This is a genomic window from Pseudomonas sp. N040 (genome assembly GCF_015637705.1).
GTDB lineage: Bacteria > Pseudomonadota > Gammaproteobacteria > Pseudomonadales > Pseudomonadaceae > Aquipseudomonas.
The window spans coordinates 225,413-280,918 of sequence record NZ_JADOBE010000004.1 but is presented as its reverse complement, the minus strand read 5'-3'; the positions used below and the strand labels follow the sequence as shown (position 1 = coordinate 280,918).

The following is a 55,506-nucleotide window of genomic DNA, read 5'->3' as shown; positions in this document are numbered from 1 at the left end:
CAAGTACACACCGTCGACGGGTAGCGTCATTTCTGCCCGCTTTCATCTGGGGCAATGACATTGTTGAGCAAGATCCTGCGTGAACCACTGCTGCATTTTCTGTTTCTCGGACTGTTGTTGTTCGGGCTGTTTGACCTGGTCGCTGGCCCGCCGGGCGGCAGCGAGCGGCGCGTTGTCATCAGCCAGGCCATGAGCAACGAGATGGCCCAGGGTTTTCAGGCCACCTGGCAGCGTCCGCCAACCCCGGAGGAACTCAAGGCACTGGTGGATACGCGGGTGCGTGAAGAGTTGCTGTACCGCGAAGGCGTTGCCCTCGGGCTGGACCGGGATGACCCGGTGATCCGCCGGCGGGTGGCGCAGAAGGTCGAGGTGATGGCGGAGGAGTCTGCACTCTCGGATGCAATCGATGATGCCGAGCTGGAGCGCTACCTGCAGCGCAATGCCCAGCGCTATGCACTGCCGGCCGAGGTAGCCTTCGAGCAGGTCCTGTTTGCTCCGGACACGCATGGCGCACAGCTGCAGGCCAATCTGGCCAGTGGCCTGCAGCGCTTGCAGGCCGGGGCTGCGGCAGAGCAGGTCGGCGACAGAACCCAGCTCCCCGCCCGGGTCGAGGCCACCCCGGCCGATCTGGTGGCGCGCGAGTTTGGCGAGCCGTTTGCCGCGGCATTGCCGGAGTTGCCGCTGGGCAGCTGGGCCGGCCCGGTGGCATCCGGGTTTGGCTGGCACCTGGTGCGCTTGCAGAGCCTCACGCCAGCGCGCCCGGCCAGTCTCAAGGACGTGCGCAAGGCCGTCGAGCGTGACTGGGAAAACGAGCGGCGCATGCAGGCCAAGCAGGCTTACTACGAGCAGCTGGGTGAGCGATACGAGGTGATTATCGAGCCTGTGTCGCCGGTCGGCGAGGCTCGGCAGTGATGCTGCGCTGGCTGCTGCCATTGCTGGTGTCGCTGCTGGTCATGCCGGCAACGGCCGATGTGTTTCGCCCGGCGTACCTGCAGCTCAAGCAGGTCGATGGGGAAAACTATCAGGTGCTGTGGAAGGTCCCCGCGCTGGATGAGCAGACCACGCTGAAGGTGCGCCCGGTGTTTCCTGAGGGCACCCGTGAACTGGGTGCGCGCTCATCCAGCTTTGCCAGCGGAGCGCTGGTGCAGCGCTGGAAAATTGAAGTGCCGGGCGGTCTCGAAGGGCGTCCCATCGCGTTCAGCGGACTCTCGGCACTCGGCCTGGATGTGCTGGTGCGTGCCGAGCGCCTGGATGGCAGCGAGCAGTTGGCGCGCATCCTGCCGGTTGAGCCGACCTTCCTGCTCAAGCCCGGCCAGGGCCCGCTGGAAGTGGTGAGTACCTACACGGTGCTGGGTTTCGAACACATCCTCATTGGCCTTGATCATCTGCTCTTCGTGTTTGCCCTGATTCTGCTGGTGCGCAGCCCGCGGCAGCTGATTCTCACGGTCACGGCTTTCACCATCGCCCACTCCATTACCCTGGCGCTGGCGACGCTGGATATCGTGCAGGTGCCCGGGCCGCCGGTGGAGGCAATGATTGCGTTGTCGATCGTGTTTGTCGCACAGGAAATCCTCGCCCGTAGCGCCGGTCATGCCGGGCTGGCAACGCGCAAGCCGTGGCTGGTGGCGTTCTCCTTCGGCTTGCTGCACGGTCTCGGTTTTGCCGGGGCGCTGGCGGAAGTCGGCCTGCCGCATAACGCGATTCCGCTGGCGCTGCTGTTCTTCAACGTCGGTGTGGAGCTCGGCCAGCTGGCCTTTATCGGCGCAGTGCTGGCTGTCGCTGCGCTGCTTCGGTGGCTGCTGAGGGGCGCAGGCGAACCGCGCTGGGCGGCACCACTGCAGGCCTATCTGATCGGCGGGGTGGCCAGCTATTGGCTGCTGGAACGCATCGCGGCATTCTGGGCCTGAGCAGTTTCCCCGGGTGTAGGGTGGTCATCTCGCGCAGCGAATGACCACCTTCCTGCTCTGATGGTGGCCAAGTCTTCGGCGTTGACCACCCTACCAAAGCGGTTGCCGACAGCCGCCTCCGGTTACCAGCGGTTGCGCACTTCTTCGGCGAAGCCGGGGAAGTCCTGCAGTTGCAGCACGCGACCATCATCCAGCACCGCTGTGCCGCTGAAATAGCCGAATACCTGATGCTGTTCCGAGGTGATCGCCAGCAGGTTGAAGTGGCTGTTGCGATCCACCGCCGGGCGGAAGTTCAGCTGCAGACGCTGGTCATTGCTGCTGACGCGCCAGGGCTTGAGCCAGTCGCTGGAGTCGAAGTGGAACTCGATCTGATCCAGCTTGTGCGCGCGGCCGTCGTACAGCAGCAGGTTTTCCGTGGCCGGGCTGCGGTCGCTGAAGCCGTAGCCGAGGTTGAAGCCGAACGGTACGCCATCCAGATAGCCGGACGCCGAGCCCCAGTACCAGGTGTTGTTGTAGGTCCAGACGCCACGGCCCCAGTCGAGTACGCCGAGGTCACGCTCGGGCTTGAGCGCATAGTGCTGGCCGGCGAAGTCGAAGCCGCCACTGGCGGGCAGGCAGTTGATCTTGCTGTTGTAGTAGAACGCCTTGCGGTTTTCGGCCCAGGAAGTGGCGATGTTCATCGACTCCAGGCCAGCCGGCTGGCTCAGCAGGATCTCGCCTTCGATGCCACGGCCGTTCGGGCCCTGTATGGCCGAGCTGGCAAAGCGCAGACGGCGTTGTCCGGCTTCGGTAATAAAGTGCAGGGAGAGCTGCTTGCTGGCGAAACGCACTTCGCCGTCGGCCGCCTGTTCAGGAAATGCATGGCGCGCCAGCGGCAGTACCTGCAGCGCATCGCTCTGATAGCTCTGGCCAGTGGCCAGGTCGACAAAGCAGATCGCATACAGCCCGGCATAGCCGAGGTTGCTGGCGGTCAGGCCGATGGCGAACTGCTGGTCGGGGGACATCACCGCGTAGTAGTCCCATTCCTTGATCCGCCAGGCGCTGGCGGGGACGGCACTGCGCTGGTAGCGCCAGAAGGGTTGGCGCGCCCAGCCTTCCTCGCTCAGGCGGCCGTTGGCGGCATGCAGGGGCAGCGGGGCGAGGATTTCCGTCTGTTTGCTCATGCCGGTTCGACCTTCAGCAGCACGCCATCCTGGCCGCTGACCCGTACCTGGCTGCCGGCCGGCAGATCCGGGCCGCTGACCAGCCACACGCTGTCGCCGGCCTTGATCTTGCCGCGGCCGCCGACTATCGCTTCATGCAGGGTAAAGCTGCGTCCGACAAACTCGCTGCCGCGCTGGTTCAGCCCCGGCTGGTCGGATGGCTTGGCGGCAGCCTTCTGCCGTTGCCACCAGAACACCGCAGTGAGGATCGACAGGCAGCCGAACAGGAGGAACTGCCAGGGCCAGGCCAGGGCGGGAAACAGGTAGAGGATCACGCCGACGCTGGCTGCGGCGATGCCGGTCCACAGCAGGTAGCCGCCGGCACCGAACACTTCGAGTATCAGCAGCAGGCTGCCGAAGGCCAGCCAGTCCCAGAAGGTGAGATGTTGCAGGTAGTCCCACATGGATAAGAACCCTTTTCATGTCTGCTGTGCATTGCTGTGCGGGGTAGGTTGGGTTGAGCGTAGCGAAGCCCAACGGGCAAAGCATCGGGCCATGCGAAAAGCCGTTGGGCGTCAGCGCTGTGCGCTTCAACCCAACCTGCGGTCTGAGGATGTTCAGGCCTGCTTGTCGCCGAAGGTGGCCTTGACGATTTCGCCGATGCCGCCAATCGAGCCGATCATCTGGCTGGCTTCCAGCGGCATCAGGATCACCTTGCTGTTGTCGGCGCTGGCCAGCTTGCCCAGCGCGTCGATGTATTTCTGCGCGACGAAGTAGTTGACCGCCTGCACGTTACCGGCAGCGATCGCCTCCGAGACCATGCGCGTGGCCTCGGCTTCGGCCTGGGCTGCGCGCTCGCGGGCCTCGGCTTCGAGGAAGGCGGCCTCGCGCTGGCCTTCGGCCTCGAGGATCTGCGCCTGCTTCTTGCCTTCGGCGGTGAGGATGGCGGCGGCGCGCAGGCCCTCGGCCTCGAGGATCTGCGCGCGCTTGATGCGTTCGGCCTTCATCTGCCCGGACATCGCCGCCATCAGGTCGGCGGGCGGGCTGATGTCCTTGATCTCGATGCGGGTGATCTTGATGCCCCAGGGCGCGGTGGCTTCATCGACGGTCTTCAGCAGTTTCTCGTTGATCGCGTCGCGCTGGCCGAGCATGGCATCCAGTTCCATCGAGCCGAGCACGGTGCGGATGTTGGTCATCACCAGGTTGCGGATGGCGTGCTCGAGGTTGTTCACCTCGTAGGCCGCCTGCGCCGAGTTGATGATCTGGAAGAAGCAGATGGCGTCGATCTGCACGGTGGCGTTGTCGGCGGTGATGACTTCCTGCGGCGGGATGTCCAGCACGCTTTCCATCACGTTGAGCTTGCGGCCGATCTTGTCCATCACCGGAACGATGATGTTGAGGCCGGGCTTGAGGGTGTTGGTGTAGCGGCCGAAGCGCTCCACGGTCCATTCATAGCCTTGCGGCACCACCTTGAAACCCATGAACAGCAGGGCGACCGCGAGGCCGACGAACAGGAACATCACACTGCCGATTTGCATGGAACTCTCCTTGGATGGGCGGGTTGAGTCGGGGTTGTTGAGCGCCGCGTGCTGCGCCAGGCGGGCCGGTTTTCAACACGGCAGCGGCAACCCAGGGGGTTTTTCAACGGCCTGCTAGCGGGTGGCCGCATCAAGCGCCGCCAGCAGCCTGGCATCATGCCCGTAGATGTCCGGGCGGTACAGGGGCTGGCCGGCCGCGTCGGCTTCCGCGGTCCAGTAGCCGAGCAGGATCGGCACCCGGCGCGGCAGGCGGTACTCCACGGTGTTGCCGCTGGCCAGCAGCGCATCCACCTGCAGCCGCTCGGCCGGGCTCAGTAGCAGTTCCAGGATCCGGCTCACCCCTTCGACGCGCACACAGCCGGAGCTGAAGGTGCGCGGCGACTTCTCGAACAGCTCGATGCTCGGCGTGTCGTGCAGGTATACCGAGAACGGGTTGGGAAAGCGCAGGGCCATCTTGCCCAGCGGGTTCTGCGGGCCGGGGTCCTGGCGCAGCATGATGGCGCCGGGACGTTGCCAGTCGATGGTGGCCGGATCCAGTTCATTGCCTTGCAGGTCGAGGACCCGCAGCCGGTGTTCGGCGAGGAAGTTCAGGTCGGCGCGAATCGCCGGCAACTTGTCCTTCTGCAGGATGGTCGGCGGTACGGTCCAGCTAGGATTCAGCGTCAGCCGGGTCAGCACCGACTTGAGCAGGGGCGTCGGCCGCGCGGCGCGGCCGACCTGCAGACGGGTCTGCCAGAGCAGGACGTGCTCGCGGTAATAGTTCAGGCGGGCGGCACTGATGTCGACCAGCAGGATTTCCGCGTCGAGGTTCGCGCTCAGCCAGCGCCAGCGTTCCAGGTTGATGCGCAGCTGGTCACGGCGCTGCGCCGCACTGATATTCAGTTCGCTCAGGGTGCCCGCGCCGAGGATGCCGTCGGCCTGCAGGCCGTGCTGGCGCTGGAAGGCCTGCACGGCGGCGACCCGCGGCGGGCTGTAGTGCAGGTCGGCCGGGTCGGCACTGGCGGCCGGCAGATAGCCTTCGCCGGCCAGGCGCTGGTCGAGCAGCGGCAGGCGCGGATCGGCCATGCCCGGCTTGAGCAGCGGTCCGCCGGGGATCCGCGGCCAGTCCGGCAGTGCGGCCTGGCGCAGGCGGGCATAGCTCTGCCGCAGCTGCTGGTACTGGCGGGTGCCGGGGCGGGCATCGGCGAATGCGCCGGGCAGGTCGTCCAGCGCGCGCTGGCGCGGCGACAGGCGTGGCAGCGGGCTGGGTGGCGGTGTCAGTGTGGAATGCCAGAGTGGCTCGATGCTGTCCTGCGCCAGGCGGCCCCGGCTGAGGTCATGCAGGGCCTGCAGGTAGGCATGGCTGACGCGAATATCGGCGCAGTCCGCTGACTGCGCGTCGGTGGCCGGCCGGGCGGCCAGCTGGCGAATCGCCGAAAGCTGGTAGCTGGCCGGATTGAGACCATCGTCGGCCAGTTGCTCCAGCTGCAGCGCTAGGCTGTCGAGCTGTGCGGCGGATTCCCAGGCGGGCTGAAAGGCACGCGCCCGGTAGAACTCGAGCAGGCGGGCGAGGCCGGCACTGTCGAGATTGCCCGGTTCGCCGAAGCAGCTGGCGGGCAAGCCCTGCAGGCGCTGTTGCAAGGCGTCGGCCGCGCCGGCGGGCGGTGCAAGCTGTGCGCCGAGTAGCAGGATGCCGAGAAATATTGAGCATTTTTTGAACAATCGCGCCGCTCCAGATAGAATGCCGCCCAAGCAAGGCTGCACGACCCCCGCTTGCAAGCGGTTGCGGGGTGATCATAACAACGCAGCCAGTCAGCGACAGGATGTCTGCAGCAAGCGCTTCCAGAGGTTGCCCCAGCCCATGTTCACCCTTGTCCGCAGGCTCTGCCTGTGTCTCGCTGTCGTTGGCGTTGTTTCCCCGCCAGTGCTGGCCGCCAGCCCGGCCTACCAGCCGCTGCTGGACAAATTGTCGCGCGCCGCTCCCGGATTAAACAAGCAGGCGCTGGCGCATGCCGTGGCGGCCATGCAGTGCGCACTCAACAATGGCGCGGAGCCGGCCCGGCGCCTGGCGGTCATCGACTATTCGCAGCCGTCCAGCGCCCGCCGCCTGTGGATCTTCGACCTGCAGCGCAACCGCCTGCTGCTGCGCGATTTCGTCGCCCATGGCCGGCAGTCCGGGGAAAACCTGGCCACGCGGTTTTCCAACAGCGATGGCAGCCACCAGTCCAGCCTCGGCCTGTTCCGCACCGCCGAGAGCTATCAGGGCAAGCATGGCTATTCGTTGCGCATGGACGGCCTGGAGCCGGGGATCAATGACCGTGCCCGCGAGCGTGCCATCGTGATCCATTCGGCGGCCTACGTTGACCCGCGCCTGGTGCGCAGCCAGGGCCGCATCGGACGCAGCCTGGGCTGCCCGGCGGTACGCCCGGAAGTCGGGCGGATGGTGGTGGACCAGCTCAAGGGCGGCCAGTTCATGTTCTCCTGGTACCCCGACCGGCGCTGGTTGCAGAGCTCGGCCTACCTCAACTGCAAGCCCCGGCGCGTGGCCAGCATCCTGGCCGCGGAAAACGCCGGCAGCTGATCTGCCGGTTGCGGCGCGTCAATCCTCCAGCCGCCCTACAGCAGTTTGCGCAGCGCTTCGGCCAGCAACGGGGCCATGCCGATGGCATTGCTCGGATGGGCGATGCAGTCGCTACTCCAGACCTCGCCGACCCCGGCAGCCCTGAGCACCTCCAGCGCATCGCCGGCAAACAGCGCGTGGGTCACCGCCACATCCACCGACGCGGCGCCGGCAGCCAGCAGCTTCTCCGCCGCGGCGGCCAGGCTCCTGCCGGAGCTGGCGATGTCATCCAGCACCACCACCTGGCGCTTGCGGAAGTCCAGGGCCGGCAGTTCGATGCTGACCTGCCGGTCGCCGCTGCGCAGCTTGCTGCACACGCCATGGGCGAACCCCTGGTCGCGGGCAGCCGCTTCGATCCATTGCGCCGATTCGGCGTCCGGGCCGATCAGCAGTGCCTGCGGCCGGCGCTCGGCAATCAGCCGGGCGAGCAGGGGGGCCGCCGACAGGCAGACGGCGGCGTTGCCCAGGGGGACCGCCTGCTCCAGGCGCTCGATGCGGTGCAGGTGCGGGTCGACGGTGACCAGCGCGTCGAAGTGCTGGGCAATAAAGGCGCCGACGATGGTCTGGCTGACCACCTCGCCGGGCTGAAAGGCGATGTCCTGGCGCATATAGGCCAGGTACGGGGCGACCAGCAGCAGGCGCTGCACGCCGAGGGCGCGCGCCTCGCCGGCCACCAGCAGCAGCTCGACCAGCTTGTCGTTGGGGCGGTTGAGGCTGCGGTACAGCAAGACCTGCGCCGGGACCGCCTGACCGGCAGCGAACGGCAGGCGCAGGCGCAACTCGTCATCGGGAAAGCGGTGGCGCTCGATCGCGGCCGCCTGCAACTGCAGGGCTTCGGCCAGGCGCAGGGCCGGCGTACGCTCGTCGGCAAAATACAGCAGCAGTGTGTCCATCAGGGCCCCTAAAACTCCACGAACCTAAAATTCCACGAACAAGGGCGCCAGGCTGTCCGCCGGGCCGACACTGAAGCCGCTGCTCCGGGCGCAGGCCTGGTGGGCGAATTCCAGGTCGGCCGGGTAGGCCGCATATACCCGGTACAGCGGCATGCCGGCCTGTACCGGGTCACCCAGCTTGCGCAGCAGGTCGACCCCGGCGCCCTGTACCTTGGGCGCACCGGCCAGGCGGGCGATGCGCGCCAGTTGCAGGTTGTCGATGGCGCTGACCACGCCGCTGTTGCCGGCATGGATGTCGAAACTCAGTGCTGCCAGCGGCGCCTGGCGATAGTCGAAGGCCTTGCTGCCCTGGGCCTCGATCAGCGCGCGCATCTTGCTCAGGGCGCGCCCGGAATCGAGGATGTCGCGGGCAATCGCATAGCCATCGCCGCCGCGCACGTCGGGGTCGAACTCGAGCATGCGCCCGGCCAGGCGCAGGGCTTTCTGGCGCAGGTCGATGGGGGCCTGCGGGTCGTTTTCCAGCACGCGCATCACGTCGCGGGCTTCCAGCACCGGGCCGATGCCGTTGCCCACCGGCTGACGGCCGTCGCTGATCACCACATCGATGGCCAGCCCCAGGCGCGCGGCGACGAACTCGAACAGCTTGCGCAGTTTCTGCGCCTCGGGCATCGAGCGGACCTTGGCGGTGGGGCCGACCGGGATATCCAGCAGCAGGTGGGTGGAGCCGGCGGCGAGCTTCTTCGACAGGATCGAGGCGACCATCTGCCCCGGCGAGTCGATCGACAGCGGCCGCTCCACCGAGATCAGCACGTCATCGGCGGGTGACAGCTGGCTGCTGCCGCCCCAGGCCAGGCAGCCGCGGTGTTCGCGCACAATCTGTTCCAGGCGCGCGAACGGCAGCTCGACATCGGCCAGCACTTCCATGGTGTCGGCAGTGCCGGCCGGCGAGGTGATGGCCCGCGAAGAGGTCTTCGGGCAGAGCATGCCGTGGGCGGCGACGATCGGCACCACCAGCATCGAGGTGCGGTTGCCGGGGATGCCGCCGATGCAGTGCTTGTCGACCACCGGATGTTCGTGCCAGTCGAGGCGGCGGCCGATCCGGGCCATGCCGTCGCTGAGGAAGTACACCTCCTCGCGGTCCAGCTCGCCCTGGTTGCAGGCGACCACGAAGGCGGTCAGCTCGATCTTCGAATAGCGGTGCTCGGCAATGTCGCGGACGATGTTGTAGAAATCCTCGCGGTTCAGGCGCTCGCCGGCGATCTTGCGGTGCAGGGCCGGAATCGACGCGGCCGGTTCCGCCTGGGCAATGCTGGCCGGATGGCCGTTGGCCACATTCAGCTGGGCAAAGGCATCTTCGGAAAGCCCCAGTTCGTCGGCGCCGACGATGCAGTCGTCATCCACCACATTCAGGCTGGCGAGAATGCGCTGGCCATTGGCGCGCACCTCGACCTTGGACAGGGCCTGAAAGCCCTCGGCCCGGTAGATCGCGCAATCGCGGTGCAGGTAGGCCACGTTTTCGCGGTAGGTATCGATGGCGACCCGGCGCAGCAGCAGGGTGGCGGGTTGTTCGGCGGGCGGCGGGGCGGCGGGGCTGGTCATGGGCGGGGCGGGCACCGGAACTTGGCAATGGGCATAGGGTGCGCGGCGGCCGCCGTTGCGGTCAAGGTTGGCCACGGGCGGTGCTCGCGGCGCTGTGCTCAGGCCTCGGCGCAGACCCGGTTGCGCCCGCTGTGCTTGGCCACATAGAGCAGCCGGTCGGCCTGGTTGATCAGCTGCTCCAGCTGCAGCTGGGCGGAGCGCTCGATCACCCCGAAGCTGGCGCTCAGCGCCAGTTTTTGCAGCTCGCCGGTGCCGCTCAGCGCCTGGATTTCCGCGCGCAGCCGCTCGGCCAGCGCGCGGGCTTCATTCAGCCCGGTTTCCGGCAGCAGCAGCAGGAACTCCTCGCCGCCCCAGCGCGCCAGCAGGTCGGCGCCGCGACAGCTGTTGGCCAGCAGCTTCGCCGTCTGCACCAGCGCCAGATCGCCGGCGGCATGGCCATGCAGGTCGTTGATGGTCTTGAAGTGATCCAGGTCGAGCATGATCAGGCTGAGCGGGCGCTGGTGGCGCACGGTGCTGTTCCACAGCGGCGCGGCCTGCTCGTTGAAGCCGCGGCGATTGTGCAGGCCGGTCAGCGGGTCGCGCTCGGCCAGGCGTTCGGCGCGCAACCTGCCGTATTGCTGCTGGCGGATCCGGTGACTCAGGGCCAGGGCCAGCAGCGCGGCCTGCAGCATCAGGCCGATCTTGATGGCGCCGTAATTCCAGCCGGTGAATGGCAGCGCGCCCCATACGGTGAGTGTGGTGATCACCGTGCCAAGCATGCCGCACAGGGTGGCAGCCAGGTAGTAATGGCCGGCCAGGCTGTTGCGCCGCAGGGTGGTCAGGCCGAGGAACAGCATGCTCGCCGAGTAGACCAGGGCAAAGCTGAAGGCGATCGTGGCCTCGGCGGCCTGGTTGCCCAGCAGCTGGCTGAGGAGCAGGCCGGCCAGGCTGGTCGCGGCCATGCCCTGCAACAGGTGGCGGGAGCCGGGCGCGCGCCTGGCCAGGTCGAGGAAGCTGCTGGTGAACGCCAGGCCGGCGCAGCCGGTCAGCACCATGCTGATCAGGATGCAATGCTCCTGCAGCCACCGGTAGTCCTCCCAGAACCAGGCCAGGCCGTGGCCAGTATAGGCAATATTGAGGACGCCAAACAGCCCCAGGTACAGTGAGTAATACAGGTAGCTGCGATCCTTGAGGCCGATGAACAGCATGCCGTTGTAGACGATCATCGAGAGCAGGAAGCCATAGATCAGGCCGTAGACGAAGCGGTATTCGAGGTGGCGTGCCTGGAAGCTCTCCTCGCGCAGCACTTCAATGGGCAGCACCAGCGGATCGGGACTTTCGGCGCGCAGATAGAGCTCGCTGTCGCCACTGGGAATGCTCAGCCTGGCAATGAAACCCATGCCGGGTACCAGGTCGCGCGCCCCGGCCAGGTTGTCACCGGCGCGCCACTCCTGCAGCAGCTGCCCGTCGCGGACCAGGCTCAATTGCAGGGAATCGATCCAGGTTATCCCGGTGATCACCCGGACCTGGATCGCTTCAGTGTGCGGGTTGTGCAGCGCCAGGCGCACCCAGACCGGCCGACTGCCGATGCCGAAGTGCAGGACCGGGGCCGGGCCGGGGCGGAACCGGCCATCCTGTGCGGCCTGCATCGCCTCGCGCAGGTCCATGGGGGTGTCGCCTTCCTGCAGCAGCGTGCTGTACAGGCCCTGCTGGCCCGCGGGCAGGTTGTCGATCTGCAGTGGCTCGGCGCTCGTTGCCAGGCCGCAAGCAAGCATCAGCAGCAGGCCAGACAGCCAGTGGCCGAGACTGCCCGGCACGCTCGGCGCGGGTTTTGCGTGGCGGATCGACAGCCGCTGCATTGCGTGTTTTCCTGATTGGGCCTGGCAAGCGGCTCAGTGTCGCGGTGGCGCTGCGCTTGCCGGTGTGGGTGAAAGGCCTGCCGCTGCGGCGGTCAAGTGCAGGGCGGTCATTTCTGCTCGCTCTGCGGGGTCACCCGCAGCACTTCCTCGATGGTGGTCAGGCCGCTCGCGACCTTTTGCGCACCGGACAGGCGCAGGCTGCGCATGCCTTCCTTGAAGGCCTGGCGGCGCAGGGCGACGAGGTCGGTGTCGGCGCTGATCAGCGGCTTGATGTCGTCATTCAGCAGCATGATTTCGTAGACCCCGGCACGTCCGCGATAGCCGGTGTCGCGGCACTCGGGACAACCTACGGCGCGCTGGGCCTGGGTCGGCAGCGGCGCGCTCCACGGGCGGGTCAGGGCCTGCCAGTCGTCTTCATCAATGTCCACCGGCGCCTTGCAGTGCGGGCACAGGGTGCGCACCAGGCGCTGCGCCATGACGCCGAGCAGGGTGGCCTTGAGCAGGTAGTAGGGCACGCCCAGCTCCTGCAGGCGGGTGATGGCGCTGGGGGCGTCGTTGGTGTGCAGGGTCGACAGCACCAGGTGCCCGGTAAGGGCGGCCTGGATCGCCATCTCGGCGGTTTCCAGGTCGCGGATCTCGCCGACCATGATGATGTCCGGGTCCTGGCGCATCAGTGCGCGCACGCCGCTGGCGAAGGTCAGGTCGATGTTGTGCTGCACCTGCATCTGGTTGAAGGCCGGCTCGATCATCTCGATCGGGTCTTCGATGGTGCAGACGTTGACTTCGGGCGTGGCCAGTTGCTTGAGCGTGGTGTAGAGGGTGGTGGTCTTGCCCGAGCCGGTGGGGCCGGTGACCAGGATGATGCCGTTGGGCTGGCCGGTCATGCTGACCCAGCGGCGCAGGTCGTCGGCGGAGAAACCCAGCTGGTCGGGATTTTTCAGCAGCACTTCGGGATCGAAGATGCGCATCACCATCTTCTCGCCGAAGGCGGTCGGCAGGGTCGACAGGCGCAGCTCGACTTCGCCGCCGTCCGGAGTCTTGGTCTTGACCCGGCCATCCTGCGGCCGGCGCTTTTCCGCCACGTTCATGCGGCCGAGGCTTTTCAGCCGGCTGACCACCGCCATGGTCACCTGCGGCGGCAGCTGGTAGACGTTATGCAGCACGCCGTCGATGCGGAAGCGCACGGTGCCCTGTTCGCGCCGCGGCTCGATATGGATGTCGCTGGCACGCTGCTGGTAGGCGTACTGGAAGATCCAGTCGACGATATTGACGATGTGCGCATCGTCGGCATCCGGCTCCTTGTCGCCGGCGCTGAGCTTGAGCAGCTGCTCGAAGTTGCCGACCCCGCCAACCTTGGCCTCGCCGGCGTTGGCCCCGCTGACCGAGCGGGCCAGGCGGTAGAACTCGCTGGTGAAGCGCTGCAGGTCGGCCGGGTTGACCACCACGCGCCTGATCGGACGCTTGAGCACATGCAGCAGGTTGCTTTCCCAGCCTGATACAAACGGCTGGGCGCTGGCGATGGTGACCGAATCCGGATCCACGGCCACCGCGAGGATCCGGTGGCGCTGGGCAAAGGCATGCGACATCAGCGGGGTCACGGCGGCCACGTTGATCTTCAGCGGGTCGATGCGCAGGTAGGGCTGGCCGGCGTATTCCGCCAGCCACTGGGTCAGGCTTTCCAGGTCCAGCTTGCGCCCGGGGCGGGCGAGGTCGTCGACCTGCTGGGCGGCCAGGAATTCCAGGGGATGCTGCTGGTTGGTCACCGCGCTGCGGCGGATCGCCAGCACATGCTCGGCGGCTTCCTGGCTCAGCCGGGACTTGCCGACCAGGCTGCGCAGGATCTCGTTGAGCTCGAGCTGGCGATCCTCGGTTGACGAAACACTAGCGGACATGGGGCTTCCTCGGTCATTGCGGCCAACGTTGCAGCGCTAGCGCACCAGGCTCTTCCAGGCGCGCAGCGTGCTCACAGTATGGGCCTGCAGGCTGCGTGCGGCCAACTGCTCGGGGTTGAGCGGCTGCTGCGCGAGCGCTTCCAGCTTGAGCAGTTCGCCGTACAGGCGGTCGACTTCCGGCAGCTCCAGCATCTGGCGCGCCAGACGCAGCCAGGCGAGCAGGCGTTCGATGCGCGGCAGTTGCTCGGCGAGGTCTTCGGGTTGCTGCTGATAGCGCCTGAGCTGCAGGTCGTTGGCCTCCTCGGCGAGCAGGCGTGGCAGCCATTTGCCAATGGGTGCCTGGCCCTGACGGTTACCGCGTGCATTGCGCGCAGTGATCCAGCCGCGTTGCAGCAGCCAGAGTGACGCCTGCAGGGAAAACAGCCCCCAGCGCGTGTTGTCCAGTTCGCTGGCGAAGCGCTCAGGCGCCTGCTGGCGCAGCTGGTCGTCGTGCTGGCCAGCCAGCAGCAACGGACGCCAATCCTTGAGCAGCGCATCCAGTGCTTCACGCAAGGCATGGCTGCTGGCGCGTGGCGCGGCCTGGCCCAGGCTGGCGAGCAGGGCGCGCAAGTCGGTCAGTTGCTGCAGCCACTGTTCCAGCAGTTTCCAGTGGCTGTTGAAGCGGTACTGCTCGGCCAGGCGCTGGCTGTTGCCGAGCAGCTGCCAGGCCAGTGCGGCAAACACGTCGTCCAGCGCCTGCTCGGGCTGCAGTTCGGTTGCCGGCAAGCTCAGGCTGTAGCTGTTGCTGTCAAACAGGCGATAACCGCGCTCGGCCTTGCTGATGTCGCACGGCATCAGTGGCAGGTCGGCGGCCAGTTCGATGGCCAGCTCAAGCAGGGCTGCCGGTTCACCTTCGCGCAGCTCCAGTTCCAGCTCGCAGATTTCTTCCTGCTGCGGGCCGGTACACACCTTGCCCAGGTCAAGCGCGGCCTCGATGGCTACTTTGGCCTTGCCACGGCCCCAGGCAATATCGGCTTTCTCGCGCAGGAAGTCGGTGGAAAACACCGGCTGCAGGCTGGCTTTGTCGAGGTTTGCCAGGCTGGCCGGCCAGCAGCTGTCATCCAGCTTGCCCAGATCCAGTTCGGCCTTGTCCAGGTACCAGTCCCATTCGTTGCGCTCGGACAGCCCGGCCACGCTCTGGCCGCGGCTTTTCAGGGTCTGGATGATCTGCTCGCCATCACGGCGCAGGCGCAGTGCCACTTTGGCCCCGGCCAGGTCGCGGGCCGGGGTGTCGAAGTACTGATTGAACAATTCGTGCTGCTGCCAGCCGGATTTGTTGCGCTTCTTCAGCAGCGGATGCTCACGCAGGGCTAGCAGGGTGGCCCGGCTGGCGCGCAGTTTTATTTCAGTTTCTTTGGGCATTTGGTGCTCCGCAAAGACGACGAGGCCGCCCGGAGGCGGCCTTGAGATTTGGTGCTACCGACTAGACGAAGAGTTGGACGCTGATCCAGAACAGCCCGGCCGCCAGGCCAATGGTCACCGGCAGGGTCAATACCCAGGCGATCAGGATGTTGCGCACTGTATCAAACTGCAGCCCGCTCTTGTTGGCCACCATGGTGCCCGCCACGCCCGAGGACAGTACGTGGGTGGTGGAGACCGGCAGGCCGTAGGCGGTGGCCAGGCCGATGGCGGCGGTGGCGGTGATCTGGGCGCTCATGCCCTGAGCGTAAGTCATGCCCTGGCGGCCGATCTTCTCGCCCACGGTCAGCACCACGCGTTTCCAGCCGACCATGGTGCCGATGCCCAGTGCCAGAGCCACGGCGAAGATCACCCAGGTCGGGGCGTATTCGGTGGTGGCGGCCAGGTCCTTGCGCAGTTTGTCCAGATCGGCCTTTTCCTTCGAGTCCAGGCTGCTCAGCTTGCCGACCTTTTTCGCGGTGTCATCCAGGCACAGCAGGTAGCGGCGCACTTGCGGGCGTACTTCGGGGGCCATCTGCTTGTAGTCAGTGACGCCCTTCAGGTCATTGAGCAGTGCGGCGATGGTCGGGCCGGTCATGGCTGGATCGCAGCGAAACTGCTTGGGCATCTCGGTGTTGCCATTCTTGCCCAGCGAGAGGTACTCGCCCAGCGAGTCGTCATGCCGCTGGTAGAACTGCAGCAGGTGCTCGGCGGCGTCGCGGGTGCGCTCGATCTGGTAGGTGCTGCTGTCGAGATCGAGGACGAACTGCGCCGGGACTATACCGATCAGCACCAGCATGAGCAGGCCGATGCCTTTCTGGCCGTCGTTGGAGCCATGCACGAAGCTCAAGCCCATGGACGAGGCGATCAGGGTGACGCGACTCCAGAACGGCGGGTGCTTCTTGCCATCAGCCTGCAGTCGCTGGTCGGGTTTGAAGTGCATCTTGGAATGTTGGCGCAGCCACTTCAGGCCCAGCAGCACCAGTCCCGCCACCAGGAAACCGGCCAGCGGCGAGGCGACCAGCGAAATGGCAATGTCGATGGCTTTCTGCCAGTTGACCCCATCGGCTACGGCAATATCACTGATCAGTGCGTTGCCCAGGCCGACTCCGAGGATAGAGCCGATCAGGGTGTGTGAGCTGGAAGCGGGAATGCCCAGATACCAGGTACCGAGGTTCCAGATAATGGCGGCGCTGAGCAGCGAGAACACCATGACCAGGCCGTAGGTGGCATTGGCATTGATCAGCAGCTCGACCGGGAGCAAGTGGACGATGGCATACGCCACGCCGACGCCACCCAGCAATACACCCAGAAAATTGCAGATGCCCGAAGCAATCACGGCGATGTGGGAGGGCATGGCATTGGTGTAGATCACCGTCGCCACCGCATTGGCGGTGTCATGAAAGCCGTTGATGAACTCGAAAGTCAGGACAAAGACCAAGGCCAGAACCAGGCTGATGACCAGAGCGGGATTAAGGCTGCTGATGAACTCGAACATGAAGGAGTACTAACCGTGGGATGGGTAGGGGGGCGAATTATGGCAGAATCGTTACGGTTCCGCTGCCTGCGATTGCTGACGCGGGTCAATTCCGCAAGACTTGCCTGGTGTTTATTTTGCGCTGGACGGGCGGCATGCCGGGCCAGCGCTCTTGTGGAGTTGCGTAATGCCCCTTCCTTCATTGCCACAACGCTTTGCCGCGCTGCTCGCCGCGCCCTCGGTCAGCTGCACCCAGCCGGCGCTGGATCAGTCCAACCGGGCGGTGGTCGAATTGCTGGCCGGCTGGCTCGGCGAACTGGGCTTTACCTGTGAACTGCAAGAGGTCCAGCCAGGCAAGTTCAACCTGCTCGCCAGTCGTGGTCAGGGGCCGGGTGGCCTGGTGCTGGCCGGGCATAGCGATACCGTGCCGTTTGACGAGGCCCTGTGGCGCTCCAATCCGCTGGGCCTGAGCGAGCGCGACGGGCGCTGGTACGGTCTCGGCAGTTGCGACATGAAAGGCTTCTTTGCGCTGGTGATCGAAGCCGTGCAAGGCCTGCTGGAGCACCCGTTTCGCCAGCCGCTGCTGATTCTGGCGACCTGCGACGAAGAGAGCTCGATGTCCGGCGCGCGCGCCCTGGCAGATGCCGGTCGCCCGCTGGGACGCGCGGCGGTGATCGGCGAACCCACCGGCTTGCGCCCGATTCGCCTGCACAAGGGGGTGATGATGGAGCGCATCGATATCCACGGGCAAAGTGGTCACTCATCGGATCCGAGCCTTGGACACAGTGCGTTGGAGGCCATGCACGCCAGTATCGGCGAGCTGATGACGCTGCGCCGGCAATGGCAGCAAGCGTTCAATAATCCGCAGTTCAGCGTGCCACAGCCGACCCTCAACTTCGGCTGCATCCATGGCGGCGACAATCCCAACCGCATCTGTGGCCAGTGCTCGCTGGAGTTCGACTTGCGCCCGCTGCCGGGCATGGATCCGCAGCAGTTGCGGGCCGCCATCCGCGCCAAACTGCAGCCCTTGGCCGAACGCCACCAGGTGCGCATCGACTATGCCCCGCTGTTTCCCGGCGTGCCGCCGTTCGAGCAGGCGGCGGACTGCGAGCTGGTGCGCCTGGCCGAACGGCTGACCGGGCATGCCGCAGAAGCGGTGGCCTTCGGCACCGAAGCCCCGTATCTTCAGCAGCTTGGCTGCGAGACCATCGTGCTCGGCCCGGGCGACATTGCCTGTGCCCACCAGCCGGACGAATACCTGGAGATGGCGCGGATCGAACCGACCGTGCGCCTGTTGCGTGACCTGATACAGCATTACTGCCTGTGAGCCCGAAATGAGCGGAGAGTCTGCCTTGTTGCGACGATGACTACGGACTACCCCCTCTCCCATGCCCGGGAGAGGGTTGGGGAGCGGGTGGCCAGCGCCTTCTCCCCCGGCCCCTTTCCCGCCAGCGCGCGAGGGGAGACTCAGGACTCGCCACACAGGTTTATCCATGCACGACTACGTCAACTGGCTGCGTCACGCCACCCCCTACATCAACGCCCATCGGGACTGCACCTTCGTGGTCATGTTGCCTGGTGACGGTATCGAACATCCGAATTTCGGCAACATCGTGCATGACCTGGTGTTGCTGCACAGCCTTGGCGTGCGCCTGGTGCTGGTGCATGGCTCGCGTCCGCAGATCCAGGCACGCCTGGCCGAGCGCGGGCTGACCGCGCACTATCATCGCGACCTGCGGATCACCGACGGGCCGACCCTGGACTGCGTGATCGATGCGGTCGGCCAGTTGCGCATCGCCATCGAGGCGCGGCTGTCGATGGACATGGCCTCGTCGCCGATGCAGGGTTCGCGGCTGCGCGTGGCCGGCGGCAACCTGGTTACCGCACGGCCGATCGGGGTGCTCGACGGGGTGGATTACCACCATACCGGCGAAGTGCGGCGCATCGACCGCAAGGGCATCAGCCGGCTGCTGGATGAGCGCAGCATCGTGCTGCTGTCGCCGCTGGGCTATTCGCCGACCGGGGAGATCTTCAACCTGGCCTGCGAGGACGTGGCTACCCGCGCGGCCATCGAGCTGGCGGCGGACAAGCTGGTGCTGTTCGGCAGCGAAGCCGGTTTGCTCGACGAGCAGGGCCGGCTGGTGCGCGAGCTGCGGCCGCAGCAGGTGCCGGCCCACCTGGCCCGGCTCGGCAGCAGCTACCAGGCCGAGTTGCTGGATGCGGCGGCGCAGGCCTGTCGCGGCGGGGTCAAGCGCAGTCACATGGTCAGCTATGCCGAGGACGGCTCGCTGCTCACCGAACTGTTTACCCGCGACGGCAGCGGCACGCTGGTCGACCAGGAGCAGTTCGAGTCGCTGCGCGAGGCGACCATCGAGGATGTCGGCGGCCTGATCGACCTGATCACTCCGCTGGAAGAGCAGGGCATCCTGGTGCGCCGTTCGCGCGAGGTGCTCGAGCGCGAGATCGGCCAGTTCAGCATCGTCGAGCGCGACGGGCTGATCATCGCCTGCGCCGCGCTGTACCGGATCAACGAGTCGGATTCGGGCGAGCTGGCCTGCCTGGCGGTAAGTGCGGATTACCGCCACGGCGGGCGTGGCGACGAGCTGCTCGAGCGCATCGAGCAGCGCGCTCGGGCGATGGGCCTGAAGACCCTGTTCGTGCTGACCACGCGCACCGCGCACTGGTTCCGCGAGCGCGGCTTCCAGCCCAGCTCGGTGGAACGCCTGCCGGTGGCGCGGGCCTCGCTGTACAACTTCCAGCGCAATTCGCAGGTGTTCGAGAAGGCCTTGTAGCGCCGGATCCGCAGGATGGGGGTTGCGCCGCGTGAAGGTGGGTTGAGCGTGGCGATAGCCAGCGTGTCGCTATCTGCAGCGGTTCGGCATCGGTATCGGCGCCGTCAGGCACTTTTCGCCTTGGGCAGGAGCAGTGCCTGCTCCTGCCCGTCAGCCAGGCCGGCTTCCCAGGCGGCGCCCAGCACCTCTGCCGGATAAGGCTGCTGGCTCGGCGAGCGGCCGGTGAGGCCGGCCATGTAGCCCTGCTGGTATGCCTTGTTCAGGCTTTCCAGGCTCCACTGCTGGTCTTCTGCGCGCTGGGCGTGAGGCATGTTGCGGCTCGTCGAGTGGCGATGCGCCGAGCATAGCCGCGCAGCCGCCCCAGCCGTAACCCGCCGGCGTGGCCCGGCAGGCAATTCTGTGACGGCCTATTGGTTTTTTCGCTCAGGCCGGCTGACCAGTGATGCTGGCCTGATAGGCGGCCACGAACGCATCGAACGGCTGCGCATCGCTGTGTTCAATGGCGGCCTGCTCGGCCAGGGACTGCCGGGCCAGTGCTTCGAAGGCCTGCTGCTGGTCGCTGCTCAGCGGCTGGCGGCGGAAGTAGCGGGCATGCTCCTGGCTCTGGCGCAGGGCAAACTGCTGGAAACTTTCCTGGCGTTGGCGGAGCACGGCCAGCACCTGTGCCGAGGGTGTCAGCGCGGCATCGGCAACCTTGTCGCGCTGTGCCTGCAGGGCGCTTGCGTGTTCCGTGGAGGCGTGTGCCTGGTCGAGCAGGCGGGCCGTGTCGGCAATGCTGTCGAGCAGCTGGCCAGCCCACTCCTGCAGCAGCACGGGTTCACCCTGGCGCTGCAGGTGCAGGCCGGGCCGGCGACCTTCCTTGACCACCTTGAGGAAGTTCGTCGTGCAGTCGCGGCACTCCGCGCCACCCAGGCTTGGGCTTTCCGCAAAGGCACAGAACAGCAGGAAGGCATCGAGGAAGCGTGCCTCTTCCAGGTCGATACCCAGCGGCTGGAACGGGTTGATGTCCAGGCAGCGCACTTCCACATATTGCACGCCGCGCGCGAGCAGGGCCTGGATCGGCCGCTCGCCGCTGTTGGTCACGCGCTTGGGGCGGATGCTCGAGTAGTACTCGTTCTCGATCTGCAGCACGTTGGTGTTCAGCTGCTGCCATTCACCGTCCGCAGTCTTGGTGCCCAGCGCCACGTATTCCGGGTAGGGCGTCGAGACCGCCGCGCGCAGGCTGCTGGTGTAGCTGGCCAGGTCGTTGTAGCAGGGGGTCAGGCCGGCCTGGGCGTTGTTCTGGTAACCCAGGTCGCTCATGCGCAGGCTGGTCGCCCAGGGCAGGTACAGGGTATCGCGGTCGAGCTGCTGCAATTCGTGCTGGCGGCCGCGCAGGAAGCCGGCGTCGAGCACCGGCGAGGAGCCGAACAGGTACATCAGCAGCCAGCTGTAGCGGCGGAAATTGCGGATCAGCGCGATATAGCTGGCCGACTGGTAGTCGGTGCTGCTGCCGCTGTCGCCGTCGGCCGCCTGCAGCAGCGGCCAGAGGGTGCTGGGCAGGGAAAAGTTGTAGTGGATGCCGGCAATGCACTGCATGGCCTTGCCGTAGCGCAGGGCCAGGCCCTTGCGATAGACATACTTCAGCTTGCCGATATTCGAGCTGCCATAGCGGGCGATCGGAATGTCTTCCTCGGCCGGCAGCGGGCAGGGCATCGACGGGCTCCACAGGTACTCAGCGCCGAGCTTGCTGTAGGCGAAGCGATGGATGCGCTCCAGGTCGGCGAGGGTTTCCGCCGGGTCGGCTTCGGCCGGAGTGATGAACTCCAGCAGTGATTCCGAGTAGTCGGTGGTGATCTGTGCATGGGTCAGGGCTGAGCCCAGCGCCTGCGGGTGCGGGGTCAGGGCCAGCTGGCCATGGCTGTCGACGCGCAGGCACTCGCGCTCGATGCCGTGCAGGCACTGGCGCAGCAGGGGCAGGTTGGCAGGCTCGTTAAGCAGCGCAAGGCGAAGGGCGTAGAGATCGCTCACGGTGAGCTCCTTGAACATGGCCGAACAATATGGGGGCGAAGGCTCGCGTCTGCAAGCCTGCCGGGCGGGTTGGCTGGCGGTGGCTTCAGACCCTGGCGAACGTCCCGGTGGCCTTGGCTACCAGCTTGCCGCCCTGCAGCACCTCGGCCTCGACCATCAGCGTGCGCCGCCCGGCATGCAGCACGCGGGCGCGGCAAAGCACGTCGCCCTCGGCCACGCCACGCAAGTAGTTGATCTTGCATTCCAGCGTCACGCTGTGTTCATCAAAGCCATGGCTGGCCGAGCAGGCCAGGCCCATGGCCACGTCGACCAGGGTGAAGATCGCCCCGCCGTGCAGCTTGCCGCCGCGGTTGCGCAGTTCCTCGCGCATGCCCAGCCGCAGTTCGGCAGTGCCGTCGCCCAGACTGAGCAGCTCGCAGCCGAGCAGGGCGGTGAAGGCGCTGTGCTTGTAGCTGTCCGGCATCTCCATCGGGCGCTCTCCTTCAGCGTTTCTTCAGTTGCTTGGCGCCGGCGAACAGTGCGGCCATGCCGGCATTCACCGGCGCCGGTTTGTCCTGTGCCGAGTGCCGTTCCGTGCGTGGCGCATTGCCACGGTTCTGTGCGCCGCCACGGGGGCCTTCGGCCTTTTCGCCGGGGGTATCGCTCATGCGCATCGACAGACCGACGCGCGCGCGCGGGATGTCCACCTCCATGACCTTGACCTTGACGATATCGCCGGCCTTGACCACTTCGTAGGGGTCCTTGACGAACTTCTCCGACAGCGCACTGATATGCACCAGCCCATCCTGATGCACGCCGATGTCGACGAAGGCGCCGAAGTTGGTGACGTTGGTCACCACGCCTTCGAGAATCATGCCCGGCTTGAGGTCCTTGAGGCTCTCGACGCCGTCCTGGAACTCGGCGGTCTTGAACTCCGGACGCGGGTCACGGCCGGGCTTGTCGAGTTCCTTGAGGATGTCGGTGACGGTCGGCAGGCCGAAGTTTTCGTCGGTGAACTGCTTGGGGTCGAGGCGCTTGAGGAAGCCGGAATCGCCGATCAGCGAACGGATGTCGCGGCCGGTATCGGCGGCGATGCGTTGCACCAGCGGGTAGGTTTCCGGGTGCACGGCCGAGGCATCCAGCGGGTTGTCGCCATTCATCACGCGCAGGAAGCCGGCGGCCAGCACGTAGGTTTTCTCACCCAGACGCGGCACCTGCTTGAGTGCATCGCGGGTCCTGAACGCGCCATGCGCATCGCGGTGGGCGACGATGTTCTGCGCCAGCGTGCTGTTCAGGCCGGAGATGCGCGCCAGCAGCGCGGCGGAAGCGGTGTTCAGGTCGACGCCGACGGCGTTCACGCAATCCTCGATCACCGCATCCAGCGAGCGCGCCAGTTGCAGCTGGGAGACGTCGTGCTGGTACTGGCCGACACCGATGGATTTCGGCTCGATCTTCACCAGTTCGGCCAGCGGGTCCTGCAGGCGGCGGGCGATGGACACGGCGCCGCGGATGGATACGTCCAGCTCGGGGAATTCCCTGGCCGCCAGTTCCGAGGCCGAATACACCGAGGCACCGGCTTCGCTGACCATGACTTTGGTCATTTTCAGTTCCGGCAGCAGTTTGATCAGTTCGATGGCCAACTTGTCGGACTCCCGGCTGGCGGTACCGTTGCCGATGGCGATCAGTTCGACGCGGTGTTTGGCGCAAAGCTTGCCCAGTACAGCCAGCGTTTCGTCCCAGCGGTTGTGCGGTACGTGCGGGTAGACGGTGGCGGTATCCAGCAGCTTGCCGGTGGCATCCACCACCGCCACTTTGCAACCGGTGCGCAGACCGGGGTCGAGGCCTAGGGTGGCGCGCGGGCCGGCCGGGGCGGCCAGCAGCAGGTCGTGCAGGTTGCGCGCGAAGACGTTGATCGCCTCGCTCTCGGCCTGCTCGCGCAGTTCGCCGAACAGGTCGGTTTCCAGGTGGGTGTAGAGCTTGACCTTCCAGGTCCAGCGCACTACTTCGCTCAGCCACTTGTCGGCGGCGCGGCCTTGATTGGTGATGCCAAAGCGCTCGCCGATCATGCCTTCGCCGGGGTGCATGCTGCCCGGGGCTTCGTCGCCGACTTTCAGGCTGGCGCTGAGCACACCCTCGTTGCGGCCGCGGAAGATGGCCAGGGCGCGGTGCGAGGGTACGCTGCGCAGCGGCTCGTCATGCTCGAAGTAGTCACTGAACTTGGCGCCTTCCTGTTCCTTGCCCGGCAGCAGTCTGGCGCTGAGGGTGGCTTCCTGCTTGAGGAAGCTGCGCAGCTTCTCCAGCAGGGTGGCGTCTTCGGCAAAGCGCTCCATGAGGATGTACTTGGCGCCTTCGAGGGCGGCCTTCACATCGGCCACGCCTTTCTCGGCGTCGACGAAGCGCGCGGCCTGTTCTTCCGGGTTCAGCGTCGGGTCGTTGAACAGCGCATCGGCCAGCGCGCCGAGGCCGGCTTCCAGGGCGATCTGGCCCTTGGTGCGGCGTTTCTGCTTGTACGGCAGGTACAAATCTTCCAGGCGCGTTTTGGTCTCGGCGAGGTTGATCTCGCGGGTCAGCTCGGCGGTCAGCTTGCCCTGCTCATCGATGCTGGCGAGGATCGCCGCGCGGCGTTCGTCCAGTTCGCGCAGGTAGCGCAGGCGTTCTTCCAGGTGGCGCAGCTGGGTGTCGTCGAGGCTGCCGGTCACTTCCTTGCGGTAACGGGCGATGAACGGCACGGTGGAGCCTTCGTCGAGCAGCGCCACGGCGGCCGCAACCTGCTGCGGTAGAACCCGGCTATTGGCCAGAGCGGAGAGTTCGGCGGCGATGCGCTGGTTGATGTTGTCCATGTGCTTCCCGAAGTAAATTAACTGCTTGAAATAAATAAGAATTCCGGCATGTTCTGAACGCCGGTGAAAATGCCGGGGCATTATAAGCACCGACAGAATGGCTGCACTGCACCCGGTCGGGAAAAATCTGCTAACAATGCATCGGGGTGATGCCGCCAGCCTTGGGTAATAATGCCCCCGCCTATCGAATCAAGGAGTGCGCATGAACAGTTCCGCAGTGGCTGAAGGTGAAAAGATCCTCATCGTGGATGACGATGCGCGGTTGCGTAGCCTGCTCGACCGCTTTCTCAGCGAAGAAGGTTACCGGGTGCGCTCGGTGGAAAACGTCGAACAGATGGATCGCCTGCTGTCGCGGGAAATTTTCAATCTGCTGGTACTGGATCTGATGCTCCCCGGCGAGGATGGCATGTCCGCCTGCCGCCGTTTGCGCGCCGGCGACAACCAGATGCCGATCATCATGCTCACCGCCAAGGGCGACGAGGCCAGCCGCATACAGGGGCTGGAGGGCGGTGCCGACGACTATCTGGCCAAGCCATTCAATCCGCGCGAACTGCTGGCGCGGATCAAGGCGGTGTTGCGCCGTCAGGCACCGCAAGTGCCGGGTGCGCCGACCAGTGACGATGATGTGGTGACCTTCGGCGAGTACCAGTTGTTTCTCGGCACCCGTGAACTGAAAAAAGGTGATGAGTTGCACATGCTCACCACCGGCGAATTCGCCGTGCTCAAGGCGCTGGTGCAGCACGCCCGCGAGCCGTTGACCCGCGACAAACTGATGAGCCTGGCGCGTGGCCGCGAGTGGGATGCGCTGGAGCGCTCCATCGACGTGCAGATCTCGCGCCTGCGCCGCATGATCGAGCCGGACCCGGCCAAGCCGCGCTATATCCAGACGGTTTGGGGGGTTGGCTATGTGTTCGTCCCGGATGGTGCCAAGGCGTAGCAAGTAGGGTGGATAACGCCGCTAGCGGCTTGTCCACCTGTTAGAGCCATCTGCTGGAAAAGGCCTCCGGCCGTTTTTCACCCTGCGCTGAGTCTTAGATGAAAATGCCCTCCTGGTTTCCGCAAAGCTTCTTTGCCCGGATCATTTTGCTGGTGTTGCTGGTCGTGCTGTTTTCCAAGGCGCTGACGCTGGCTTACCTGATGCTCAATGAAGAGATGCTGGTGGACCGGCAATACACCCACGGCGCCGCATTGACCTTGCGCGCCTACTGGGCGGCGGATGAAAACCAGCGCGACCAGATCGCCGCAGCCACAGGCTTGCGTCAGGCCCCGTTGAATGAGGTACCCAAGGCCGAAGAGCATTTTCCCTACAGCCGCGTGTTCCTGCAGCAGATGCGCACGGAGTTGGGGCCGGATACCCAGATTCGCCTGCGCATGCATGGCCAGTCGGCGCTCTGGGTGTATGCCCCGGCGCTGGGCGCCGACTGGGTGATGGTGCCGCTGTATCCGTTTCCGCTGAGCGGCGACCGGATTTTGGGCGTGCTTGGCTGGTTCCTCGGCATCGGCCTGTTGTCGACGGCGGCGGCGTGGATTTTTGTCGGCCAGCTGAATGCTCCGTTCAAGCGCCTGGTGGTGGCGGCGCGGGAGTTTGGTCAGGGCCGCAGTGTCAGGCTGCCGATGACCGACTCGCCGCACGAAATGGCCGAGGTCTACCGGGCCTTCAACCAGATGGCCGAGGATGTCGAGCGCGCAGCGCGCGAGCGCGAGCTGATGCTGGCCGGGGTTTCCCATGACCTGCGCACACCCTTGACGCGCTTGCGCCTGGCCATCGAGTTCATGCGCAGTGATCCGGAGTTGGCCGCCGATATGGTGCGCGACATCGAAGACATGGACGCGATTCTCGACCAGTTCCTGGCGTTTATCCGTGACGGCAGTGATGAGCCGCTGGAGCCGCTCGACCTGGCGGCGCTGATCCGTGAGGCGGTGGCGCCGTACAACCAGCCGGCCGAACGGGTGCGCTTGTGCCTTGAACCGTTGCCGGAGCTGTCGCTGCGGCGGGTATCGATCAAGCGTCTGCTGGTCAACCTGATCGACAATGCCTTGCATTATGGCGGGCAGGGCGTTGAGGTCGCGGCGGCAGTGGAGGGCGGTCGCACCGCGCCCTATCTGGTGCTGAGCGTGCTGGATCGTGGTCCGGGGCTGGGGGAGGCAGAACTGGATGCGTTGTTCAATCCGTTCATCCGCGGCGACAGTGCCCGTGGCGGCAAGGGCTCCGGGTTGGGCCTGGCGATTGTGCGGCGGATTGCAGCGCTGCATGGCGGCAGCGTCGAGTTGCGCAACCGTGCTGGCGGTGGACTGGAAGCACGGGTGTGCCTGCCATTGGGGTTGTTGTTGCCGCGTGAGGCGAGCAACGGACAGGGGTAGAAAACGGACGGATTGACAATCCGTCCACCGCGCGCCGACTCAGCCCGACCCCTTGGTCCGCGTCATTCCCGGTTCGGCATTGTTTTCCAGATACTCGATAACCAAAGAAGCAATATCGATCCCGCTGGTGGTTTCGATGCCTTCCAGCCCTGGCGAGGAGTTGACCTCCATCACCAGCGGCCCGTTGGCGGAACGCAGGATGTCCACGCCGGCTACCCGTAGCCCCATCACCTTGGCCGCGCGCACCGCGGTCGAGCGTTCTTCCGGGGTGATCTTGATCAGGCTGGCGGTGCCGCCGCGGTGCAGGTTGGAGCGGAATTCGCCGGGCTTGGCCTGACGCTTCATCGAGGCGATCACCTTGTCGCCGACTACCAGGCAGCGAATGTCGGCGCCGCCGGCTTCCTTGATGTACTCCTGCACCATGATGTCCTGCTTCAGCCCCATGAAGGCTTCGATCACCGATTCGGCGGCCTTCTGCGTTTCGCACAGCACCACGCCGATGCCCTGGGTGCCCTCCAGCACCTTGATCACCAGCGGCGCGCCATTGACCATCTGGATCAGGTCGGGGATGTCGTCCGGTGAGTGGGCAAAGCCGGTGACCGGCAGGCCGATGCCCTTGCGCGACAACAGTTGCAGCGCGCGCAGCTTGTCGCGTGAGCGGCTGATGGCGACCGACTCGTTGAGCGGGAACACGCCCATCATCTCGAACTGGCGCAGCACCGCGCAGCCGTAGAAGGTCACCGAGGCGCCGATCCGCGGGATCACCGCATCGAAACCCTCAAGAGCCTGGCCGCGGTAATGGATCTGCGGCTTGTGGGTGGCAATGTTCATGTAGGCGCGCAGGGTGTCGATCACCAGCATCTCGTGGCCGCGCTGGCTGCCGGCTTCCACCAGCCGGCGGGTCGAATACAGTCGCGGGTTGCGCGACAGGATGGCAATTTTCATGAGTCACCGGCCGGGGAGTCGAAGGTGGGCATCAGGGGTTGCTGCTGGGCGTAGTTGAGCGCCGGGTTGACCAGCCACTGGCCGTCGATCAGCGCCTTGGCGCCGAGCAGCACGCGGAAGCGCATGGTCTTGCGGCAGGCCAGGGTGAAGTCCACCGGCCAGGCGCGCTCGCCCAGCGCCAGGGTGGTGCGGATCAGGTAGCGACTCTGGGTCTGGCCATTCGAACTGCGGATGGTCTTGACGCTGATCAGCCGGGCTTCGCAGCGGTGGCCGCGCTGCACCAGTGTGCCGAAGTGCGCAGTAAAGCGAACCCAGCGTTCACCTTTGCGCTCGAAGGGCTGGATATCGCTGGCGTGCAGGCTGGAGGTGCTGGCGCCGGTGTCGATCTTGGCGCGCAGGCCGACCATGCCCAGTTCCGGCAGGGCGATCCATTCGCTGAGGCCGATCACGCCAAGTTGTTCGAAGGTTTTCAAGGTGGTTATCCGCACGGCTTTCGCGGCATTCTAGATGGACGTGCGGGCAACTGCACTGAGACTCTGGACGGGGTGAGCAATTGATGCACGACAGCGAAGACAAGGTGCGGCTGGACAAGTGGCTGTGGGCGGCACGCTTCTACAAGACCCGCGCGCTGGCCAAGGAAGCCATCGAGGGCGGCAAGGTGCATTGCCGTGGCGAGCGCTGCAAGCCGGGCAAGGAGCCGCGCATCGGTGACGAGTACCTGATCCGCCAGGGCTTCGAGGAGCGCAGCGTGGTTGTGCTGGCGCTGTCTGTGGTGCGCCGCGGGGCCGCGCAGGCGCAGTTGCTGTATGCCGAGACGGCGGACAGCCTCAGCCGGCGCGAAGCCGCGGCGGCGTTGCGCAAGGCCGGGGCGCTGGGCCTGCAGACCGATGGCCGGCCGAGCAAGAAGCAGCGCCGGCAGATCCATCATTTTCGCGACCGCCAGGACTCATAGAGTCAGCCTTGTGCGTTGATAGACGACCGGGCCTTGGTCGCAGCCGGCTTTGCCCCTAAAATCGGCCTCCCTTCAGATGGCAGCGAATCCGGCATGTCCGACTTCACCCAGCGTTTCCTCTTTGATGACAGCGATGTACGCGGCGAGCTGACCTCGCTTGAGCAGAGCTATGTGCACGTGCTGGCCAAGCACAGCTATCCGGCGGCGGTCGCGCAGTTGCTCGGCGAACTGCTGGCGGCGGCGACCCTGCTGGTCGGTACGCTCAAGTTCGATGGTCTGCTGGTCCTGCAGGCGAGCTCATCGGGGGCGGTGCCGCTGTTGATGGTCGAGTGCTCCAGCGCGCGCGAAGTGCGCGCGATTGCCCGCTATGACGCCGAGCAGCTGGTCGAGGGGGCGAGCCTGCGCGAGCTGATGCCCGACGGCGTGCTGGCGCTGACCGTCGACCCGCGGCAGGGCCAGCGCTACCAGGGCATCGTGGCGCTGGACGGGGAAACCCTGGCCGAGTGCCTGACCGACTACTTTGCCAATTCCGAACAGCTGCCGACCCGCTTCTGGCTGTATGCCGATGGCAGCCGGCATGCCCGCGGCCTGCTGCTGCAGGCATTGCCGGCCGCGCGCCTGAGTGATCCCGAGGAGCGCGCCGCCAGCTGGCAGCACCTGACCACGCTGGCCGACACCCTGAGTGCCGAAGAAATGCTCGGGCTGGACAACGAAACCGTCCTGCACCGGCTGTACCACCAGGAGCACGTGCGCCTGTTCGAGCCGCAACCGCTGGAGTTTCGCTGCAGCTGCTCGCGCGAACGCTCGCTGAATGCCCTGGCCAGTCTTGGCCGGGAGGATGCCGAGGCGCTGCTGCAGGAACACGCCGGCGAAGTGGTGATCGACTGCCAGTTCTGCAACCAGCGCTATGCCTTCGATGCGGCCGACATTGCCCAGCTGTTTTCCGGCGGCGGTAGCCAGGAGCCCTCTGCCACGCGGCATTGAGGCCTTTTTACTAAACAGGCGCGTTCTGGCATAATCGCGCGCTCTTTTTCGCTGTAGTGATTCGCCACGGATTGCTACCTTTTGCTTGGAGGACTCGGCTCACGCCGACGAGGACCACATGACGCAAGCCACTCAATACATCGACATCAGCGCAGCCCAGTTGGCTGAAGAAGCCATTCGTCGTGGCGAAGGCCAGCTGGCCGCCAACGGCTCGCTGGTAGTGCGTACCGGGCATCGCACCGGCCGTTCTCCGGCAGACCGCTTCATTGTCGAGGAGTCCACCACCAAGGACTCGATCAGCTGGGGTGGCATCAACCGTCCGTTCCCGGCCGACAAGTTCGATGCCCTGTGGGCGCGCGTCGAGGCTTATGTGGCGGGGCGTGACAGCTTCGTTTCGCACGTGCATGTAGGTGCTCACCCCGAACACTACCTGGCGGTCAAGATGACCACCGAAACGGCCTGGCACAACCTGTTTGGTCGTTGCCTGTTCATCAATCCAGAGCAGTTCAATCCATCCACCAAGCGTGAGTGGCAGGTCATCAACGCGCCGTTCTTCGAGTGCGTACCCGAGCGCGATGGCACCAACTCCGACGGCTGCGTGATCATCAACCTGGCGGCCAAGAAGGTCCTGCTGGCAGGCATGCAGTACGCCGGCGAGATGAAGAAGGCCATGTTCTCGGTGCAGAACTACCTGTTGCCGGAAGTTGATGTGCTGCCGATGCACTGTGCGGCCAACGTCGGCGAAGACGGCGATACCACCCTGTTTTTCGGCCTGTCCGGTACCGGCAAGACCACCCTGTCGGCCGATGAGAGCCGTTACCTGATTGGTGACGACGAGCACGGCTGGGGCGTGGGCACCGTGTTCAACGTCGAGGGGGGTTGCTATGCCAAGTGCATCGACCTGTCGGAAAAGAACGAGCCGGTGATCTGGAAAGCCATCCGCTTTGGCGCCGTGCTGGAAAACGTGGTGCTCGATCCGCACAGCCGCCTGCCTGACTATGCCGATGCCAGCCTGACGCAGAACAGCCGTGCCGCCTACCCGCTGGAACTGATCGACAAGCGCGTCGTGGCCAACCGTGCCGGCGAGCCGAATGCAGTGATCTTTCTCACCTGCGACCTGACCGGCGTATTGCCGCCGGTGTCGATTCTCAACGAAGAGCAGGCGGCCTACCACTTCCTCTCCGGCTATACCGCACTGGTCGGCTCGACAGAGATGGGCAGCGGCGGCGGCATCAAGTCGACCTTCTCCACCTGCTTTGGCGCGCCGTTCTTCCCGCGTCCGGCTGGCGTCTACGCCGAGTTGCTGATCAAGCGCATCCAGGGCTTCGGCTCCAAGGTCTATCTGGTCAACACCGGCTGGACCGGTGGCGGCTACGGCGTCGGCAAGCGCTTCAACATCCCGACTACCCGTGGCGTGATTGCCGCGATCCAGAGCGGTGCGCTGATTGGTGTGGAAACCGAGCACCTGCCGACCATCAACCTGGACGTGCCCAAGGCTGTGCCGGGCGTCGAGACCAACCTGCTCAACCCGCGCAACACCTGGGAAGACAAGTCGGCCTACGATGTTGCGGCGAAAGTCCTGGCCCAGCAGTTCATCGACAACTTCAAGAAGTTCGATGTGTCTGACGCCATCAAGAACGCCGGCCCGCAGCTGTAAGGGTCCGCGTTTCAGGAAAACCGCCTTCGGGCGGTTTTTTTATGTTGGGGAATTGTGGGGGCTGATTTCTCACGGATTGGAAATCCGAAGATGTTGTTGCGTTGTGTACTAGCTGATTATTGAGATTGCTGGGCAGATTTGGTTGCGCCCCGCCGGGCGCCTTACTTTTCTTTGCTTGTGCAAAGAAAAGTAAGCAAAAGAAACACCCCCCCGGCATACGGGTCTCGCTACGCGAGACTTCCCTCGCGCCGGCGCTTCTCCGCAGGCACGCTCCGAAGGACCATCCATGGTCCATCGGAGCTTTCTCGGCGTCCTGCCTCGAAACCTGCTGCGCAACACCTCTGCTCGGCCTCCTGACGGGGCCGGTCGCCAGCCGCACCGCTGGTGTAGGGCGGGTTGCACCCGCCCTACCAAACCGATCGATGAATTTCCTGATTTGCACGGACTGACAGTCCCGTCAGGAGGGTGAGCGGAATCGGTGTGGAAGGGGTTGAGCGGCATGGATGCCGCGAAAGCTGCGCTGGGCCATGGACGGCCCATCGCAGCGGGCCCCTGGAGCGCCGATGGAGCGAACGCACCCCGAGGGCGCAGCGCTCGGGGCCGGATGCCGGGGGTGCTTTCTCTTTGGTTACTTTCTCTTTGCACAAGCAAAGAGAAAGTAACTCGCCATCAGGGCGAAAAGCTGTGTTTCGGCCAGACTCGAAGCTTGCGCCAGCCAACAAATCAGCACCGGATTTCCAATCCGCAACCATCCACCATTTTTCCCCGGGCCTCAGTGATGAACCTTGTCAGCCTTTGCCGGGGCTTTCTCGCCTTTGAGCAGGCCGCGCAGGTGCTGGGCGCCACTGACCGCCAGCAGCACCGCGGCACCAGCCAGAATGCCGGCGATGCCGTTGAGCATGGGGGCGGTGAGCAGGCCCAGCAGCGGCCCGATAGCCGGCCACTGCGCGGCACTGCTGGCCAGTTGTTCGATCAGGTGATGCGCGGCCGGAATGCCGTGGGTGAGGATGCCGCCGCCGACCATGAACATCGCCGCAGTACCGATAACCGAGAGGCTTTTCATCAGCCAGGGCGCCGCGCCGAGCAGCAGCCTGCCGAGTGCGCGCAATGCGCGGGAAGCCTTGTGGCTGAGGTACAGGCCGGCGTCATCCAGTTTGACGATGCCAGCCACCAGACCGTAGACGCCGACGGTCATCACCACGGCGATCAAGGCGAGCACGCTGAATTGTTTGATAAACGGTTCGCCAGCCACCGTGCCGAGTGTGATCACGATGATTTCCGCCGAGAGGATGAAGTCGGTGCGGATCGCGCCGGTGATTTTGTCTTTCTCGAAATCCAGCAGGTTGACTGCCGGATCGTTAAGCGCCTGCAGCAGTTCAGCGTGCTCGGCGGTGGCGTTGTGCAGGTATTTATGCGCCAGCTTCTCGAAGCCTTCATAGCAGAGATAGGCGCCGCCGAGCATCAGCAGCGGGATCACCGCCCAGGGTGCAAGGCTGCCGATCAGCAGGGCTGCCGGTACCAGGATCAGCTTGTTCCGCAAGGAGCCCCTGGCCACCGCCCAGACCACCGGCAGTTCGCGATCGGCGCTGACCCCGGTGACCTGCTGGGCGTTGAGCGCCAGATCGTCACCCAGTACCCCGGCCGTTTTCTTCGCCGCCACCTTGCTCATCAGGGCCACGTCGTCGAGCACGCTGGCGATATCGTCGATCAGGGTAAACAGGCTGCTACCGGCCATGGCAAGGTTCCTGGGCAAAATGAGCGGCGATTAGAAGTCATTGGCCACGAGCAGTAAAGACCAGGGGGGTTACTCCGGGTCTTCGCCGTCGCTCGACTCGAGCCGCGCCAGACGCGCTTCCAGTGCGCTGATGCGCGCTTCCAGCTGGGTGAGGCGCTGGTCGGCATGCTCGCGGCTGGCGGTGCGCTCGCCCGGGCTGGCGCTGAGGGTCGCCTGCAGGTCGGCCGCAGTACCGAGCAGGTGCATGTAGCGTTCTTCGCGCTGTCCCGGCTGGCGCGGCAACAGGCAGGCCAGACCGCGGCTGGCCAGGCGCTGCAACTGGTGCTCGAGTTCGGCGCTGTCGTCGAAGTCATGCATGCGCTGGCTGCGGCTCAACAGCTCGTTGAGGGTTTGCGGGCCGCGCAACAGCAACAGGCCGAGCAGGATGACCTGGGCCTGCACCAGTTCCAGCTGTTTTTCGCAGCGCTGCTCCCAGCGATCGGCACGGCTGCCCATGACCAGCCGCGCCAGGCCGCGGGCTTCAAGGCTGCGCAAGCCCTTGCCGACTTCGCCGGGATGAAGGTTCATCAGTGGCTCCCGGCTGGTTTTCTGGTTGCAGGCGATGACCACGGCATTCAGGGTCAGTGGGTAGGTTTCCGGAGTGGTTGCCTGCTTCTCGATCAGGCAGCCGAGGATGCGTGCCTCGCCCGGACTCAGCGGCTGTTCGGCAAAGGCTTGGTTGGCTGGCGGCAGTGCTGCGGCATCACTCATGGCGGGCGTCCTTGGAAGAGCGGAAGTTGCCAGCCTAGCTGTTGGCGGCGCGGTTGGAGAACATTTCGCGGAAGCGCAGAAATGAGACAGCCGCCCTTGGGCGGCTGTTTGGTGCGGATCCATGCTTGTGGATCGGGCGCGTTTGTCAGGGTGAAGCTCCGGTTTGCCCGGCATATTCATGGGCCGTTGCCGACCGCTCTCATCATCATTGTCCAGCCTGCGTACTGCGTCGTTGTCGAACAGCTCCGCTGTTTGCCCGGTAGCGCGAAAGTGCATTCGATCTGTGGTCACGGGTATCAGCTGTGAAAAGCCGGGCGGCAGGCGTGCGGCGTTCAGTCTGGTTGTATTTGCTGCTGACCTGGCACTTGACCGGCTCAGGCAGTCATTCGGCAGTAAGCGCAGCACACCTGTTCCGGACTAACCGGTGTTGCAGGCAACGACGCTAACTGTGCGACTACTTGATGTCTCGAGCCGGGAGCGACAGGCTGCTGTTGGATCCGTTTATCTGCATGCAACCCCTCCTGTGCAGTTCCCTAATCCAAAGGCTAGGCTGGTTTGGCGCTGCAAGTTATACGGATTGGCTATAGCCATATCCACCTTAGGATTCTGCGGTTTTGAAGCCTCGCGCAGGCCACGATTGCCGCGGGGTGGTTGCAGCAGCCGGCGGTGAAAAAATCCAGCGGTGTACTTGCGCCTGTCGCGCGCAGCATCATGGCGGCAGTTCAGGGGGGATCGGCTTTGGTCATTGAACACGACAGTGTGGTGCTGCTGGGCTATCTGTATGCGCTGCTGCAGGGACTCGGTGTGCTGGCGGCAGGGCATGCGGTGATGAAGGTGCGTACCGCGCAGGGTGCCCTGGCCTGGGCGATTGCCCTGGTGTTCATGCCCGTGCTAACCCTGCTGCCATACCTGGTTTTCGGCCGCAACCGCTTCGACAGCTATGTGCGTTCGCGGCGCGAAGCGGATCTGGCGATGCAGCAGGCGCTGGCCGCGAGTGACTGGCGGCCCTGGGTGGAAAAGGCCAAGAGCGCCGAGATGGCCAGCGCCGCCGAGCGCCTGAATGCGGTGACCCGGCTGGCCCACATGCCCTTGCTGGCGCATAACCAGGTACGCCTGCTGGTCAATGGCGAGGCCACCTTCGCGGCGATCTTCGCCGCCATCGCGGCCGCCCGCAAGGTCGTGCTGGTGCAGTTCTTCATCGTGCATGACGATGCGCTGGGCCGTCGCCTGCAGCAGTTGCTGCTGGAGCGCGCGGCCGCCGGGGTGGCGGTGTACCTGCTGTATGACAGCGTCGGCAGCCATGCCCTGCCCGCGGACTACAGCGATACCCTGCGCGCCGGCGGGGTCAATGTGCATGCCTTTGCCACGCGTCGCGGCTTGCGCAACCGCTACCAGCTGAACTTCCGCAATCACCGCAAGATCGTGGTGGTGGATGGCCGCCTGGGTTACCTCGGCGGGCACAACGTGGGCGACGAGTACCTGGGCCGCAAGCCACCGCTGGCACCCTGGCGCGATACCCATATCGAAGTGAGCGGACCGGTGCTGACCTGCCTGCAGGAGTCGTTTGCCGAAGACTGGTTCTGGGCCAGCCGTGACATCCCGCCCTTGCTGATGCCCGAGGATCTCGCCGCGGACGGCATGCTCTGCCAGCTGGCGACGTCCGGGCCGGCGGATGCGCAGGAGACCTGCTCGCTGTTCTTTGTCACCCTGATCAATGCGGCGCGTCAGCGCCTGTGGATCAGCAGCCCGTACTTCGTGCCGGATGAAGCGGTATTGGGTGCCCTGCGCCTGGCCGTGCTGCGCGGCGTGGAGGTGCGCATTCTGCTGCCTTCGCGGCCCGATCACCGGATCGTCTATGCCGCCTCGAACCAGTACGCCGAGGATGCGTTGAAGGCGGGGGTGGCCATCTACCGCTATCAGCCGGGCTTCGTGCATCAGAAGGTAGTGCTGGTCGATCAGGATATCGCCGCCATCGGCAGCGCCAATCTGGACAACCGCTCGTTCCGGCTGAATTTCGAGGTCATGCTGCTGACCATCGATGCCGGCTTTGCCGCGCAGGTGGAAGAGATGCTGCTGGAGGATTTTGCCCATTCCGCGGAACAGGCCTACACCGCGCGCTACCAGGTCAGCCACCTGCAGCGGCTGGGCATGCGCGTGGCCCGGCTGCTCTCGCCGATCCTCTGAGGCGCGGATTCCGGCGGCTCAGGGCAGCAGTGCGCGGTAGTCCGTCACGGCGGCGAACTCCTCGGTGTCCTTCTCCGGCTTGCGGCTGTCCGGCTGGCGCACTGCCAGCAGGTGGGCGATGCCGTAATCACGGGCGCTGCGCAGGATCGGCAGGCTGTCGTCGATGAACAGCGTGCGCCCGGGGACGAAGCCGAAGTCCTGCTGCAGGGCGAACCAGAACTGCTGGTCTTCCTTGGCAAAGCCGTAGTCGTGGGAGCTGATCAGGCGCTCGAAGTAGGGTGCCAGCTCGACCCGCTCGAGTTTCAGCGACAGCGAGTCGCGGTGCGCATTGGTGATCAGCGCCACACGTTTGCCGGCGGCGCGGAGCGCGGCAAGGAAGGTGTCGGCATCCGGGCGCAGGGCGATCAGGTGCGCCACTTCGCGCTTGAGTTCGCTCACCGGCAGCTGCAACTCGCGGCTCCAGAAATCCGTGCAGTACCAGTTCAGCTGGCCAGCATGCTGGCGGAACAGTGGCAGCAGTTCGTCGGCGGCCTGCTGCGGGCTGATGCCATGGTGTTCGGCATAGCGCTGCGGCAGGTGGCTCAGCCAGAAGTGGTTGTCGAAGTGCAGGTCGAGCAGGGTGCCGTCCATGTCCAGCAAAACCGTGTCGATCTCGTCCCAGGGCAATAGCGGCATGTCGGTCTCTCGCGGTTGATGAGCATTTCTTTGTGTTGCGGGGGCGGCCAGCAGCGGCTGGCGCGGGTATGATAACCCGTCGTTCGGGAGAGTTAGTTGATGCGTCAGAAACCCATAGTGCTGGCCCGCGAGATCGTCGCCAGCAGCCGCCTGTTCCGGGTCGAGGAGTTGCAGCTGCGCTTTGCCAATGGCGTCGAGCGCACCTATGAGCGGCTGGTCGGCAAGGGCAGTGGCTATGGCGCGGTGATGATCGTGGCAATGGCCGACCGCGAGCATGCGCTGCTGGTCGAAGAGTACTGCGGGGGCACCGATGATTATCAGGTGTCATTGCCCAAGGGCCTGGTCGAGCCCGGCGAAGACGTGCTGGAGGCGGCCAATCGGGAACTCAAGGAAGAAGCCGGCTTCGGTGCCCGGCAGCTCGAGCATCTGGCCGAACTGTCGCTCTCGCCCGGCTACATGAGCCAGAAGATCCAGGTGGTGCTGGCGCGCGACCTGTACCCGGAAAGCCTGCCCGGTGACGAGCCGGAGCCGTTGCGGGTGGACCGGGTCAGCCTGCGCGAACTGTCCGCGCTGGTGCAAAATCCCCAATTCAGCGAAGGTCGCGCGCTGGCCGCGTTGTACCTGGCGCGCGATATTCTTGTTCAGCGTGGAGAGTTCAGTTTATGAGTCACCCCTATCTGCCGGCCGTGGTCGAACTGGTGCGGCAGGCGGGCGCGGCCACCCTGCCTTACTGGCGCTGCGACACCAGCGTCACTGCCAAGCTGGATGATTCGCCGCTGACCGCCGCCGACCTGGCCGCGCATCATCTGCTGCTGGCCGGCTTGCAGCAGCTGGCTCCGGAGATCCCGGTTCTGTCCGAGGAGGCCGCCGACATTCCGCTGGCCGAGCGCGCCGGTTGGACGCGCTGGTGGCTGGTCGATCCGCTGGATGGCACCAAGGAGTTCATCTCCGGCAGCGACGAGTTCACCGTCAATGTGGCGTTGATCGAGCAGGGCCGCGTGGTGTTTGGTGTGGTCGGCATGCCGACCACCGGCCGCTGCTACTTCGGCGGTGCCGGTCTGGGCGCCTGGCGCGCAGAGGCAGAGGCCGCGGCGCTGCCGGTCAGTGTGCGGATTGCACCGGCCGAGGCCTTTACCGTGGTTGCCAGTCGTCGCCATTCCAGCCCAGCGCAGGAACGCCTGCTCGAGGGGCTGAGCGAGCGTTTCGGTGACCTGCAGCTGGCCAGCGTCGGCAGTTCCTTGAAATTCTGCCTGCTTGCCGAAGGCAATGCCGACTGCTATCCGCGGCTGGCGCCCACCTCGCAGTGGGATACCGCAGCTGCCCAGGGCGTGCTCGAAGGTGCTGCCGGCGAAGTGCTGGACCTCAAGGGACTGGCGCTGACCTACGAGGCGCGCGAGTCCTTTCTCAATCCGTCGTTCATCGCCTTGCCGCAAGCCGCCGCCTGGCGCGACGAGCTGATCCAGCTGGCACGTGCGCTGGACTGAGCAGGAGAGCATCGATGAACCAGGAGCCGCAGCAGTTGCTCGAAGCCTTGCTGCACCGGGACATTCCGCTGAGCCGTGCCATGCAGCTGCGGGTCGACAGCTGGCAGGATCACGAACTGCGCCTGCGGCTGCCGCTGCAGCCCAACTGCAACCTGCACAGCACCATGTTCGGTGGCAGCCTGTACTGCGGAGCGCTGCTGGCCGGCTGGGGCTGGCTGCACCTGCGCCTGCATGAAGCTGGTTTGCATGGCGCGCTGGTGATCAAGGATGCGCAGATCAGCTACCTGTTGCCGGTGACCGGCGATGCGCTGGCTTGTTGCTCGGCGCCGGCGGACGGTGCCTGGGAAAAGTTTGTTGCCACCTTTGCCCGGCGCGGATTGGCGCGCCTGCAGCTCAACACGCGCCTGCTCGATCCCCGCGGCGAGGTGGCGGTGCTGTTCAGCGGGCAATTCGTCCTGCAGGGTGGCGGAGAAGCAGCCTGAGCGGCCGTGCGCGGCCGGGCTTAGAACGCCAGCTTGTAGCCGATAAAGACCAGCATGGTGGCCAGGCAGGGGCGCAGGATCTGATCGGAAATTCGTCCGGACAGGTGGCTGCCCAGATAGATGCCGGGCAGCGAGCCCATCAGCAGGTAGCCCAGCAAGTGCCAGTCCATGTTGCCCATGCTGGCATGGCCGAGGCCGGCGACCAGGGTCAGCGGCACTGCGTGAGCGATTTCGGTACCGACCAGGCGCTTGGTGGCGAGAAACGGGTAGAGGATAAACAGCGCAACCGTGCCCAGCGCACCCGCACCGATCGAGGTCAGGGTGACCATGGCTCCGAGCATGAGGCCCGTGACTACGGTCAGCAGGTTCAGGTTGAAACCACTCAGGTGGTAACGGTCGCCGGCATGCTTGTGGGCGAAGGCCAGCAATTGCTGCTTGAACAGGATCGCCAGCGCGGTGAGCAGCAGGACGACCCCCAGCGACTGCTTGATCACCGCATTCATGGCTTGGGTATCGGTATGCAGGCTATGCAGTAGCCACAGGGTCAGGGCCGCAGCGGGCACGCTGCCGAGGGTCAGCCACCCGGTGATGGTCCAGTCGATGTTCTTGTTGCGCTGATGCACATAGATGCCGCCAGACTTGGTGATGGCGGCATACAGCAGGTCGGTGCCCACCGCCGTGGCCGGATTGATGCCGAACCACAACAGGATGGGCGTCATCAGGGAGCCACCGCCCACGCCGGTCATGCCGACGATGAAGCCGACCAGCAAACCTGCGATGACCAAACCAACAACGCCGACTTCCATTAGCTGCTCTGCCTGTCCCGTGTGGGGCGAGTGGGGAGGCGGGCATCATAACAACACTTTTTATAAGCTTTTATATTGATTCGTTTCTTGCTTATAACTGTATTTTAAGTTGAGGCGGTGCAGCCAGTCAGATTATCTCCTGCCCATACCGAACGAGGATTTGATCCAGCGCCTTGCGGATCATGGTGCAGTTCCGGATAAGCTCGATCTGTGCCTGGGTTTGCTTTCGGCCATCACTGATCAGGGCTTCGGCCTGTTGCAGGGTGATCGGGGAGAGCACCTCATGGATGCCCAGAATCTTCCTGCCGGGCAGAATGTTGATGTCCGCGGTGTATTCCTGGCCGGCCACGGAATAGAACATGTGGTTGACCGCCTTGATCCACGGAAAGCGCGCCGTCAGGCTGCTGGTGACCGGCTGGATGGCCTTGAGGTTGGCGCGAAACACGTCGGTGGCCCACTCGATGGCCCGCTTGCCGTTGGGCCCGGCATTGCCAACGTGCTTGACTGCCCACAGCACCGCAGGGTTGGTCTGGCTGGTGATGAAGTGATTGACCCCGTAGAGGCGGCCGAGGCGGCGGGACGGCAGGTCAAGGCCGACCGAGCCATCGACCCACTTCTGCCCGCCGATATAGGGGCGGCGCTGGCCATCATAGCCCTTGGCACAGAGTTCCACCGGTGGAAATACGCCCGGTACGGAACATGAAGCGCGGACGGCTTCGCGAATGAACACGTGCGGTGAGGTGGTGGCGTTCAGCAGTCGCGATGAGCCGACAATGCTTGCCGGGGTGATCGAGATGTTGATGGTGATGCCGGACAGCTCGAAGGCCTCGCCAAACGTCAGGTCAGGAATCCAGGCCTCGACGATGCGCTTGAGGGTTTCCTCGGTATGCAATCTTGGCAGCAGGCTCCAGCGCTGCTGCGGTTGTGCATCGTTTTCCAGATTGGCGAGGGTGTCGCCGATCAGCGCGCTCAGGTCATCACCCTCGAGGATGGCATGCAGCTCCGCCGGGCTGCGGCTCCCCAGCATGCCGGCAACCAGGGCGCCGCCGCTCGAGCCGGAAATCACCCGCGGCAGCAGGTCGTGCAGGTGCAGGGCCTGGATCACGCCGATATGGTAGGGCGTCAGGCTGCCCGCGCCACTCAGCATCAGCGCGGTGTGGCCATAGCACTGGCTGGCCCGGCGAAACAGATCAATCTTCTCCGCCCTGGAGATGTCCGGGGACTTGCTGTCCGCCAGGTCATGCAGGGCCAGTGTGGTTTCGGTGAGGTATTCGCGGATCAGCGCGCGCTCTTCCTGGGTCGCCCGCTTGAACAGGTCGGCATTGCCGATACCGCCCAGATTGCCGTGCACCCCCTCGTTGATGACGAAGAGCAATTCGCGGTTGTCGTGGTGCTGGCGCGCGGCCTTGACCGCGTTCAGGCGATTGCGGATCAGGCGCAGGTTGTAGCCGCCGGCCTTGGCTTTCTTGAGCCCGCTCTGCTTGGTCTGCTCGATGGCGTTGTTCACACTAAGACTGCTCATGGTCGGAATTTCCAGTGGGCTGGCGGCGGCGTTTATTGATCAATCAAGCTGCCGAGTGTGACGGATTGGCAGGCCAGGCCCAATGCGCCATTAGTCGTTCGAATGACGCATTATTCCCCTGCAGAATGTCCGGATATTGCGCCGTCTCAGTCCAGCATATCGCTATAACGCGAGTCCTTCGAGAACATTAACGGCCGACTGAAGCCGGGAACCTGAATCTTTTCCGGGGTGATGCGCAGTTGCCGGTCGTCGATCTGGTCGTTGCCGAAGTTGTAGAGGATGTCGAACTGGCCGTGCAGGGCCCGCTGGTCGTATTGCTGCGCGGCCGCGCGGGTGTGTTCGCGGCGGTCGCAGTAGGCGGCGAAACTCTCGGCACCGTAGCGTTTGCGCAGCATGCGCTCGACCACCTCCGGTGCCAGCACCACGCCACTGGCGTTGTTGCCGCCAAAGCCCTTGGAGTTGATAAAGCACACCTCCAGTGGCTGCGCGGTGCGCGGCACGTCGACCAGTGAGATGCTCAGGTGCTGGCGGTGCACGTCGTCGGCGATGGCGTCGATGGTCTTGATCCCGGGAATCAGCTGGTACTTGAAGCTGCCCAGCGCAGAAATCAGCTGATCGGCACTGGCGCTGGCCAGGGCGTGACCGACATAGGCCTTGGCCGCCGTCACCGGCCAGTCGGCAATGCCGAAGGTGCCGGCGATGCGATCCAGCAGTTCGGATTCGGTGACCCGGTTGGCCGGGGTGCTGGAGCCATGCGCATGCACGAAGCTGCGCAGGCGCACGGACTCTTCGCCGACGATCTGCATGGCACTGGCCACCGCCTTGGCCATGGTCAGGTAGTTGCCCGGGCCGGGGGCGGAGATCGATTTCTTGAAGCCGTCGGCATTGACGAACACGTCGGTTACCGCGCCGTGGATATCGGCACCCAGTTCCAGTGCCAGTGCATCGTCCATCAGCACCACGAACTGCGCCGACTCGGCCAGGGTGAAGCCGCAGTTCTGCCCGAACGGGCGGCTGGCACGGCGCCAATCTACCTCGTTCTGATCGCCCTGCTCCCGGCCCTCGATCTGGCGTAGGCCGTCCTCGGTGGCCAGGGCGCCCATGGCACCGTAGCCGTCGATGCACTCCTGGTTGATCGGTGCCTCGCTGTTGCCGACGATCACCACCCGCGCCTTGCCGGCGCCGATCTGCTCGATGCCCTTCTGCAGGTTGTAGAGAAAGCTGGCACAGGCGCCGGTGATGCTGCCGGTACTGCCGACGCTGCCCAGCACGTAGGCGTTGATGAAGTCCGCCGGCATGCTGTTCAGGCCCAGTGCCAGTTGCTTGGCGGTCACCCTGCCGCCCTTGAGGCGCGACTGCATCAGCCCGCCGAAACTGTTTTCATCCAGCTGGCTCATGGCGCTGCTGGCATACACCGCCACTTCGTCGGGGGCCACGTGTTCGAGGATGGTCGACCACTCGATGCCGGTCGAGCGCAGCGCGTCGGTGGCCGCCACCACCGCCATCTGCAGGCCGCGCGGATGGAAGCGCGAGGCATACAACTCGGCGGGGTCGAAGCCGGTCGGCAACTGGCCGGCGGACTTCACCGGCAGGGCGCGGAAGCTGTCGACCTTGATGTCGCAGCCGTCGTACAGGGTCACCTGGACATCGGTTTCATTAAGCTCCTCGACGATCCAGTCGCTCGGCAGCGGCTCCGGCAGGTGCTTGCGCAGGGTGATGAATTCCAGCGGCTTGCCGGCGGTGCCGGTCAGGTTGAGGTTTTTCTGCCAGGGCGCCGCATCGACATCCAGATAGCGCTTCTCGATGCGGCGGATCAGCGTGCCGGCGATGATGGCATCCGTAAAGCGGGACTCCAGTTCGGCCAGCGTCAGTGGCGTGCCTTCGGGGGTCTGGTACTGACCATCGACCACCTTGACCAGCTTCATCATCACCGCCAGCCCGGCCAGGGTTTCCTGGCGGCTCTGGCTGTCCAGCGATTCCAGCACCATGCGGCGGAACGCGTGATGGGATGAGCTGCGGCCGGCGGCGTTGTAGCCGCCGAAGCCGACGATAACGGGTAAACGCGACATCAAACTGAACTCCTGGGTGGACCACGGCAAAGCGCGGAAACAGTTGGCCAGCAAATGATAAGGGCGGCTGGCCGGTTTTGTGTGGGTAGGTGACGCAAGGCATGACTGTCTGGTCACGCTTTTGATCTGGCGCGGGTGATGAGCGTCTATCCGCGCCATCCGAAGCTGATCAGCGGAGACCCCCGGCGGTGGGGGCCCGCGTCCTGGTCGGCCCGCGACAGAGCGTCGGGCTGACGGCTGAGTCGGTCGTGGCCATTTGCCGGCAGCACATGGCGCGCTGCAAGGTGCCGGGACAGGGTGTTGCCTAACTGCCGAAAACCTGCAGCGTAAGCTGCGGCAGCTCGTCCTGTGCAATCGGGCGCGGGCGTTTGCCGATCAGTCGGCCGAGTGCATCCGCCGCCGCTGTCGTGCGTCGGCTGGTTCCGGCGCCGCTAGGGTAGCGAGTAGAGGCGGAACAGCAGGCGGGTCTGGGCGCTGGGTTCGCCGAAGTATTTGGCATAGATCGTCGCCCCCAGCGGCGAGCGGAATACCCCGCTCAGCGCGGTGTCGACCAGCAGGCGGAAATCCTCGTCGCCACGCGCCAGCGGCAGGGCAGCCGGGGTTTCATCGAACAGCTTGGCGGGAACCGTGAAGCGCTCCGGCTCGGCCTGTTCGGCCCGGCTGTTGAGCAGGACCAGGCGGTCGTCGAAGAAGGCATCGACCTGGCCGTCGGCCACCATGCGGATGCCTTCGGCGCTGCTGCTGACCAGCACCAGCTCGGACTTCAGGCCCAGTTCGCGGATGCGCTGGCGCGCCCAGTCGGCACTGCGGGTTGCCCCCAGCACGGCAAAGCTGAAACGGTTCAACGCCTGGCCGGCATTGCCGCGCCAGAGCGGCCCCGTATCGACCAGCTGGTTCTGCAACGGCCCGAGCAGCGTCGGCGGCGCATCGCTGCGCACGATGACTCCGAGTCCCGTGGTGATCACCGGCTGCGAGAAGCTCACCTGCTCGCGCCGCTGCAGGGTCTCATCCACCGGGCTGCAGAGGATGTCGACCTGGCCGTCAGCTACGGCGTTGAGCATTTGCTCGATGGCCACCGGTTGATAACGCACGCGCAGTTCCGGCAATGCCAGGTGCTGCTTCACGCGTTCGGCGACCTGCAGGCAGAGGTCGATGGTAAAGCCGTTGGCGACCTTGGAATCGCCTTCGGAGAAGGGCGCGTAGCCGGGCACGAAGCCCAGGGTGAAGGTGTTGCTGTCCTTGATCCGTTGCAGGGTATCGGCGGCTGCCGCGAGGGGCAGCAGGCAGCCGAACAGCAACAGCGCATGCGCCAGCAGGCGCGGCAAGGTGCGCGACGTGCAGGTGTGGGCGTGGGTCATGGTCGAGCTCCTATGCCTGCTTGAGGTTGTCGATGGCGGCGACAAAGCGTTTGGCGATGATGCCGAACAACAGGTAACCCGCCACCATGACCAGAGCCGCGCCGAACATGGCATCCATCCCCGAGGCATACAGTGCGTAGAAACAGTAGGCCATGCCGACCAGCAGGATCAGGCTGTTGCGGCGGAACACGGCCAGCTCGACCTGCGCCTTGTACATGATCACCAGCAGGCCGGAAAGTGCGGTCACGTAGGGGATCAGGTTGGTCACGGCGGCCAGGTTGACCAGTTTGCCGAACTGTTCGCTGACATTCGGCGAGATGGTCGAGAGGGCGATCAGGCTTTGCAGGATGGCGCAGCAGATGAGGCCCAGCAGCGGCGCATTGAGGCGGTTCACCCGGGCGAACACGCCGGGGAACATGCCCTGATCAGCGGTCACCTTGGCCGTCTGCGCCAGGGTGAACTGCCAGCCGAGCAGCGAGCCGAGGCAGGCCAGCACGGCCAGTGCCATCACTACATCGCCGACGCCTTCGTTGAACATCTGCGCATAGACCAGCGCAAACGGCGCACTGGAATTGGCCAGTTCGGCATTCGGCACGATGCCCTGGATGACGGTGGTCGACAGGACATAAACCACCGCCGCACCGAGGGTGCCTAACAGGCAGGCCAGCGGCACGTTGCGCGTGGGGTTGTCCACGGCGTCGGAGTTTTGTGCGGCCGACTCCATGCCGAGGAAGGCCCACAGGGTCAGCGGAATGCTGCTGGTAATGGCGTCGCTGACGGCCAACTGGTTGGGATTCCAGGCTTCAGCAAACACGCTCGGGGAGAACCAGAACCAGCCGATGATGCTCAGCCCGGCCACCGGGATGATGATGCCCCAGACCGTGATCGAACCCAGTCGTCCGGTCAGGCTGGCGCCGCCGAAGTTGGCGAAGGTGGTCAGCCAGATCATGCTCAGGGTGCCGATGAACAGTGGCATCGATCCGCTGCCCAGCCACGGCACGAAAGGCGTCAGGTAGCCGACTGCGGCGATGCTGATGGCGACGTTGCTGATCACCAGCGAGAGGAAATACAGGTAGGAGCAGAGAAAGAACGCCGACTTGCCGTGGGCCTCTTCACTGTAGGCCGACATTCCGCCCGGTCGGTTGCAGTAGATGCCGCACTGGGCAAAACAGTAGGCAATACACATCGAGCCGATCGCGGTGACGATCCACGAGAGCAATGAAACGGCGCCAAGCTGGGCCATGCTCGAAGGCAGCAGGATGATTCCCGAGCCCATCATGTTGACCATGACCAGCGTGGTCAGCCCGGCCAGGCTCATTTTCTTGTTTGCTTCAGCCATGGCGGCGTCCTTGTTTTTTACTTGCTGTAGGTTGGGTTGAGGCGCTTGCGCCGAAGCCCAACGAGCGGGGCATATGCTCGTACGCTGATCGCGCCGTTGGGCTTCGCTGCGCTCAACCCAACCTACATTGGGTCGCGCTACCGATAGCGGATACCCGGGGTGGCGGTGCTGATCCGCGTCCCGGCGGTGCCCTGGACGATGGCTTCGATATCCGGCAATGAGCCGATCACTGCTACTTTACCGGTTTCGCGCGCGAACTCGCAGGCTGCCTGAACCTTCGGTCCCATCGAGCCGGCGGCGAAGCCAAGGCGATCGAGCTCATCCGGGTGGGCCTGGGCCACGGCTTTCTGCGTCGGCTTGCTCCAGTCGATGTACACGGCATCCACGTCGGTAGCGATCACCAGCAACTCGGCTTCCAGTTCCTTGGCCAGGAAGGCCGAGCAGAGGTCCTTGTCGATCACTGCCTCCACGCCGATCAGCTTGCCGTCCTTGTACATGGTCGGAATGCCGCCGCCGCCGGCGGCGATGACGATGGTGCCCTTTTCCAGCAACCATTTGATCGGGCGGATCTCGAAGATGCGCTTGGGCCTTGGGCTGGCCACTACGCGACGGAACTTGTCACCATCCGGAGCGATGGTCCAGCCCTTTTCTGCGGCCAAGCGCTCGGCTTCCGCTTTCGGGTAAACCGGGCCGATCGGCTTGGTCATGTGCTGGAAGGCCGGGTCCTCGGGATCCACCTCGACCTGGGTGAGCAGGGTGGCGAAAGGCACCTCGAAGGGTAGCAGGTTGCCCAGCTCCTGTTCGATCATGTAACCGATCATGCCTTCGGTCTCGGCGCCGAGCACATCCAGCGGGTAGGGGTTCTTGGCATCGTAGGCATTGCCCTGCAGGGCCAGCAGGCCGACCTGAGGACCGTTGCCGTGGGCTACCACCAGCTGGTTGCCGGGAGCGACCTTGGCAATCTGCTCGCAGGCGATGTGCACGTTGTCGCGCTGGTTTTCCGCGGTCATGGCTTCGCCGCGACGTAACAGGGCGTTGCCGCCCAGAGCGATCACTAGTCGCATGGATTTTCTCCTCGGTAGGGTGGATAACCGCGCAGCGTTATCCACCAGAGCCCGCCTGGTGGAAAAGCCGCAAGCGGCGGTTTCCACCCTACGGACGGCATGGAATTGCTTTAACCCAGATAGTCCATTAGGCGGCTCTGCGAGCCTACGCGAGCGATGGCGGTTCATTTGCGGCCATTTTGGCCGCTTGGTCGGCGCCCATAGACTGGCTATGAGCTTCTCCCAAGCAACCAAACTGTCTCGCAACTGCCCTCGCCATCATCTCGCGTCCTATTGAACTATCTGGGTTTAAACGTTGCCCAGCGTGGCGACCATCACCGCCTTGATGGTGTGCATGCGGTTTTCCGCCTGGTCGAAGGCGATGCAGGCCGGCGATTCGAACACTTCTTCGGTCACTTCCACGCCGTTGGCAAGGAACGGGTACTGCGCCACCAGCTGTTTGCCGACCTTGGTGTCGGTGTTATGGAACGCCGGCAGGCAGTGCATGAACTGGGTGCGCGGGGTGCCGCTGGCTTTCATCATCTCGGCGTTGACCTGATACGGCAGCAGCAACTTGATGCGGTCGCCCCAGGCTTCCACGGGTTCGCCCATGGAGACCCAGACGTCGGTGTGGATGAAGTCGACATCCTTGACTGCAGCTTTCGGGTCTTCGGTCAACGTGATACGCGCACCACTTTCGGCAGCAAAGGCCTTGCATTGGGCGACGAATTCATCATGCGGCCACAGCGCTTTTGGTGCGGCGATACGTACGTCCATGCCCAGTTTGGCGCCGATCAGCAGCAGCGAGTTGCCCATGTTGTTGCGCGCATCGCCGAGGTAGGCATAGCTGATGTCGTGCAGGGGCTTGTCGCTGTGCTCGCGCATGGTCAGCACGTCGGCGAGCATTTGCGTCGGGTGGTATTCGTCGGTCAGGCCGTTGAACACCGGCACGCCGGCAAACTTGGCCAGTTCCTCGACGATCTCCTGCTTGAAGCCGCGGTACTCGATGGCGTCATACATGCGGCCGAGCACGCGGGCGGTGTCCTTCATGGTTTCCTTGTGCCCGATCTGCGAGGAATTCGGATCGATATAGGTCACGTTGGCGCCCTGGTCATAGGAGGCCACTTCGAACGCGCAGCGGGTGCGCGTCGAGGTTTTTTCAAAGATCAGCGCGATGTTCTTGCCCTTCAGGTGCTGGGTTTCGGTGCCGCTGTACTTGGCCCGCTTGAGGTCGCGTGCCAGATCCAGCAGGAACATCAGCTCGCGCTTGGAGTGGTGCATCAGGCTGAGCAGGTTGCGGTTGTGCATGTTGTAAGCCATGGGGCGTATCTCCATCGGGTAGGGTGGATAATGGCCGCAGGCCTTATCCACCGCATGGGGGGGCAGGTGGAAAACCGCGTTGCGGATTTTCCACCCTACGGACTTAGCGCAAATCAGTAATCAATCGGGTCGCGAATAATCGGGCAGGTCATGCAGTGACCACCGCCACGCCCGCGACCAAGCTCGCCGGCGCTGATGGTAATGACTTCCACCCCAGCCTTGCGCAGCAGGGTGTTGGTGTAGGTGTTGCGGTCATAGCCGACCACCACGCCGGGTGCCAGGCAGACTACGTTGTTGCCGTCGTCCCACTGCTCGCGTTCGGCTTCGTAGCTGTCACCGCCGGTCTGCACCACGCGCAGCTTCTTCAGGCCAAGCGATTCGGCTACCACCTCGAGGAAGGGCTTCGGTTCCCGACGCGCATCAATGCCGCCGGGCTTGCTTTCGTCCGGGCGCAGGCTGAAGGCCACAATCTGGTTGACCACTTCCGGGAAGATGGTGACCAGGTCGCGGTCGCAGAAGGTGAATACCGTGTCCAGGTGCATCGCGGCGCGCGACTTGGGCAGGCCGGCAACGATCACGCGCTGGGCGGCACCCTTGGCGAACAGCGCCTGTGCCACCTGGCCAATGGCCTGGCGAGAGGTGCGTTCACCCATGCCGATCAAGACCACACCATTGCCAATTGGCATCACGTCACCGCCTTCCAGGGTGGAGGCGCCATGATTTTCGTCCGGGTTGCCCCACCAGACCTCGAATTCGGCGTTGGTGAAGTCCGGGTGGAACTTGTAGATCGCCGAGGCCAGCAGGGTTTCCTGACGGCGTGCCGGCCAGTACATCGGGTTGAGCGTTACCCCGCCGTAGATCCAGCAGGTGGTGTCACGGGTGAACTGGGTATTGGGCAGGGGCGGCAGGATGAAGCTGGATGGCCCGGCAAACTCGGCAAAAGAGTTCAGGCTGGCGTTCTCACCCAGGCCTTTGGATAGGTCGGCGATGGAGACGCCGCCAATCAGGAACTCTGCCAGATGGCGCGGTTCAATTCCTTCCAGCCAGCTGCGGATTTCGTCCAGCATGCTCACGCCGACCTGATCCGGATTGATCTTGCGATCGAGAATCCATTTCAGTGCCTCGGGGTTCTGTACGGTTTCGGTCAGCAGGTTGTGCATCTCGACAACATCGACATCGCGGTCGCGCATCTTGGTGACGAAATCGAAGTGGTCGCGCTTGGCCTGGTTGACCCAGATAACGTCGTCGAACAGCAGTTCATCGCAATTGCCCGGGGTCAGGCGCAGGTGCGCCAGACCGGGGGAGCAGACCATTACTTTGCGCAAGGTGCCGGCTTCAGAGTGAACGCCGAGTTTTACTTTGCTCATGTTGAACGCCTCTCGAATCAGATTTCCAGGAAGCCGGCATACAGGCCATAGGCGGCATACACGGCCCCGGCCAGAACCACGGCGAAGATGACTTTCTCGATGCCGGTGAACACCGGCTTGCCCAGCTCCATCTTGGCCTTGGCGAACAGGATGGCGCCCGGCGCATAGAGCAGGGCGGACAGCAGCAGGTACTGGATGCCGCCGGCATACACCAGCCAGACTGCATAGACAGTCGCCAGGGCGGCGATCAGCAGATCCTTGGTGCGATCGGCCGAATCGGTCTCATAGGTCTCGCCACGCACTGTAAGCAGCAAGGCGTAGGCGGCCGACCAGAAGTACGGTACCAGGATCATCGAGGTGGCCAGGTACAGCAGCTTCAGGTAGGTGGCGTCGTTGAACAGGGTGATGACGAGGAACAGCTGGATCATCAGGTTCGACAGCAGCAGGGCATTGGCCGGAACCTTGTTGGCGTTTTCCTTGCGCAGGAAGGCCGGCATGGTGTGGTCGCTGGCACTGGCGAAGAGGATCTCGGCGCACAGCAGGGTCCAGGACAGCAGAGCTCCGACCAGCGAGATGACCAGGCCGACGCTGATCAGCACGGCACCCCAGGGGCCAACCACATGCTCCAGCACGCCGGCCATCGACGGGTTCTGCAGGGCCGCCAGCTCCGGCTGGTGCATGATGCCCATCGACAGCACGTTGACCATTACCAGTAGCAGCAGCACGCCGATGAAGCCGATCACGGTGGACTTGCCGACGTCGCTGCGCTTCTCGGCACGGGCGGAAAAGATGCTCGCACCTTCGATGCCGATGAATACCCAGACGGTGACCAGCATCATGTTGCGCACCTGGTCCATCACGCTGCCCAGCTCGACATTGCCCTCACCCCAGAAGTCGGTGGTGAACAGGTCGAGCTTGAAGGCGATGGCGGCAATCACCACGAACATGACCAGCGGCACGATTTTCGCGATGGTGGTGATGGTGTTGATGAAGGCGGCTTCCTTGATCCCGCGCAGCACCAGGAAGTGGTACAGCCAGAGCAGGATCGAAGCGCAGACGATGGCCGCCACGGTATTGCCTTCACCGAACACCGGGAAGAAATAGCCGAGGGTGCTGAACAGCAGCACCATGTAGCTGACGTTGCCGATCCAGGCACTGATCCAGTAGCCCCAGGCCGAGGAGAAGCCCATGTAGTCGCCGAAGCCGGCCTTGGCGTAGACGTACACCCCGCCATCCAGTTCCGGCTTGCGGTTGGCTAGGGTCTGGAACACGAAGGCCAGGGTCAGCATGCCCACCCCGGTGATCGCCCAGCCGATCAGTACGGCGCCGGCACTGGCACTGGCGGCAATATTCTGCGGCAGCGAGAAGATGCCGCCGCCGACCATTGAGCCCACCACCAGCGCGATCAGCGCGCCGAGACGGAGTTTGTTGGTTGAGTCGCTCATGATGATTAGCTTCCTTCTAATGGTGGAGACGGCGTTGGCAAGCATCCCGTGGACCAGATTGCCCTTTCCGGCCGGCAGCCCGTTGATGCAGGTCAAGGGTGCTGCGCGGTCAAGTGGCTTTATCAGCATATGCGGCTACGGCTGGCGGTCAAATGCGCGTTGGGTCTTTCTAGCCTGCCCAGATGTCAGTTGGATGAATGCCCTGCGTGCAGCAAGCGAACCTCACGAGGTTGTAAAACATAATATTCATGGATATATTGTACTAATGTTAATTGATGGCTGTGCAGACCATGCAAACCGCTACGCTTGAACTTGATAGCCAGCGCTTGCGCGCCGCGGCGGGAGACGCCGGGCAGTTGCTCAAGGCGCTGGCAAACCCGGACCGCCTGCTGTTGCTCTGCCAGTTGGCGCAAGGTGAGCGCAGTGTCGGCGAGCTGGAGGCACTGCTCGGGATTCTGCAGCCCACCCTGTCGCAACAGCTGGCCGTATTGCGGCGCGAGGGGCTGGTGGATACGCGGCGCGAGGGCAAGCAGATCTTCTACCGCATCAGCAGCCCGCAGGCGCTGGCGGTGATCAATACGCTGTACCAACTGTTTTGCGGGAGTAGCGGAGCATGACAATCGACTGGGCACATTTCACCCCTTGGACGGCCCTGGCCGGCGGCGCGCTGATCGGCCTGGCAGCGGCCCTGTTTGTGGTTCTGAATGGCCGCGTGGCGGGCATCAGTGGCGTACTGGGCGGGCTGCTGGTGCGCGGGGGGGATCCGACCGGTGAGCGGCTGCTGTTTGTGCTCGGCTTGCTGCTGGCGCCACTGGTCTGGCAGTTGTTCAGCAGTTTGCCGGCCATCGAGTTCAGCGTCGGCTGGCCAGGCTTGCTGTTGGCCGGGTTGCTGGTGGGTGTTGGCACCCGTCTTGGCTCGGGATGCACCAGTGGGCATGGTGTCTGCGGGCTGGCGCGCCTGTCCGGTCGCTCGCTGGTCGCCACCCTGTGCTTCATGGCGAGTGGCTTTGCCACTGTGTTCATCGTGCGTCATCTGCTGGGAGCCTGAGCATGCTGAAGCTGAGTGCATTTGTCAGTGGCCTGGTGTTTGGCCTGGGCCTGTTGCTGGCCGGCATGGCCAACCCGCTCAAGGTGCAGGCCTTTCTTGACCTGGCCGGGCAATGGGACCCTTCGCTGGCACTGGTCATGGCCAGCGCCATGGGTGTGGCCCTGTTGCCATTTACCTGGGCCAGGCAACAGCAGCGTTCCGTACTGGGCGCACCCATGCAGCTGCCGGTCAAGCGTGAAATTGATCGGCGCCTGGTGTTGGGCAGCTTGTTGTTCGGTGTAGGCTGGGGCGTTGCCGGCTTCTGTCCCGGCCCGGCCCTTGCCAGCCTGCTCACGGGCCACTGGCAGGTAGTGCTGTTCTGTGCGGCTATGCTTGCAGGAATGCTGTTGTTTGAAAGGCTGGATCGCCAGCTCAATCGCTGACCCGGGGAGGGTATGTCATGAGCAAGAATGTAGGTGGGATTGATCGTTTGGCCCGTTATGCGATTGGCATGACGCTGATTGCCATGACCCTTACCGGCTTTATCGGGGCGTGGGGCTGGGTTGGCCTGGTGCCGCTGCTTACCGCAGTATTTGGTACCTGCCCGCTGTATTCGCTGCTGGGTATCCGCACCTGCAAGGTCAACTGAGCCGGCCCGGCAGGCCCGCCTGCAGTGGGCGGGCTGCCGGCAGGCGTGCAGGGAAGAAGCGCCCATGCCGCAGCATCTGAAAATCGATTTTGTTTCCGACGTTTCCTGTCCATGGTGTGTCATAGGCCTGCACGCGCTGCAGCAGGCAATTGCCCGGGTCGGCACTGCAGTTTCGGTTGATCTGCACTTGCAGCCGTTCGAGTTGAATCCGCAGATGCCGGCGCAGGGGCAGGAGATCGACGAACACTTGCGCGAGAAGTACGGCTCCACGCCGGAGCAGTCGGCGCAGGTTCGCGAGCGCATCCGTGCCGCCGGTGCCGAGCTGGGCTTTGCGTTCGGCTTGCAGCAGCGCAGCCGCATCTACAACACCTTCGACGCGCACCGTTTGTTGCATTGGGCAGCACTGCAGGGACGCCAGTTGCAGCTCAAACAGGCGCTGTTCAAGGCCTACTTCAGTGATGGCGAAAACCCTTCGAACCACGCGGTGCTGACCAGGCTGGCGCAGGAGGTGGGGCTGGATCCCGCGCGCGCGGCAGAGGTTCTGGCAGGCAATGAATTCGCGGCAGAGGTCCGCCAGGCGGAAGCGTTCTATCAGGACAATGGGATTCATGCCGTACCCGCGGTGATCATCAATGACCAGCAGCTGATCCAGGGTGCCCAGCCGGTGGCAGTGTTCGAGCAGGCGCTGCGCAAGATTGCCGGCAGCGCCTGATCCCCGCTCCAGCGCGCAGCCAGCTATCAGCCTACTTGCGTGGCGCTGCCCCGGCAACTCGGGCTGGCGACGATTCTGCCCAACCGCAGTGTGCATCTGGTGTTTGGCCTGTGCGTGGCCCGGGCGGCTGCACCGCTATCCGCGCGTGCTCGGCGCCTGAGGCCATCCCTGGCGACGCCAAACGGGAGCGGCAAGGCCCTTTCAGCGCTGCTGCGCTGCAGGTTGCTGCTGGGTGATGCAGTGGATGTTGCCGCCACCAAGGAGGATTTCCCGCCCTGGCACCAGCACTACCCGATGTCCGGGGAACAGGCGCTTGAGGATGGCCTCGGCTTCGGCGTCTTTCGGATCGTCGAACCGCGGCGCAATGATGCCGCCATTGACGATCAGGAAGTTGACGTAGGAGCCGGCCAGACGGATCGACGGATCACGTGGCTGGCTACCTTCGGCGGTATCCACACCGGCGCATTCTTCTGCAGTGGCGTGGATCGGCCCGGGGATCGGCATCTTGTGCACCACCAGCGGGCGGCCCTTGGCATCGCGGGCAGATTCCAGCACGCGCATGGCCGCCTGGCAACGCGGATAGTTCGGATCGCCGGCATCGTCGGTCCAGGCCAGCAGCACCTCCCCCGGGCGCACATAGCAGCAGAAGTTGTCGACGTGGCCGTCAGTCTCGTCATTGAACAGGCCGTCGGGCAGCCAGATCACCGTGTCGATGGCCAGGTGCTCGCGCAACACCGCCTCGATCTGCTCGCGGGAGAGGTGTGGATTGCGATTGAGGTTCAGCAGGCACTCCTCGGTGGTGATCAGGGTGCCTTCACCGTCGACGTGGATCGAGCCGCCTTCGAGCACGAAGCCTTCGGTGCGGTAGCGCTGGCAGCCTTCGATCTCGAGGACCTTGCGGGCCACCTGGTCATCGCGTTGCCACGGCCAGTACAGGCCGCCGTCGAAACCGCCCCAGGCATTGAAGGTCCAGTCGACGCCACGCACTTCGCCGGCGGCATTGCTGACAAAGGTGGGGCCAGTGTCGCGCACCCAAGCGTCATCCGTGCTCATCTCGACTATGCGGATATTGCCGTGGTTCAGGCGCGCGCGGGCGTTGTCGTATTGGCCGGCAGACACGCAGACAGTGACCGGCTCGAACTCGGCGATGGCGCGGGCCACGGCGCTGAAGGCTGCCTGCGCCGGCTTGGCGCCGTTGCGCCAGTTGTCCGGGCGCTCGGGCCAGGCCATCCAGGTCTGGCTGTGTGGTTCCCATTCGGCGGGCATGCGGAATCCATCGGCGCGTGGGGTAGTGTTGAGGGTGGTCATACGGTCACCAAAACGAGGAGCTGTGTAGGTTGGGTTGAACTCAGCGATAACCCATCAAGGCTGGCGATGGGTATCGGCGCTACGCACCTCAACCCATCCTGCGGGAGCCTGGCGGCTTACTCGGAAGGCATTTCGCCGTCGAGGGTGGCGATCGGCCAGTACAGGTTCGGCCGGCGATCGCGAAACACGCCCCAGGCAGTGCGGATTTTTTCCAGCTCGGTCAGGTTGAAGCTGTGCACCAGGATGCCTTCCTCGGTCTGGTTGAGTTCCTGCACCTTCTTGCCGAACTGGTCGGCGATGAAGGAGCTGCCGTAGAAGGTGATGTCGTAGCCGTCCTGCTCTTCCTTGCCAATGCGATTGGAGGCGATCAGCGGCATCAGGTTGGCGCCGGCGTGGCCCTGCTGCACGCGTTGCCAGTGGTCGCGCGAGGTGATGCCCGGGTCATGCGGCTCGCTGCCGATGGCGGTCGGGTAGAGCAGCACTTCGGCACCCAGCAGCGCCATGCTTCGCGCGCATTCGGGGAACCACTGGTCCCAGCAGATGCCTACACCGATCCTGGCGTAGGCGGTATCCCAGACCATGAAGCCGGTGTCGCCCGGGTTGAAGTAGTACTTCTCGTGGTAGCCAGGGCCGTCCGGGATATGGCTTTTCCGATAAATCCCGAGATTGGAACCGTCGGCGTCGATGATGGCAATGCTGTTGAAGCGGGCCCGGCCGGCACGCTCGAAGAAGCTGATCGGCAGCACCACCTTCAACTCGGCGGCGACTTTCTGGAAGTGCGCAATGGCTTCGTTCTCGTCCACCGTGGTGGCCAGCTGGGTGTAGTCGGCATTCGGCTTCTGGCAGAAGTACGGCGTTTCGAACAGTTCCTGGATCAGGATGATCTGGGCGCCCTTGGCGGCTGCCTGGCGCACGAGTTTCTCGGCGTTGGCGATGTTGGCGGCACGATCCCAGGAACAGGCCATCTGGGTAGCAGCGACGGAGACAATGCGGGACATGGGGCACCTCGAGCAGCAATGGGGTTGAGACAGCTGAAAGTAGCAGAGGTTGCTTCAGGCTGTGTTGCCTCGGCACCTCAGTGATCTACTTTATATTCGATAAAAATCGGCAAATAAATCAAATTATATCTATTGGGCGCCGCCGAACGATTATAAATCCGATAAATATCGATATTAAGGGGCGAGGCTTCCCCGCTGGCCAGGTCTGCCAGGCAGCCGGATCAGGCCGTGGGGGTGTCGTGCTTGGGCAGGTGCGGGGGCAGGTACAGGGCCAGATAGGCATCGAACACCCGCATGCCCTCTTCAGCCATGCGCGGGGTAATGCGGCCGTGCTCCTGCACCGAGCTGGCGTAGACCCGGTCGCTGAGCTCCAGGGCCAGGGTGAAGATAT

The 55,506-nt window shown here is 64.6% G+C and carries 51 protein-coding genes (1 of these 51 running past the window's edge); 20 read left to right on the top strand and 31 right to left on the bottom strand.

The annotated features are described in order from the left end of the window. Window positions 1-63 precede the first annotated feature (63 nt). Both ISX93_RS08370 and ISX93_RS08365 read left to right on the top strand, forming a co-directional pair. Window positions 64-912 carry a peptidyl-prolyl cis-trans isomerase gene (locus ISX93_RS08370; protein WP_195778261.1) on the top strand — a complete coding sequence of 283 codons (849 nt, stop codon included), beginning with the start codon at window positions 64-66 and terminating at the stop codon, window positions 910-912. After that, entirely contained in the window at window positions 912-1,907 is a 996-nt protein-coding gene (locus ISX93_RS08365; RefSeq protein WP_195778260.1) for a HupE/UreJ family protein, read from the top strand. Before ISX93_RS08370 ends, ISX93_RS08365 begins: the two co-directional genes overlap by 1 nt. 122 nt (window positions 1,908-2,029) lie before the next feature. Here ISX93_RS08365 and ISX93_RS08360 read toward each other — a convergent pair whose 3' ends face one another. The 4 genes from ISX93_RS08360 to ISX93_RS08345 form a co-directional block, all read right to left on the bottom strand. Next, window positions 2,030-3,070 (bottom strand): DUF2804 domain-containing protein, encoded by a 1,041-nt coding sequence (locus ISX93_RS08360; protein ID WP_195778259.1) that lies wholly within the window; start codon window positions 3,068-3,070, stop codon window positions 2,030-2,032. Next, window positions 3,067-3,513, bottom strand: a complete 447-nt coding sequence (locus ISX93_RS08355; RefSeq protein WP_195778258.1) for an NfeD family protein — start codon at window positions 3,511-3,513, stop codon at window positions 3,067-3,069. Before ISX93_RS08355 ends, ISX93_RS08360 begins: the two co-directional genes overlap by 4 nt. A 153-nt stretch (window positions 3,514-3,666) precedes the next feature. Then, the gene (locus ISX93_RS08350) at window positions 3,667-4,587 is read right to left on the bottom strand and encodes an SPFH domain-containing protein (RefSeq protein ID WP_195778257.1); all 921 of its coding nucleotides are present in this window, start codon (window positions 4,585-4,587) and stop codon (window positions 3,667-3,669) included. A gap of 114 nt (window positions 4,588-4,701) precedes the next feature. Further along, a complete protein-coding gene (locus ISX93_RS08345; protein WP_195778256.1) occupies window positions 4,702-6,288 on the bottom strand; it encodes a L,D-transpeptidase family protein in 1,587 nt (528 codons plus the stop codon). A 139-nt stretch (window positions 6,289-6,427) separates the two neighbouring features. Between ISX93_RS08345 and ISX93_RS08340 the strand changes: the two genes are divergently transcribed. Then, window positions 6,428-7,147 (top strand): murein L,D-transpeptidase catalytic domain family protein, encoded by a 720-nt coding sequence (locus tag ISX93_RS08340; protein WP_195778255.1) that lies wholly within the window; start codon window positions 6,428-6,430, stop codon window positions 7,145-7,147. 35 nt (window positions 7,148-7,182) lie between these two features. On the opposite strand, the gene ISX93_RS08335 is transcribed toward ISX93_RS08340, so the two are convergent. The 6 genes from ISX93_RS08335 to ISX93_RS08310 form a co-directional block, all read right to left on the bottom strand. Next, window positions 7,183-8,079 (bottom strand): ribose-phosphate diphosphokinase, encoded by an 897-nt coding sequence (locus tag ISX93_RS08335; protein ID WP_195778254.1) that lies wholly within the window; start codon window positions 8,077-8,079, stop codon window positions 7,183-7,185. Between the two features lie 24 nt (window positions 8,080-8,103). After that, window positions 8,104-9,678 carry a thymidine phosphorylase family protein gene (locus tag ISX93_RS08330; RefSeq protein ID WP_195778253.1) on the bottom strand — a complete coding sequence of 525 codons (1,575 nt, stop codon included), beginning with the start codon at window positions 9,676-9,678 and terminating at the stop codon, window positions 8,104-8,106. A 98-nt stretch (window positions 9,679-9,776) separates the two neighbouring features. After that, the gene (locus ISX93_RS08325) at window positions 9,777-11,516 is read right to left on the bottom strand and encodes a diguanylate cyclase (RefSeq protein WP_195778252.1); all 1,740 of its coding nucleotides are present in this window, start codon (window positions 11,514-11,516) and stop codon (window positions 9,777-9,779) included. A 107-nt stretch (window positions 11,517-11,623) separates the two neighbouring features. Then, entirely contained in the window at window positions 11,624-13,408 is a 1,785-nt protein-coding gene (locus tag ISX93_RS08320; RefSeq protein ID WP_195778251.1) for a GspE/PulE family protein, read from the bottom strand. 36 nt (window positions 13,409-13,444) lie between these two features. Further along, on the bottom strand, window positions 13,445-14,809 hold the full coding sequence (locus ISX93_RS08315; RefSeq protein WP_195778250.1) for a CYTH domain-containing protein: 1,365 nt from the start codon (window positions 14,807-14,809) through the stop codon (window positions 13,445-13,447). Between the two features lie 61 nt (window positions 14,810-14,870). Further along, window positions 14,871-16,343, bottom strand: a complete 1,473-nt coding sequence (locus ISX93_RS08310) for an inorganic phosphate transporter (protein WP_195778249.1) — start codon at window positions 16,341-16,343, stop codon at window positions 14,871-14,873. A 166-nt stretch (window positions 16,344-16,509) separates the two neighbouring features. Here ISX93_RS08310 and argE point away from each other — a divergent pair, with 166 nt between their 5' ends. Continuing rightward, a complete protein-coding gene (argE, locus tag ISX93_RS08305; protein WP_195778248.1) occupies window positions 16,510-17,649 on the top strand; it encodes an acetylornithine deacetylase in 1,140 nt (379 codons plus the stop codon). A 166-nt stretch (window positions 17,650-17,815) separates the two neighbouring features. After that, window positions 17,816-19,114, top strand: coding sequence for an amino-acid N-acetyltransferase (gene argA, locus ISX93_RS08300; RefSeq protein ID WP_195778247.1), 1,299 nt, complete (start codon window positions 17,816-17,818; stop codon window positions 19,112-19,114). A gap of 104 nt (window positions 19,115-19,218) precedes the next feature. On the opposite strand, the gene rmf is transcribed toward argA, so the two are convergent. From rmf to ISX93_RS08280, 4 genes are all read right to left on the bottom strand, one after another. Beyond that, on the bottom strand, window positions 19,219-19,425 hold the full coding sequence (gene rmf / locus ISX93_RS08295) for a ribosome modulation factor (RefSeq protein ID WP_195778246.1): 207 nt from the start codon (window positions 19,423-19,425) through the stop codon (window positions 19,219-19,221). Window positions 19,426-19,537: 112 nt separating this feature from the next. After that, window positions 19,538-21,124, bottom strand: coding sequence for a glutamate--cysteine ligase (gene gshA, locus ISX93_RS08290; protein WP_195778245.1), 1,587 nt, complete (start codon window positions 21,122-21,124; stop codon window positions 19,538-19,540). An 85-nt stretch (window positions 21,125-21,209) separates the two neighbouring features. Continuing rightward, the gene (locus tag ISX93_RS08285) at window positions 21,210-21,593 is read right to left on the bottom strand and encodes a PaaI family thioesterase (protein ID WP_195778244.1); all 384 of its coding nucleotides are present in this window, start codon (window positions 21,591-21,593) and stop codon (window positions 21,210-21,212) included. Between the two features lie 13 nt (window positions 21,594-21,606). Continuing rightward, a complete protein-coding gene (locus tag ISX93_RS08280; RefSeq protein WP_195778243.1) occupies window positions 21,607-23,943 on the bottom strand; it encodes a Tex family protein in 2,337 nt (778 codons plus the stop codon). A gap of 202 nt (window positions 23,944-24,145) precedes the next feature. Between ISX93_RS08280 and ompR the strand changes: the two genes are divergently transcribed. Together ompR and ISX93_RS08270 are read left to right on the top strand one after the other, a co-directional pair. After that, entirely contained in the window at window positions 24,146-24,880 is a 735-nt protein-coding gene (ompR, locus tag ISX93_RS08275; RefSeq protein ID WP_195778242.1) for an osmolarity response regulator transcription factor OmpR, read from the top strand. Between the two features lie 98 nt (window positions 24,881-24,978). Further along, a complete protein-coding gene (locus tag ISX93_RS08270; protein ID WP_195778241.1) occupies window positions 24,979-26,304 on the top strand; it encodes an ATP-binding protein in 1,326 nt (441 codons plus the stop codon). A 39-nt stretch (window positions 26,305-26,343) separates the two neighbouring features. Here ISX93_RS08270 and rimK read toward each other — a convergent pair whose 3' ends face one another. Further along, window positions 26,344-27,249 carry a 30S ribosomal protein S6--L-glutamate ligase gene (gene rimK, locus ISX93_RS08265; protein ID WP_195778240.1) on the bottom strand — a complete coding sequence of 302 codons (906 nt, stop codon included), beginning with the start codon at window positions 27,247-27,249 and terminating at the stop codon, window positions 26,344-26,346. Then, a complete protein-coding gene (rimB, locus tag ISX93_RS08260) occupies window positions 27,246-27,722 on the bottom strand; it encodes a retropepsin-like aspartic endopeptidase RimB (protein ID WP_195778239.1) in 477 nt (158 codons plus the stop codon). The genes rimK and rimB overlap by 4 nt, the downstream gene beginning before the upstream one ends. Before the next feature lie 83 nt (window positions 27,723-27,805). Here rimB and ISX93_RS08255 point away from each other — a divergent pair, with 83 nt between their 5' ends. The 3 genes from ISX93_RS08255 (at window position 27,806) to ISX93_RS08245 (ending at window position 30,842) form a co-directional block, all read left to right on the top strand. After that, the gene (locus ISX93_RS08255) at window positions 27,806-28,201 is read left to right on the top strand and encodes an RNA-binding S4 domain-containing protein (RefSeq protein WP_195778238.1); all 396 of its coding nucleotides are present in this window, start codon (window positions 27,806-27,808) and stop codon (window positions 28,199-28,201) included. A gap of 93 nt (window positions 28,202-28,294) precedes the next feature. Then, window positions 28,295-29,185: an Hsp33 family molecular chaperone HslO gene (gene hslO / locus ISX93_RS08250; protein WP_195778237.1), complete on the top strand. Its 891-nt coding sequence runs from the start codon at window positions 28,295-28,297 to the stop codon at window positions 29,183-29,185. 118 nt (window positions 29,186-29,303) lie between these two features. Then, complete coding sequence (locus ISX93_RS08245; RefSeq protein ID WP_195778236.1) at window positions 29,304-30,842, top strand: phosphoenolpyruvate carboxykinase; 1,539 nt, start codon at window positions 29,304-29,306, stop codon at window positions 30,840-30,842. Between the two features lie 772 nt (window positions 30,843-31,614). Here ISX93_RS08245 and ISX93_RS08240 read toward each other — a convergent pair. Both ISX93_RS08240 and ISX93_RS08235 read right to left on the bottom strand, forming a co-directional pair. Continuing rightward, window positions 31,615-32,577, bottom strand: coding sequence for a DUF808 domain-containing protein (locus tag ISX93_RS08240; protein ID WP_195778235.1), 963 nt, complete (start codon window positions 32,575-32,577; stop codon window positions 31,615-31,617). A 69-nt stretch (window positions 32,578-32,646) separates the two neighbouring features. Next, a complete protein-coding gene (locus ISX93_RS08235; RefSeq protein ID WP_195778234.1) occupies window positions 32,647-33,327 on the bottom strand; it encodes a YceH family protein in 681 nt (226 codons plus the stop codon). Between the two features lie 744 nt (window positions 33,328-34,071). Between ISX93_RS08235 and cls the strand changes: the two genes are divergently transcribed. Beyond that, window positions 34,072-35,511: a cardiolipin synthase gene (gene cls, locus ISX93_RS08230; protein WP_308705309.1), complete on the top strand. Its 1,440-nt coding sequence runs from the start codon at window positions 34,072-34,074 to the stop codon at window positions 35,509-35,511. An 18-nt stretch (window positions 35,512-35,529) separates the two neighbouring features. Here the strand turns inward: cls and yrfG are convergent, their stop codons facing one another. Further along, window positions 35,530-36,186, bottom strand: a complete 657-nt coding sequence (gene yrfG, locus ISX93_RS08225) for a GMP/IMP nucleotidase (RefSeq protein WP_195778233.1) — start codon at window positions 36,184-36,186, stop codon at window positions 35,530-35,532. A 99-nt stretch (window positions 36,187-36,285) separates the two neighbouring features. Between yrfG and nudE the strand changes: the two genes are divergently transcribed. The 3 genes from nudE to ISX93_RS08210 are packed head-to-tail and all read left to right on the top strand — an operon-like array spanning window position 36,286 to window position 38,152. Then, complete coding sequence (gene nudE, locus ISX93_RS08220; protein ID WP_195778232.1) at window positions 36,286-36,852, top strand: ADP compounds hydrolase NudE; 567 nt, start codon at window positions 36,286-36,288, stop codon at window positions 36,850-36,852. Next, window positions 36,849-37,670 carry a 3'(2'),5'-bisphosphate nucleotidase CysQ gene (gene cysQ / locus ISX93_RS08215; RefSeq protein ID WP_195778231.1) on the top strand — a complete coding sequence of 274 codons (822 nt, stop codon included), beginning with the start codon at window positions 36,849-36,851 and terminating at the stop codon, window positions 37,668-37,670. Before nudE ends, cysQ begins: the two co-directional genes overlap by 4 nt. A gap of 14 nt (window positions 37,671-37,684) precedes the next feature. Then, window positions 37,685-38,152, top strand: coding sequence for a thioesterase domain-containing protein (locus tag ISX93_RS08210; protein ID WP_195778230.1), 468 nt, complete (start codon window positions 37,685-37,687; stop codon window positions 38,150-38,152). Window positions 38,153-38,172: 20 nt separating this feature from the next. Here the strand turns inward: ISX93_RS08210 and ISX93_RS08205 are convergent, their stop codons facing one another. From ISX93_RS08205 to arcD, 9 genes are all read right to left on the bottom strand, one after another. Continuing rightward, entirely contained in the window at window positions 38,173-38,958 is a 786-nt protein-coding gene (locus ISX93_RS08205) for a sulfite exporter TauE/SafE family protein (RefSeq protein ID WP_195778229.1), read from the bottom strand. Window positions 38,959-39,085: 127 nt separating this feature from the next. Continuing rightward, a complete protein-coding gene (locus ISX93_RS08200; protein WP_195778228.1) occupies window positions 39,086-40,480 on the bottom strand; it encodes a DUF3336 domain-containing protein in 1,395 nt (464 codons plus the stop codon). A 146-nt stretch (window positions 40,481-40,626) separates the two neighbouring features. Next, entirely contained in the window at window positions 40,627-42,549 is a 1,923-nt protein-coding gene (locus ISX93_RS08195) for a beta-ketoacyl synthase (protein WP_195778227.1), read from the bottom strand. A gap of 431 nt (window positions 42,550-42,980) precedes the next feature. Continuing rightward, entirely contained in the window at window positions 42,981-43,907 is a 927-nt protein-coding gene (locus tag ISX93_RS08190; RefSeq protein WP_195778226.1) for an amino acid ABC transporter substrate-binding protein, read from the bottom strand. A gap of 10 nt (window positions 43,908-43,917) precedes the next feature. Further along, entirely contained in the window at window positions 43,918-45,246 is a 1,329-nt protein-coding gene (gene potE / locus ISX93_RS08185; protein WP_195778225.1) for a putrescine-ornithine antiporter, read from the bottom strand. Between the two features lie 137 nt (window positions 45,247-45,383). Beyond that, a complete protein-coding gene (gene arcC / locus ISX93_RS08180) occupies window positions 45,384-46,310 on the bottom strand; it encodes a carbamate kinase (RefSeq protein ID WP_195778224.1) in 927 nt (308 codons plus the stop codon). A 288-nt stretch (window positions 46,311-46,598) separates the two neighbouring features. Continuing rightward, a complete protein-coding gene (locus ISX93_RS08175; protein ID WP_195778223.1) occupies window positions 46,599-47,609 on the bottom strand; it encodes an ornithine carbamoyltransferase in 1,011 nt (336 codons plus the stop codon). A gap of 113 nt (window positions 47,610-47,722) precedes the next feature. Continuing rightward, window positions 47,723-48,976 (bottom strand): arginine deiminase, encoded by a 1,254-nt coding sequence (gene arcA / locus ISX93_RS08170; RefSeq protein WP_195778222.1) that lies wholly within the window; start codon window positions 48,974-48,976, stop codon window positions 47,723-47,725. 17 nt (window positions 48,977-48,993) lie between these two features. Further along, window positions 48,994-50,421, bottom strand: a complete 1,428-nt coding sequence (gene arcD / locus ISX93_RS08165; RefSeq protein WP_229732105.1) for an arginine-ornithine antiporter — start codon at window positions 50,419-50,421, stop codon at window positions 48,994-48,996. Between arcD and ISX93_RS08160 the strand changes: the two genes are divergently transcribed. The 6 genes from ISX93_RS08160 (at window position 50,420) to ISX93_RS08135 (ending at window position 52,809) form a co-directional block, all read left to right on the top strand. Continuing rightward, complete coding sequence (locus ISX93_RS08160; RefSeq protein ID WP_195778332.1) at window positions 50,420-50,731, top strand: hypothetical protein; 312 nt, start codon at window positions 50,420-50,422, stop codon at window positions 50,729-50,731. The genes arcD and ISX93_RS08160 overlap by 2 nt on opposite strands. Continuing rightward, entirely contained in the window at window positions 50,712-51,038 is a 327-nt protein-coding gene (locus tag ISX93_RS08155; RefSeq protein ID WP_195778221.1) for an ArsR/SmtB family transcription factor, read from the top strand. The genes ISX93_RS08160 and ISX93_RS08155 overlap by 20 nt, the downstream gene beginning before the upstream one ends. After that, window positions 51,035-51,469 (top strand): YeeE/YedE family protein, encoded by a 435-nt coding sequence (locus ISX93_RS08150; protein WP_195778220.1) that lies wholly within the window; start codon window positions 51,035-51,037, stop codon window positions 51,467-51,469. Before ISX93_RS08155 ends, ISX93_RS08150 begins: the two co-directional genes overlap by 4 nt. Before the next feature lie 2 nt (window positions 51,470-51,471). Then, window positions 51,472-51,891 (top strand): YeeE/YedE family protein, encoded by a 420-nt coding sequence (locus tag ISX93_RS08145; protein WP_195778219.1) that lies wholly within the window; start codon window positions 51,472-51,474, stop codon window positions 51,889-51,891. A 17-nt stretch (window positions 51,892-51,908) separates the two neighbouring features. Beyond that, the gene (locus ISX93_RS08140; protein WP_195778218.1) at window positions 51,909-52,097 is read left to right on the top strand and encodes a YgaP family membrane protein; all 189 of its coding nucleotides are present in this window, start codon (window positions 51,909-51,911) and stop codon (window positions 52,095-52,097) included. A gap of 64 nt (window positions 52,098-52,161) precedes the next feature. Next, entirely contained in the window at window positions 52,162-52,809 is a 648-nt protein-coding gene (locus tag ISX93_RS08135) for a DsbA family oxidoreductase (RefSeq protein ID WP_195778217.1), read from the top strand. A 201-nt stretch (window positions 52,810-53,010) separates the two neighbouring features. Here ISX93_RS08135 and aguA read toward each other — a convergent pair whose 3' ends face one another. From aguA to ISX93_RS08120, 3 genes are all read right to left on the bottom strand, one after another. Then, window positions 53,011-54,117 carry an agmatine deiminase gene (gene aguA, locus ISX93_RS08130; RefSeq protein WP_195778216.1) on the bottom strand — a complete coding sequence of 369 codons (1,107 nt, stop codon included), beginning with the start codon at window positions 54,115-54,117 and terminating at the stop codon, window positions 53,011-53,013. A 116-nt stretch (window positions 54,118-54,233) separates the two neighbouring features. After that, window positions 54,234-55,115 (bottom strand): N-carbamoylputrescine amidase, encoded by an 882-nt coding sequence (gene aguB, locus ISX93_RS08125; RefSeq protein ID WP_195778215.1) that lies wholly within the window; start codon window positions 55,113-55,115, stop codon window positions 54,234-54,236. Window positions 55,116-55,336: 221 nt separating this feature from the next. Then, a protein-coding gene (locus tag ISX93_RS08120; protein WP_195778214.1) for a TetR/AcrR family transcriptional regulator crosses the window boundary here: on the bottom strand, window positions 55,337-55,506 show its final stretch. The gene runs 490 nt beyond the window's last position; the window shows 170 of its 660 coding nt (coding positions 491-660); its start codon lies off the right edge, out of view; the stop codon is at window positions 55,337-55,339.

Excerpts from the sequence above, each read along its gene's own strand:
- aguA (WP_195778216.1), bottom strand. The coding sequence starts at position 54,117 with ATGACCACCCTCAACACTACCCCACGCGCCGATGGATTCCGCATGCCC.
- ISX93_RS08175 (WP_195778223.1), bottom strand. The coding sequence starts at position 47,609 with ATGGCTTACAACATGCACAACCGCAACCTGCTCAGCCTGATGCACCAC.
- ISX93_RS08365 (WP_195778260.1), top strand. The coding sequence starts at position 912 with ATGCTGCGCTGGCTGCTGCCATTGCTGGTGTCGCTGCTGGTCATGCCG.
- cysQ (WP_195778231.1), top strand. The coding sequence starts at position 36,849 with ATGAGTCACCCCTATCTGCCGGCCGTGGTCGAACTGGTGCGGCAGGCG.
- hslO (WP_195778237.1), top strand. The coding sequence starts at position 28,295 with ATGTCCGACTTCACCCAGCGTTTCCTCTTTGATGACAGCGATGTACGC.
- arcD (WP_229732105.1), bottom strand. The coding sequence starts at position 50,421 with ATGAGCGACTCAACCAACAAACTCCGTCTCGGCGCGCTGATCGCGCTG.
- ISX93_RS08140 (WP_195778218.1), top strand. The coding sequence starts at position 51,909 with ATGAGCAAGAATGTAGGTGGGATTGATCGTTTGGCCCGTTATGCGATT.
- ISX93_RS08190 (WP_195778226.1), bottom strand. The coding sequence starts at position 43,907 with ATGACCCACGCCCACACCTGCACGTCGCGCACCTTGCCGCGCCTGCTG.
- ISX93_RS08160 (WP_195778332.1), top strand. The coding sequence starts at position 50,420 with ATGATGATTAGCTTCCTTCTAATGGTGGAGACGGCGTTGGCAAGCATC.
- rmf (WP_195778246.1), bottom strand. The coding sequence starts at position 19,425 with ATGCCTCACGCCCAGCGCGCAGAAGACCAGCAGTGGAGCCTGGAAAGC.
- ISX93_RS08285 (WP_195778244.1), bottom strand. The coding sequence starts at position 21,593 with ATGGAGATGCCGGACAGCTACAAGCACAGCGCCTTCACCGCCCTGCTC.
- rimK (WP_195778240.1), bottom strand. The coding sequence starts at position 27,249 with ATGAAAATTGCCATCCTGTCGCGCAACCCGCGACTGTATTCGACCCGC.
- ISX93_RS08330 (WP_195778253.1), bottom strand. The coding sequence starts at position 9,678 with ATGACCAGCCCCGCCGCCCCGCCGCCCGCCGAACAACCCGCCACCCTG.
- ISX93_RS08315 (WP_195778250.1), bottom strand. The coding sequence starts at position 14,809 with ATGCCCAAAGAAACTGAAATAAAACTGCGCGCCAGCCGGGCCACCCTG.
- ISX93_RS08340 (WP_195778255.1), top strand. The coding sequence starts at position 6,428 with ATGTTCACCCTTGTCCGCAGGCTCTGCCTGTGTCTCGCTGTCGTTGGC.
- ISX93_RS08210 (WP_195778230.1), top strand. The coding sequence starts at position 37,685 with ATGAACCAGGAGCCGCAGCAGTTGCTCGAAGCCTTGCTGCACCGGGAC.
- ISX93_RS08320 (WP_195778251.1), bottom strand. The coding sequence starts at position 13,408 with ATGTCCGCTAGTGTTTCGTCAACCGAGGATCGCCAGCTCGAGCTCAAC.
- aguB (WP_195778215.1), bottom strand. The coding sequence starts at position 55,115 with ATGTCCCGCATTGTCTCCGTCGCTGCTACCCAGATGGCCTGTTCCTGG.
- arcA (WP_195778222.1), bottom strand. The coding sequence starts at position 48,976 with ATGAGCAAAGTAAAACTCGGCGTTCACTCTGAAGCCGGCACCTTGCGC.
- ISX93_RS08155 (WP_195778221.1), top strand. The coding sequence starts at position 50,712 with ATGCAAACCGCTACGCTTGAACTTGATAGCCAGCGCTTGCGCGCCGCG.
- ISX93_RS08145 (WP_195778219.1), top strand. The coding sequence starts at position 51,472 with ATGCTGAAGCTGAGTGCATTTGTCAGTGGCCTGGTGTTTGGCCTGGGC.
- ISX93_RS08135 (WP_195778217.1), top strand. The coding sequence starts at position 52,162 with ATGCCGCAGCATCTGAAAATCGATTTTGTTTCCGACGTTTCCTGTCCA.
- ISX93_RS08335 (WP_195778254.1), bottom strand. The coding sequence starts at position 8,079 with ATGGACACACTGCTGCTGTATTTTGCCGACGAGCGTACGCCGGCCCTG.
- ISX93_RS08280 (WP_195778243.1), bottom strand. The coding sequence starts at position 23,943 with ATGGACAACATCAACCAGCGCATCGCCGCCGAACTCTCCGCTCTGGCC.
- ISX93_RS08195 (WP_195778227.1), bottom strand. The coding sequence starts at position 42,549 with ATGTCGCGTTTACCCGTTATCGTCGGCTTCGGCGGCTACAACGCCGCC.
- ISX93_RS08310 (WP_195778249.1), bottom strand. The coding sequence starts at position 16,343 with ATGTTCGAGTTCATCAGCAGCCTTAATCCCGCTCTGGTCATCAGCCTG.
- argE (WP_195778248.1), top strand. The coding sequence starts at position 16,510 with ATGCCCCTTCCTTCATTGCCACAACGCTTTGCCGCGCTGCTCGCCGCG.
- ISX93_RS08235 (WP_195778234.1), bottom strand. The coding sequence starts at position 33,327 with ATGAGTGATGCCGCAGCACTGCCGCCAGCCAACCAAGCCTTTGCCGAA.
- yrfG (WP_195778233.1), bottom strand. The coding sequence starts at position 36,186 with ATGCCGCTATTGCCCTGGGACGAGATCGACACGGTTTTGCTGGACATG.
- ISX93_RS08355 (WP_195778258.1), bottom strand. The coding sequence starts at position 3,513 with ATGTGGGACTACCTGCAACATCTCACCTTCTGGGACTGGCTGGCCTTC.
- ISX93_RS08350 (WP_195778257.1), bottom strand. The coding sequence starts at position 4,587 with ATGCAAATCGGCAGTGTGATGTTCCTGTTCGTCGGCCTCGCGGTCGCC.
- ISX93_RS08205 (WP_195778229.1), bottom strand. The coding sequence starts at position 38,958 with ATGGAAGTCGGCGTTGTTGGTTTGGTCATCGCAGGTTTGCTGGTCGGC.
- ompR (WP_195778242.1), top strand. The coding sequence starts at position 24,146 with ATGAACAGTTCCGCAGTGGCTGAAGGTGAAAAGATCCTCATCGTGGAT.
- ISX93_RS08245 (WP_195778236.1), top strand. The coding sequence starts at position 29,304 with ATGACGCAAGCCACTCAATACATCGACATCAGCGCAGCCCAGTTGGCT.
- argA (WP_195778247.1), top strand. The coding sequence starts at position 17,816 with ATGCACGACTACGTCAACTGGCTGCGTCACGCCACCCCCTACATCAAC.
- potE (WP_195778225.1), bottom strand. The coding sequence starts at position 45,246 with ATGGCTGAAGCAAACAAGAAAATGAGCCTGGCCGGGCTGACCACGCTG.
- nudE (WP_195778232.1), top strand. The coding sequence starts at position 36,286 with ATGCGTCAGAAACCCATAGTGCTGGCCCGCGAGATCGTCGCCAGCAGC.
- ISX93_RS08240 (WP_195778235.1), bottom strand. The coding sequence starts at position 32,577 with ATGGCCGGTAGCAGCCTGTTTACCCTGATCGACGATATCGCCAGCGTG.
- arcC (WP_195778224.1), bottom strand. The coding sequence starts at position 46,310 with ATGCGACTAGTGATCGCTCTGGGCGGCAACGCCCTGTTACGTCGCGGC.
- ISX93_RS08325 (WP_195778252.1), bottom strand. The coding sequence starts at position 11,516 with ATGCAGCGGCTGTCGATCCGCCACGCAAAACCCGCGCCGAGCGTGCCG.
- ISX93_RS08200 (WP_195778228.1), bottom strand. The coding sequence starts at position 40,480 with ATGAGCAGTCTTAGTGTGAACAACGCCATCGAGCAGACCAAGCAGAGC.
- ISX93_RS08255 (WP_195778238.1), top strand. The coding sequence starts at position 27,806 with ATGCACGACAGCGAAGACAAGGTGCGGCTGGACAAGTGGCTGTGGGCG.
- ISX93_RS08150 (WP_195778220.1), top strand. The coding sequence starts at position 51,035 with ATGACAATCGACTGGGCACATTTCACCCCTTGGACGGCCCTGGCCGGC.
- ISX93_RS08270 (WP_195778241.1), top strand. The coding sequence starts at position 24,979 with ATGAAAATGCCCTCCTGGTTTCCGCAAAGCTTCTTTGCCCGGATCATT.
- ISX93_RS08360 (WP_195778259.1), bottom strand. The coding sequence starts at position 3,070 with ATGAGCAAACAGACGGAAATCCTCGCCCCGCTGCCCCTGCATGCCGCC.